This is a genomic window from Aquamicrobium terrae (assembly GCF_040545735.1).
GTDB lineage: Bacteria > Pseudomonadota > Alphaproteobacteria > Rhizobiales > Rhizobiaceae > Mesorhizobium > Mesorhizobium terrae_A.
Window position 1 is genome coordinate 1 of record NZ_JBEPML010000013.1, and the last position, 57,671, is coordinate 57,671.

Consider the following 57,671-nt stretch of genomic DNA (forward strand, 5'->3'; position numbering starts at 1 on the left):
CCACCGATCCTCGCAATCGCAGCGACCATGCGAAAGATCATCATAACCCTCAACGCAAGGCTCAGAGACAATCAAAACCATCAGAGTTGATGACGGTCAAGGAAGCGAAGCGACCGCGAGCCGGGATCCATGCCGGAACCTCGACGAACGCCCGGCGGGGCAGGGCTAAGCGCCCGGCTTCACCACGCTCGCATCGATCAGCAACGCCGCATTGCGGGCCACCGATCGCGCCGGGCCGCCGGCCCCGAAGAGCTGGCCTGAAATATAGGCGCCTTCGATCAGGAGAAGCAGGCCGTCGCCCAGCGTGTCGGCGTCGGCGGCACCCATGCCGCGCGCCATTTCGCGCAGGCGGCGGCGCAATTCGCGCTTGTTGTCCTCGCTGACCTTGCGGGCCGGATGGTCGGCTTGAGGATATTCCACCGCCGCATTGGTCATGCCGCAGCCCCGGTAGGACGGCGTTTGCGTGCGTTCCCCGACGCCGGTCAGGAAGGCGAGGATCTGGGCGCGCGGGTCGCCCGGATGAGCCGTTACCGCCTTGTCGAACCGCTCCCAGAATTCGCGGTCGTATCGCCTCAGATAGGAAGCGGCCAGTTCGTCCTTGGAGGAGAAGGCGCGGTAGAGGCTGGGCTTGGCGACGCCGGCCGTCCTGACGATCTCGTCGACGCCGATCGCCCTGATGCCCTGGCGGTAGAACAGGTCGCGCGCGACGTCGAGGATCTTCTCGGCCGCTGCCGGGTGGCGATCCCTTTCGGCCTCGTGGCCTTCAATTTTGTTGTCGTGTGCCATCAGCGAAGTTCACTTGACAATGTTACCGATCGGTACGTACAGCTTGCAGGGTTGAAACGTACCGGTCAGTTACATGATAGGCAGATCTGTTCCCTTTGGCCAGCGCTACGCTTTCGTGGTCGTCGCCGTCATCTTCCTGTGCCTGCTGATCGCGGCCGGTCTGCGTTCCGCCCCGGCGGTGATGATGCTGCCTCTGGAGGAAAGCCTCGGCTGGGGGCGCGACAGCATTTCCTTCGCCGCCGCCATCGGCATCTTCCTCTATGGCCTTGCCGGGCCGTTCGCCGCCGCGCTGATGGAGCGCATCGGCCTCAGGCGGGTGCTGCTGGCCGCACTGATCCTCATGTCGGGCGCTACGGCGTTCAGCCTGTGGATGACGCAGCCGTGGCACATGGTGCTGACCTGGGGCATCCTGTCCGGCATCGGCTCCGGGGCGGTCGCGACGGTGCTCGGCGCCACCATCGTCAATCGCTGGTTCAAGACCAATCGCGGCCTTGTCATGGGCCTGATGTCGGCGTCCAGCGCTTCCGGCATGCTGGTGTTCCTGCCGCTGCTGGCGGCGCTCGCGCAATCCGGCGGATGGCGGCCGGTGGCGCTCACCGTGTCCATCGCCACGGCCGCCCTGCTGCCGCTGGTCTGGTTTCTGGTGCCCGAGCGGCCTGCCTCGATCGGCCTGGTGCGCTATGGCGCCACTGCCGATGACGCGCCGCCGGTGCCGCCCTCGGCGCGCGGAAATTTCTTCGTCCACACGCTGTCGACGCTGAAGCGGGCTGCCGGCACGCGCACCTTCTGGTATCTGTTCGCCACCTTCTTCATCTGTGGCTTCACCACCAACGGGCTGGTCGGCACCCACCTCATCGCCTTCTGCGGCGACATGGGCATCACCGAGATCCAGGCGGCCGGGCTGCTGTCGCTGATGGGCGTGTTCGACCTGATCGGCACCACCCTGTCAGGCTGGCTGACCGATCGTTTCGACCCGCGCAAGCTGTTGTTCATCTATTACGGCATTCGCGGCCTGTCGCTGATGTACCTGCCCTATTCGGGCTTTTCGGCCACCGCCCTGATCGTCTTCGCCATCTTCTACGGGCTCGACTGGATCGCCACCGTGCCGCCGACGCTGCGCCTCTCAAATGAAGGTTTCGGCGATGCCGCCGGCCCGCTGGTGTTCGGCTGGGTGGTGGCCGGCCATCAGGTGGGGGCCGCCGCGGCCGCCTATTTCGGCGGCATCATGCACGAGTTGCAGGGCGACTACGAACTGGCCTTCCTGATCGCCGGGCTGACCGGCCTTGCGGCGGCCTGCATCTCGCTTCTGATCGACACCAGCAAGCCGGAATTCGATCCGGAGCCGCAGCCGGCCTGATTGATCGAAGGCGGGTTCAGCCGGGGTAGCAGGAGAGGGGCACATTTGGCCACACTGCCTCGGCGCAGCCGGCCTCTCGCTGTCGCTTTTCGAAGGCGGCGCTGACCGGCCCGGTGACCATCGGGTCGACGCCGTCCGGCGCGTCGGAGAACAGCTGCTGGGCGGCGGTCACCGACAGCATCTTGTCCGCGCCGGTTTCCTTGGCCGTGGCCATGGAATGGGCGACGCCGCCCGCCAGAACGGCGGCCATGCACAGCGTGGCGAGGCCCAGCGCGATATAATGGGGTCCGGTTCGCGATACAGTCGGCCTGGTCATGTCCAATCGCCTTTCGGAAAGGGCAGAAGGCACCCTTGGTTAACGAAAATTTATCGCATCCCGCCCCTTAACAAAGGGTAACCGGCGATTTCTTTGGCGCCCGCACTTTCGCAATTGCGAAAAAACCTGTATGAGCGCGCCAACCGAAAATGATGGCGCGGGCGGTCGACCCCGTTTCGGCCGCCGCCGTCAGCACCCCAGAGAAGACACCTATGAAGCTCCGTAACATCGCGATCATCGCGCATGTTGACCACGGCAAGACGACGCTGGTCGATGCGCTCCTCAAGCAGTCGGGCTCGGTCCGCGACAACCAGCGCGTCGCCGAACGTGTCATGGATTCCGGCGACATCGAGAAGGAACGCGGCATCACCATCCTCGCCAAGGCCACCTCGGTCGAGTGGAAGGACACGCGCATCAACATCGTCGACACGCCCGGCCACGCCGACTTCGGCGGCGAGGTGGAGCGCATCCTCAACATGGTCGATGGCGCCATCGTGCTGGTCGACGCCGCCGAGGGCCCGATGCCGCAGACCAAGTTCGTGGTCGGCAAGGCGCTGAAGGTGGGCCTGCGCCCCATCGTCGCCATCAACAAGATCGATCGGCCGGACGCGCGCGCCGACGAGGTCATCAACGAGGTGTTCGACCTGTTCGCGGCGCTCGACGCCACCGACGAGCAGCTCGACTTCCCGATCCTCTACGGCTCCGGCCGCGACGGCTGGATGGCCGCCAACCCGGAAGGCCCGAAGGACCAGGGACTGGCGCCGCTGTTCGACCTGGTGCTCGACCATGTGCCGGCGCCGAATGTTGGCGACGGTCCGTTCCGCATGATCGGCACCATCCTCGAGGCCAACCCGTTCCTCGGCCGCATCATCACCGGCCGCATCGAGAGCGGCACGCTGAAGCCCAACCAGACGGTGAAGGTGCTGCACCATGACGGCTCGCTGCTGGAGACCGGCCGCGTGTCCAAGATCCTCGCCTTCCGCGGCATCGAGCGCCAGCCCATCGAAGAGGCGCAGGCGGGCGACATCGTCGCCATCGCCGGCCTTTCCAAGGGCACGGTGGCCGACACGTTCTGCGATCCGTCGGTGACCGAGCCGCTGGTCGCCCAGCCGATCGACCCGCCGACGGTGACCATGAGTTTCATCGTCAACGACTCGCCGCTCGCCGGCACCGAGGGCGACAAGGTGACCAGCCGCGTCATCCGCGACCGCCTGCTCAAGGAAGCCGAGGGCAGCGTGGCGCTGCGCATCGAGGAATCGGCCGACAAGGATTCGTTCTATGTGTCGGGCCGTGGCGAGCTGCAGCTTTCGGTGCTGATCGAGACGATGCGCCGCGAGGGCTTCGAGCTGGCCGTGTCGCGCCCGCGCGTCGTCATGCAGAAGGACGAGAGCGGCCAGCTTCTGGAGCCGATCGAGGAAGTCGTCATCGACGTGGACGAGGAGCACGCCGGCGTGGTCGTGCAGAAGATGAGCGAGCGCAAGGCCGAGATGATCGAGCTGCGCCCCTCCGGCGGCGACCGCCAGCGCCTCGTCTTCCTGGCTCCGACGCGTGGCCTGATCGGCTACCAGTCCGAGCTTTTGACCGACACGCGCGGTACCGCGGTGATGAACCGCCTGTTCAACTCCTACCAGCCCTACAAGGGCGAGTTGGCCGGCCGCACCAACGGCGTGCTGATCTCCAACGAACAGGGTGAGGCCGTGGCCTATGCGCTGTGGAACCTGGAGGATCGCGGGCCGATGGTCATCGATCCCGGCGTCAAGGTCTATCAGGGCATGATCGTGGGCATCCACTCCCGCGACAACGACCTTGAAGTGAACGTGCTGAAGGGCAAGAAGCTCACCAACATCCGCGCCGCCGGCAAGGACGAGGCCGTCAAGCTGACGCCGCCGATCCGCATGACGCTGGAGCGGGCGCTGTCCTGGATCCAGGACGACGAACTGGTCGAGGTGACGCCGAAGTCGATCCGCCTGCGCAAGCTCTATCTCGATCCCAACGAGCGCAAGCGCTTCGAGAAGCAGAAGGTGGCCGGCGCGGCTTGATTGCCGCTCACGGCCGCACCGCCGCTTTCGCGGCTGGTTCTGGCGAGGCTCGGCCCGAAACGACGTTCTGAACAGAAAAAAGCCCGGTGCCATTGGCGCCGGGTTTTTCTTATCGATTTAAGAGCAAGATCGCGTCTGGCCAGTACGCGGCAAATGGCTATGATGGCGCGCGTCGGCTGGGGGGCAATTCCAGAGATGGCGGAAACCGGTGTTCTGCCCGGAGTTGCGTGAAACAGGAGATTGAGCGTTTCCGTGTTCGCAGGAAGGCGGAAAGGCTCGCGGAGCTTGCGCAATGGACCTGACCTCTCTGTTCATTTTCGCTGCGGCGCTGTTCGTCGCCGCGGGGTCTCCGGGGCCATCGGTCGCGGCACTGGTCGCACGTGTCATTTCCGGCGGTCTGCGCGGCGTTCTCCCTTTCCTGCTCGCCATGTGGGTCGGCGAGGCCGTCTGGCTGTCGCTGGCGGTGTTCGGCCTTGCCGTGGTGGCGCAGACCTTCCATCTCGCCTTCCTCGCCCTGAAATGGGCGGGGGTCGGCTATCTGCTCTATCTCGCCTGGAAAATGTGGACGGCTCCGGTGGAGACCGGGGGCGGATCGCTGCCGCAGGCGGGTTCGCCGCTGAAGCTGTTCCTGACCGGCATGGCCGTCACGCTCGGCAATCCCAAGATCATGATGTTCTACCTGGCGCTGCTGCCGACCATCGTCGACCTCCAATCCGTCACCCTGCTCGGCTGGCTCGAACTGACGCTGACCATGGTGATCGTGCTGGTGGTGATCGACCTTTCATGGGCGCTGACGGCGGCGCAGGCACGCCGCCTGCTGAAGAGCCGGCGCGCGATGCAGATCGCCAACCGCATCGGTGCCGCGACCATGGCCGGCGCCGCCGCCGCAATCGCCGGGCGCTCGTGACAGGCATCACCCTACGTTCCAGTTCATAATTTCGATCGGTCCAGGGACCGTCGTCAAAAAGCAGCCATCTGCTACCATCATACAGCCGTTATTTCGCCAGGAGGGAAAAGCGTATCATGGCCATTCAGAAAGCCGAATCCGGCAAGCCGGCCACCGGCAAGGGCGGTGCGGCGGGCGCATCGGGCAAGAAGGAACGGCTTCTGGACTATCTTCTGGCGCGGGCCCCGGACGAGGATGTCGCGGCCTATGACCGGGCCGACCTGGAGCGCGCGGCGACATTGGCCGAAAAGGCGGTTGCCGGGCATCGCAAGGGCGAAAGCACGGTCTCGATTGCGCCCGATTCGGGCGTCTCGCGGCAGGGCCGCCCGGTGACGGTGATAACCGTCGTCAACGACAACATGCCGTTCCTGTTCGATTCCGTCATCGGCGAGATCAACGAGACGGTGGGCGAGGCGTCCTTCGTCACCCACCCGGTTCTCAATGTTCGCTACGGCGCTTCCGGCGTGGCCGAAATCCTCGGCGATACGGGCTCGCACAAGGGCGACAAGGACGGCGACCGGCTGAGCGTCATCCAGGTTCATGTCGGGCGCATGAGCGCCGAGGAGCAGGGCGCGCTGGCGGAAAAACTGGCCAGGACGCTGGAGCAGGTGCGCTCCGCCGTGCATGACTGGAAGCCGATGCTGGCCCGGCTCGACCAGGCGATCACCGAATTCCGCTATGCCCCGATCCCGCTGGACCGGGAGGCGGTGACCGAAGCCATCGCTTTCCTCGAATGGCTGCGTGACGACAATTTCACCTTCCTCGGCATGCGCGAGTACAAATACAGCGGCGGCGAGGAGAGCGGCACGCTGGAACTGGCCGACAAGGCGGGCCTCGGCATCCTGACCGATCCGGACGTGCTGGTGCTGCGCCGCGGCACGGAGGCGGTGACGACGACACCGGAAATCCGCGCCTTCCTGCATGGCCCCGAACCGCTGATCGTGACCAAGGCGAACGCCAAGTCTTCCGTGCACCGGCGCATCTATCTCGACTATGTCGGGGTCAAGACCTACACGCAGACGGGCGAACTGGCGGGCGAATTGCGCATCGTCGGCCTGTTCACCTCCACCGCCTATACGCGCTCGGTGATGAAGATCCCCTATCTGCGCTCCAAGGCGGGGACGGTGATCGAGAAGTCCGGCCTCAACCCGCACGACCATGCCGGCAAGGCGCTCATCAACGTGCTGGAAAGCTATCCGCGCGACGAGCTGTTCCAGATTCCGGTGCCGCTGCTGCGCAAGCATTCCGAAGCGATCCTCGGCCTCGTGGACCGGCCGCGCGTGCGCGCCCTCATCCGCACGGACCAGTTCGACCGCTTCGTCTCCGTGCTCGTGTTCGTGCCGCGCGACCGCTACGATTCGGAAGTCCGCGAAAAGATCGGCGCCTATCTCAAGACGGTCTTCGACGGGCGCGTGTCGGCCTACTATCCGGCCTTCCCGGCCGGCGGTCTGGCGCGCATCCACTTCATCATCGGTCGCTCCGGCGGCAAGACGCCCAAGGTCGAGCAGGCGACAATCGAGGCGGCGATCCGCGATATCGTGCGCACCTGGGAAGACGCGCTGCGCGAGGCGGCCGGGCCGGGGGGGGCCGATCCGCAGGTGGCGGCGATCGCCGGGCGCTTCCCGCAGAACTACCGCAACAGCTTCACGCCGGAGGTGGCGCTGGTCGATGCCGCACGCATCGCCACCATGGATGCCGGCAACCCCATCGTCATCGACTATTATCGCGACACCGGCCAGGCGTCCGAACAGGCTTCGCTGAAGATCTACCACCATGGCTGCCCGGTGGCGCTGTCGCAGCGCGTGCCGATCCTCGAAAACCTCGGCTTCCGGGTGATCAGCGAACGCACGTTTGAAGTCTCGGGCGACGACACCGACAAGGTGTTCGTCCACGACATGGAACTGGAGAGCGCCTACGGCAAGCCGGTCGACCTGTCCGACGGCGGGGCGCTGTTCGACGAGGCCTTCCTCGCCGTCTGGCACGGCGAGATGGACAATGACGGCTACAATGCACTGGCCCAGACCGCTGGCCTTGCGGCCGGCGAGATCCTGGTGCTGCGCGCCTATGGCCGCTACCTCCAGCAGGCCGGCATCCCGCAGAGCCAGGACTTCATCGCGGCGGCGCTGAACCGCTATCCCGAGATCGCGCGCGGGCTCTATTCGCTGTTCGTCGCGCGTTTCGATCCCGTCTCGCCGCAGGGCGACGAGGTGGCGGCGCGCCATCTCAAGGCCAAGATCAAGGATGCGCTGGAAGACGTCCCCAACATCGACGACGACACCATCATTCGCCGCTATCTCAACCTGATCGAAGCGACGCTGCGCACCAATCACTTCGTCAAGGACAAGCGCGAGCGCGGCCATTCGCTGGCCTTCAAGCTGAACCCGCGGGCCATCGACGGGCTGCCCGAGCCGCGGCCGTGGCGCGAGATCTTCGTCTACGGGCCCGAGGTCGAGGGCGTGCACCTGCGCTTCGGCCCCGTGGCGCGCGGCGGCCTGCGCCTGTCGGACCGCGCCCAGGACTATCGCACCGAGGTGCTGGGGCTGGTCAAGGCACAGCAGGTCAAGAACGCCGTCATCGTGCCGGTCGGCGCCAAGGGCGGCTTCTATCCCAAGCGCCTGCCGGCGAGCGGCAGCCGCGACGCGGTGTTCGAGGCCGGCCGGGCCGCCTATGTGAACTTCGTGTCGAGCATGCTGTCGATCACCGACAATATCGGCACCGATGCGGTCATCCCGCCGCAAGGCGTGGTGCGCCATGACGGCGACGACCCCTATTTCGTCGTCGCCGCCGACAAGGGCACGGCGACCTTCTCCGACACGGCCAACGCCATCTCCAAGGCCCACGACTTCTGGCTGGACGACGCCTTCGCCAGCGGCGGCTCGGCCGGCTACGACCACAAGGGCATGGCGATCACGGCGCGCGGCGCCTGGGAAGCGGTGAAGCGGCATTTCCGCGAGATGAACCGCGACATCCAGGCGACGCCGTTCACCTGCGTCGGCGTCGGCGACATGTCGGGCGACGTTTTCGGCAACGGCATGCTGCGCTCCGAACAGACGAGGCTGATCGCCGCCTTCGACCATCGCGACATCTTCATCGATCCCGATCCGGAACCGGCCTCCTCGTTCGCCGAGCGCCAGCGCCTGTTCGGCGTGCCGCGCTCGAGCTGGCAGGACTATGACAAGTCCAAGCTCTCCAAGGGCGGCATGATCGTGTCGCGTTCGCAGAAGTCGGTGACGCTGACGCCGGAAGCGGCGGCGGCCATCGGCATCGCCAAGACGGTGGCGACGCCGGTCGAGGTGATCCGCGCCATTCTGGCTGCTCCGGTCGACCTGCTGTGGTTCGGTGGCATCGGCACCTACCTCAAGGCCGCCGGCGAGACCAACCAGGAGGTGGGGGACCGCGCCAACGACGCCATCCGCCTCAATGCCGGCGAGGTGCGCGCCAGGGTCATCGGCGAGGGTGCCAATCTCGGCATGACCCAGCGCGCGCGTATCGAATACGCCCTTAGCGGCGGGCGCAACAACTCCGACGCCATCGACAATTCCGGCGGCGTCAACTGCTCGGACGTCGAGGTCAACATCAAGATTGCGCTGGCGGCGGCCATGCGCAAGGGCGCGCTGGAGCGGCCGGCGCGCGACAAGCTGCTGGCGAAGATGACCGACGAGGTGGCCGGGCTGGTGCTGGCCAACAACTACCAGCAGACGCTGGCGCTGTCGCTCGCCCGCCGGCGCGGCCTGGCCGACATGCCGCATCAGGCCCGCTTCATGGCGGCGCTGGAAAGCCGCGGCCTGCTCGACCGGGTGGTCGAGAATCTGCCCTCGGCAACGGTGCTGGCCGAGCGCGAGGCGCGCGGCGAGCCGCTGACGCGGCCTGAACTCGGCGTGCTGCTCGCCTATGCCAAGATCGTGCTGTTCAGCGACATCGTCGCTTCCGAGGTGCCGGACCATCCGCATTTCGAAGAAGATTTGATGAGCTACTTCCCGGACGCCATGGCGGAGAAGTTCGGCGAGGAAATCCGCAGCCACCGCCTGCGGCGCGAGATCATCACCCGCGTGCTCGCCAACGACCTCGTCAATCGCGGCGGCCCGTCCTTCGTCAACCGGCTGATGGAGACCACCGGCCGCAGCCCGGCCGACGTGATGCTGACCTTCGCGCTGATCCGCGAAGGGTTCGAACTGCCGGCGCTCTATGGCGAGATCGATGCGCTCGACAACCGCATCGACGGCGAATTGCAGCTCGGCCTCTACCAGACGGTCAGCCGGCTGATCTATGTGAATTGCGGCTGGTACCTGAAGAACGAGACCGGCACGGGCGACCTCGTCCAGCGCATCGCTGCCCTGAAGCAGGCACGCGCGGTGCTGGAGCCGAAGTTGCGCGAACTGCTGCCGGCCATTTCGCGCGAGCGGGTGGAGGCGACGCACAGCGACCTTGTCGCGCAGGGCGTTCCCGAGCACCTTGCCGGACGGCTGGCGCTGGCGGAGTTCGCCGATCTGGTGCCCGACATCGTGCTCACCGCGCGCATGGCCGGCGCCGACATCGTTGCGGGCGCGCGGGCGTTCTTCGCGGTCAGCGAGGCCTTCCGCATCGCCCGCATCGAGGATGCCGCGCATGCGATCTCGCCGTCCGACTATTACGACCAGCTCGCCCTGTCGCGCGCCACCGACACCATCGACGCGGCGCGGCGCGGCATCGCCGTGGCAGCGCTGACCGGATATGCCGGAGCGGACGATCCGGTCGCTGCATGGCTGGACGCCGGCGGCGAGCACATCGCCGCCATCCGCGAGCGCCTGCAGGCGTTGACCGAGGGAGGCGACATCTCGGTGTCGCGCCTGTCCGTCGCCGCCGGGCTGATGAGCGATCTCTCGGTTCCGCGGGGCGCCTGACGGCGTTTCGCTGTCCGTTTCATGAAGCAGCCGCCGGTCTGGAACGGGCCGGCGGCTTCTTATCGGACACAATTTCTCCTTGCGTTTCGAAAAGCGCTGACGTAGGCATGCGCCACCAGGCCGGGCCCCTCTGGCAGTCTCCATGGCTGCGATGTCGGACTGGAATTCAATCCGGCGGCCTGGCTAAGATGTCTTCCACTCCAATCAGCAAGTGACGCTTTGCGCGGACTTCGGTCCGGCAGCGGTCGTTTGCGAGCCAGATCGCCCAAGCTGAACGCAAGGGTGCAGAATGACAGAATTTTTCACGCCTGAAGCCTTAACGGCCCTGTTTCAGGTCATCATGATCGACCTGGTGCTTGCCGGCGACAACGCCATCGTCATCGGCCTGGCCGCTGCCGGCCTGCCGAAGGACCAGCGCGCCAAGGCCATCCTCATCGGCATCATTGCCGCGACCGTGCTGCGCATCGGCTTTGCGGCCGCCACCACCCAACTCCTGCAGATCGTGGGCCTGCTGCTTGCCGGCGGCATATTGCTGCTATGGGTGTGCTGGAAGATGTGGCGCGAACTCCAGCAGAACCACGGCCATGAGACGCAGGCGGTCGAGGCGCTCACCGATGTGGACGTCGACAAGGACGGCACAGTCGCCGGCACCGCGCCGCGCAAGACCTTCGCCCAGGCGGCCTGGCAGATCATCATCGCCGACGTGTCCATGTCGCTCGACAATGTGCTGGCCGTCGCGGGCGCCGCGCGCGAGCACCCCGGCGTGCTGGTCTTCGGCCTGGTCCTGTCGATCGCCCTGATGGGCATTGCCGCAAGCTTCATCGCCGGCATTCTCCAGAAGCACCGCTGGATCGCCTATGTCGGCCTGATCGTCATCCTCTACGTGGCGGGCGAGATGATCTATCGCGGCACGATGGAGATACTGCCCTATCTTCAGGGAGCCTGACATCGATCCGGAGGCCGGGGCGGCATCGCCCCGGCCTTTTTGCCGGGCCGGCCATTTTTCCGTGCGAACGTGAAACCGTTCACATCGCTTCCGGTGCCGATCCGGTAATCCTTGTCTCGCCAGCTTGCGGACGGGCTATTCTGGCAAAGCCCCGCCTGAGGGGGGTAGTTGAGTTTCAGGCGGGGCTGTTCTTTTTTCCGGCTGTTGCCATGCAACGCCGCGGGCCGTCACCATCCTCTCCTCGTATTGCCCTGTGCCGCCACCGTCATTCATCTTTTGCACCATGATGAAAAACATGCAGACATGGCGCGCTGGCAGGCAAGTGGAGAGGGCATGACCGAAACCGATATTGGGGCGCGCAAGGCATCGCGTGCCGGCATCCGGGGCTGGATGCTGTTCGACTGGGCGGCGCAGCCCTTCTTCACCGTGGTCACCACCTTCATCTTCGGACCCTATTTCGTCTCGCGCATGGCGAGCGACCCGGCCGCCGGGCAGGCGGCCTGGGGCTATGGCGTCGCCGCGGCCGGCTTCGCTATCGCCATCCTGTCGCCGGTGCTCGGCGCCATCGCCGACCAGACCGGGCCGCGCAAGCCGTGGATCGGCTTCTTCGCGGCGATCAAGATCGCCTGCCTTTGCCTGCTGTGGCTGGCGATGCCGGGCTCAAGCCTGTTCTGGGTGGTGGCGGTGTTCTCGCTGGCCTCGGTGGCGGCGGAGTTCTCCACCGTGTTCAACGATTCCATGATGCCGCGCCTGGTGCCGAAGGAGGAGATCGGCCGCGTCTCCAACATGGCCTGGGGGCTTGGCTATCTGGGCGGCATGGTGGTGCTGATCTTCGTCGTGGCGCTGATGGCGGGCTCGCCGGAGACGGGCCTCACCATCGCCGGCCTCAAGCCGCTGTTCGGGCTCGACCCGGTGCTGGGCGAGGATGCCCGCGCCACCGGCCCGCTCTCGGCGCTGTGGTATCTGGTGTTCATCCTGCCGATGTTCCTGTTTACTCCCGATGCGGCGAAGGGCATTCCCATCGCGCCGGCGGTGCGCAGGGGGCTTGCCGAGCTGAAGGCGACGCTGGGCGAGGTGCGGCAACGTCCCGGCATCTTCCGCTTCCTCGTCGCCCGCATGATCTACCAGGATGGCGTCAATGCGCTGATCGTGCTCGGCGGCGCCTTTGCAGCGGCGATGTTCGGCTGGTCGATCACCGAAATCGGCGTGTTCGGCATCATCCTCAACGTGGTCGCCATCTTCGGCTGCTGGGTGGCGGCGCGGCTCGACACCGCGCTCGGCTCCAAGGTCGTGGTGATGGTCGCGCTGGTGCTGCTGACCATAGCCACGGTGGGCATCGTCTCGACCGGGCCGGGCTACACGCTATTCGGCGCGCTGCCGCTTTCCGTCGAGGATCCGGGCGGGCTGTTCGGCACGGCGGCCGAGAAGGCCTATATCCTTTATGGCCTGCTGATCGGTGTCGCCTTCGGCCCGGCGCAGGCCTCGTCGCGCTCCTACATGGCGCGCAGCGTGACGGCCGAGGAAGCCGGCCGCTATTTCGGCATCTATGCGCTGGCCGGGCGGGTGACGAGCTTCGCCGCCCCCTTCCTGGTGGCCACGGTCACGGCGCTCAGCGGCTCGCCGCGCCTCGGCATGGCGATGATCATCCTGTTCCTCGTCGCCGGCATGGCGCTGCTGGCCGGCACGCCCTATCCGGCGGACCGGAAAGGGCGTTGACGTCCTGCCCCCCCGCCTTCGCGGCCGGGGCAGCATGATCAATGCCGGAAATGGCGGGTGCCGGTGAAAACCATGGCGATGCCGTGCTCGTCAGCGGCGGCGATCACCTCGTCGTCGCGCATCGAGCCGCCCGGCTGGACGACGGCGGTCGCTCCCGCTTCGACCGCGGCCAGCAGGCCGTCGGCGAAGGGGAAGAAGGCATCGGAAGCCACGACGGAACCTTTCGTCAGCGGCTCGCCCATGCCGGCGGCCTCGGCCGCATCCAGTGCCTTGCGGGCGGCGATGCGCGAGGAGTCCACACGGCTCATCTGGCCGGCGCCGATGCCGACCGTGGCGCGGTCCTTCGCATAGACGATGGCGTTCGACTTCACATGCTTGGCGACGCGGAAGGCGAAGCGCATGTCGGCCATCTCGGCTTCGCTAGGCGCGCGCCGGCTCACCACCTTGAGGTCGAGATCGTCGACGACGGCGTTGTCGCGGCCCTGCACCAGCAGGCCGCCGGCGACCGACTTGACCAGCATGCCGGCCGTGCGCGGGTCGGGCAGGCCGCCGGTCACCAAAAGGCGCAAATTCTTTTTGGCCGCGACGATGGCCTGCGCCTCCTCGCTGGCCTCGGGGGCGATGATGACTTCGGTGAAGGTCTTGACGATCTCTTCGGCGGCTTCCGCGTCGAGCAGGCCGTTGAGCGCCACGATGCCGCCGAAAGCCGAGACCGGATCGCAGGCGAGCGCCTTGAGATAGGCGTCCTTCAGCGTCGCTCCCTCGGCAACGCCGCAGGGGTTGGCGTGCTTGATGATGGCGACGGCGGCGGTGCGGGCGGGATCGAACTCGCCCACCAGCTCGAAGGCGGCGTCGGTGTCGTTGATGTTGTTGTAGGAGAGCTGCTTGCCCTGCAACTGGCGGGCCGTGGCGACGCCCGGCCGCTTGTCGCCGGTGAGGTAGAAGCCTGCCTGCTGGTGCGGGTTCTCGCCATAGCGCATGACGCTGTCCAGCCGGCCGCCGAAGGCACGCCAGGCCGGGTGCTCGATCTCCAGCGCCTCGGCGAACCAGCCCGAGATCGCCGCGTCATAGGCGGCGGTGCGGGCGAAGGCTTTTGCCGCCAGCCGCTTGCGGAAATCCAGCGACAGTGAGCCGGTGTTCAGCTCCATGGCGTTGAGCACGGCGGCATAGTCGTCCGGATCGGTGACGATGGCGACATAGGCGTGGTTCTTGGCCGAGGCGCGCACCATGGCCGGGCCGCCGATGTCGATGTTCTCGACGATGGCGGCATAGCCGGCGCCGGAGGCGCGCACCTCCTCGAACGGGTAGAGATTGACCACGACCAGGTCGATCGGCTCGATGCCGTGGGCGCGCATCGCCGCGACATGGTCCGCGTCGTCCCGGATGCCGAGCAGGGCGCCGTGGACGGAAGGATGCAGCGTCTTGACGCGGCCGTCCATGATTTCGGGGAAGCCGGTCAGGTCCGACACGTCGCGCACCGCAATGCCCGCTTCGGCGATGGCCTTGGCGGTGCCGCCGGTCGAGACCAGCTCGACCCCGGCTGAGGCCAGAGCGCGGGCGAAATCGACGAGGCCGGTCTTGTCGGAGACGGAGAGCAGGGCCCGGCGCACCGGCACCAGATCGGGAGCGGGAATGTTCTTGGAGGCGACAGCCATGCGCGCGGCCCTTCATGTTGCGGGAAGATGGCCGCGCCCTAGCACATGAGGGCGGCGAATCAAACGTGCGAATCGTTCCCGGACCGTCCTGTGCCGTATCAGCGGTGGAGGGCGGCCCCGGCCAGCCGCACCCTTTTCAGCCGCCAGCGCACCTCCGGCAGAGCCGAGGCATGGAAGGACAGCAGGAACTGGCGGCTGATGCGCGGGCCGGCGATGCCGGCGAAATAGATCGATTCCTCGACCTGCGGCGCGACGTCGGTGCAGGAGAACATCCAGGCATCGCCATTATCCGAAGCGAGCACGAAATGGCCCCCGGAATCGGTGAACAGGTTGATGTCGGGGTGGATGTGGAAGCGGATGGTGACCAGGTCCTGCCCGTCGTCGCGGGGGGGACTGCCGTCGCTTCGCAGGAAGCTGTCGCGGCCGACCAGGGTGCCGCCGCCGCTCATCAGGATCAGCTCGCGCTCATGCACAAGGCCGAAGCGCTGCGCATAGCCGTCATGGCGGGCGAGGAAGCCGTGCCGGTCGGGGCCGTCGCGGCGCTCGCAGTCGACATGCTGCGGCCCTCCGACCAGGGGCGAGCCGACAAGGCTCGACAGGCGCGAGGAATGGCTGAAGCGGGCCGAGGAGGTGTCGTTGAGCGTGGCCGTGGAATGGGCGGCGGTGGCGCGGGCCAGCGGCCGGAACTCCGGGTCGCCATAGGTGTCGACGCCGGCATTGACGATGAAATGGTGGCGGCCCGACGACAGCTCGAACGACAGGCAGCCGGCATGGGCGGCGCCCGCGACGTCGAGCGGCGGCGGGGCGCCGGTGTCGGCGATGACGGTGACGTCGCCGATCGACAGCCGCTCATAGCCGGAATGGGGCGCGTGCAGCAGCGGCGCGCCGGCCGTGTCGTCATGGCGCAATATGGCCGCGATGCGGTCCTGCACGGTGGCGCCCATGCCGTTGAAGCAGGCAAGGCTGCCGCCCTGGTGCTGGAAGAAGCGCAATGCCGGCAGCATGCGGTCTATGGCGCCCATCAGGGCGGCGGGCGGCTGCTCGGCCTGGTTGGCATATGTCTGGCGCAGCGGCAGAAGGTCGGCGAGGAATTCCAGAACCATCAGCGGATTGCGCGAGATATGGCCGCCATCGGGCAGGATCTGGCGGTCCAGTTCGTCGGCGAGATTGCGGCTGGCGTTGCGCAGCGCCGAGGCGGGAACCGGCAGCGAGAGGGCGGCGAAGGCCAGCGCGATGCGGGCGCGCAGGAGGTCCTTGCCGCCCGGCATCTCGCGGGCCATCGAGCGCAGATAGCGGATCTGCATGGCCAGCGACTTGAGGTAGGCGCGGTAGAAGGCAAGCTCCGCCCCTTGCAGCACGACGGAGGAATGCTGGAGCCAGGCAATGATGCGCTTGGCGGTCACGCCCGGCTCCCACGCGACACCGGAAATGTGGCTGCCATGCGCGGCGATCCAGTCCTTCACCAGCACCCGCGCATTGGCCGAGGCAAGGTCGGTGCTGGCGGCGCGCATGTGGCGCAGCCAGCGAAACCCGTGCAGGGAACGTTGCCAGCCCCGGTGGTGAACCTCGATCTTGAACGGCGATTCGCCGCCCGTCTCGACCAGCCGCCCCGAAAGCGGAAAGCGGCCGTAATAGATCTCCATGGCGATCTGCGGATCGGCCAGCCGCAGGTCCGGCGGGGCGATCAGCACCCGTTCGGGAGTGCGGCCGGAATAGCGCCAACGATAGGCCGGCCCGGCACGCAGATGCCGGCGCGCGTTACGCCAGAACGCCCGCGCGACCAGTGCCCACAGGCGTGTCATATCTGCGGCGGCGGGTGCCAATGCTGTTTCCGAGGCCTCAGTTTCACTTACAAACTATGCGATTCAATAGGTTATGCGAAGACGAATTCAAACCTGCACAACCGGGGCGGGTGCATTCTGTCCACATGCTTTCGTAAGTGGAGGCTTGCACAGGCGCGCAGGTGCCCGGCCTTAGCCGCGCTTCTTCAGCCTTGCGGCGAAGAAACCGTCCAGCCCCGACAGCGCGGGCGACCCCATGTCGAGCCCGGCGGGCGTGGTGCGCAGCATGCCCTCGGCCGTCACGAAGCCGGCGATGCCGGGGATTTCCTGCGGCGAGACCGGGTCCAGTTCTGCCCCGGGCGTGTCGGCAAGGAAGCCGGCGACCAGTTCCTCGCCTTCCAGCGGGTCGAGCGAGCAGTTGGAGAACAGGACGATGCCGCCGGGACGGATGAGGGTGAAGGCCCTGTCGAGCAGCCGGCGCTGGAGGGCGGCCAGCCTGGCGATGTCTTCGGGCGTCTTGGTCCATGGCACGTCCGGGTGGCGGCGCACCGTGCCGGTGGAGGAGCAGGGCGCATCGAGCAGCACCGCGTCGAACAGCTCCGGCGGCGCAAAGTCCATCAGGTCGCTGTGGACGACAGTGGCCTTCAGCCCGAGCCGTTCGAGATTGCGGGCAAGGCGTTTCAGGCGGCTTTGCGAGGCATCGACGGCGGTGACGTCGGCATCGGCAAGGATGAGCTGGGCGGTCTTGCCGCCTGGGGCGGCGCACAGGTCGGCGACCTTGCGGCCGGCAATGTCGCCCATCAGCCGCGCCGGCAGGGCGGCGGCGGCGTCCTGCACCCACCATTCGCCATCCTCGAAGCCGGGCAGTTCGGTGACCGCGCTGTCGAGGCGCTCGATCCGCACCGTGCCGGTGGGCAGGACGATGCCGCCGAGACGTTCGGCCCACATCTGCGGCTCGGCCTTCACCGTGAGGTCGAAGGGCGTCTCGAGGCGGTGCGCGGCAAGGATGGCGCGCGCCTCGCCGATGCCGTAGGCCTGTGCCAGCCGCGCGGCGAACCAGTCCGGCGCATCGTCGGTGGCGGCAAGTGCTGTTCCGAGTTCCTGTTCCTTGGCGCGGGTCAGCGCGCGCAGGACGGCATTGACCAACCCGGCGAAGCGCTGGGTGCGCGGGTCCGACTTGGCGTGGGTGACGGCGAGGTCGACGGCGGCGCTGTCCGGCACGTCGAGGAACAGGATCTGGACGGCAGCGATATGGAGAATGTGGGCAAGCGCCGTCGCATTGGCGGGCAGCGGCTTTTGCAGCCGTTTCGCCAGCAGCGCCGTGATGGTCGTGCGATGACGGAGCGCCGCGCCCAGCATGGCGCGCACCAGTGCGCGGTCGCGCATGTCGAGCGCCATATAATGCGGATGGCCGTGCTCGTTGTCGGTCAGCCCGTCGAGCGGCGTGCGGGCGTCGATGACCGCGCCGAGCAGCCGCACCGCCGCCTTGCGCGCGGCAAGGCCCGGCACCGAGGCCGGTGCCGGGTGGGGCCTGTCCTTGCTGGAGGGATGCCGCTTTCGCGCCGGTTCTGCCGGCTTCACGACCAGGGGCCTTTCGGCCCGGTGGGATTGCGGCCCCATGGGTTGGATTTCGGCTGCGGCTCGGTCGGCGGTTCGGCCTGGGGCTCAGCCTGGGAGCCGGCTTGCGTACGTCCGCCCCACGGGCCGGCATCCTGCTCTGCGGATGGAGGCGTGGGGCGGGGTGCATTGCGGGGAGCCGGCTGGCGCGCGCCGCCGCCGCCGGAAGTTCCCCATTCGGCATCCATCGCCTGCAGGGCGGCGATGCGGTTGCCCGTGTCGGGGTGGGTGGAGAACAGATTGTCCATACGCTCGCCGGAAAGCGGGTTGATGATGAAGAGGTGGGCGGTCGCCGGATTGCGCTCGGCATCCGGATTGTGGATCCGTTCGGCGCTGCGGGCGATCTTGTCAAGGGCGGAAGCCAGCCACATCGGCCGGCCGCAGATTTCCGCGCCGCGCCGGTCGGCGGCATATTCGCGGGTGCGGCTCACCGCCATCTGCACCATCATGGCGGCGAAAGGCGCCACGATCATCGCCACCAGCACGCCGATGAAGCCGAGCGGATTGTTGTTCTCGCGGTTGCCGCCGAAGAACAGGGCGAAGTTGCCGAGCATGGAGATGGCGCCGGCCAGCGTGGCGACGATGGTCATGGTCAGCGTGTCGCGGTTCTGCACATGGGCAAGCTCGTGCGCCATCACGCCGGCGACCTCTTCCGGCGAAAGGCGCTGCAACAGACCGGTCGTCGCGGCGACGGCGGCGTTCTGCGGATTGCGGCCGGTGGCGAAGGCGTTGGGCTGGGCATTGTCGATCAGGTAGACGCGCGGCATCGGCAGCCCGGCGCGCGAGGCAAGCTCGCGCACGATGGCGTAGTATTCGGGCGCATTGCGTTCATCGACCTCGACGGCCCGGTGCATGGCCAGCACCATCTTGTCGGCGTTCCAGTAGCTGAACAGGTTGGTCGCCGCCGCGATCAGGAACGCGATCATCATGCCGCCCGAGCCACCGATCAGATAGCCCACGCCCATGAAAAGCGCCGTCATGACGGCCAGCAGCATGGCGGTGCGCAATGTGTTCATCCGATACTCCCTGTGCCCTCACGCAAAGGGTCGATCCCTCGCGCAGGCTTCGCTATATGATGGGAAGCGAAAAGCCAGCTTTCAATCCATTTGGCAGGACGGACATGACGGATCAAGAGGGCAACGGACCGGCGGAAAGCCCGGAGCGCAAGGCGCTGAGCCCCGCGGCCGAGCGGGCGCTGAAGGAGGCGGCCGAGCGCCGCAAGGCCTATAAGGCGGCGGAGGCGGCACGTCCCAAGGAACTTGGCGGGCGCGGCGGCATGGAACCCGGCCGCTACGGTGACTGGGAAGTGAAGGGTCTGACCAGCGATTTCTGACGGCCGGTCTTCCTGACCCGTTTCGGCACGGTGCCGCCGTTCCGTTTCCGGACAGAGGCCGATGATCCGTCATTTCATGGTTACTGACCGGTAAATGCCGAATGGCCGGGAGGGCTCGCCGTTTATGCCCGGTTTACCATCGCCGGCAATCATATGATTTAGAAACAAGGGCTTGCGCCACGGCCTTTGCCCCCCGGCGCCGAACAGGGCCGATCCGGCCGGAAACCTGCTTTGCCTTTCATGGCGGCTTCGAAGCCGTTTCAAGCGGAGGCAGCAATGAGACTTGGGGACATTCGCGGCCGAATTGCCGGTTTCGGGCAGGATCGCAGCGGCAACTTCGCCATGATCTTCGCGCTGGCGTCGACGATGCTGGCGCTGGCGGTCGGTTTTGCCGTCGACACGGCGCAGCTCATGAATGCCAGGTCGGCGCTGCAATCGGCGGTCGACGCGGCCGTGACCTCCACCGCGCGCGACCTCACAACCGGCAATGCGACGGAGGAGGAGGCGCGCGAACGGGTGATGACGTTCCTTGCCGCCAACAGCGCCGGCGGGATTCTCGCCCGGGACAGCATCGTGCTCGACCGTCTGGTCGTCGACCGTACCGCCAGGACGGTGACGGCGAGCGCTTATGTCGACGTGCCGCTCTATTTCCCGCTGTTCGGCCGGAGCAATGTGAAGCGCATCCACAATGAGGGAGCAGCCCTCTATTCCGACAAGCGCATCGAGGTCGTCATGATGCTCGACGTGACCGGCTCGATGAAGGCCAACACGCGCAACAGGACGAACAAGATCAAGGACCTGCGCGACGCATCGGCGGCAGCGGTCAACATCTTCCTCGACATGAACGCCGCCAGCAACGGGCGCGTGCGGGTCGGCCTCGTACCCTATTCGGAAGGCGTCAACACGGGCGTGCTGGCCCATACGGTGTTTCATGAAGCGGACGACAGCATTGGGAGCGCCGACGCCCCGCCCTCGCTCAACGCGCCGCGCGGCGTTGCCGCGAAGGACAATTGCTCGACGGAGCGGAAGAACGTGACGGGCAACGGCATCGACTATTCGGATGCGGGGCCGGTGACGGCCATGGTCAATCGCGACGACAGGCTCGTGCTGTGCCCCGCCGCCGCGCTGGTTCCCATGACCACCGACAGGAGCAGGCTGCTTGCCGCCATCGACGGTTTCCGGGCAGATGGCGGCACGGCCGGCCATATCGGCGTGCAGTGGACCCGGTATCTGCTGTCGCCGTCCTGGCGCTCGACGCTCGAGGCGGCGCAGCCCGGCTCCGGCCCGCTGAACTACAACGACAATCAGGCCAAGAAGATCGCCGTGCTGATGACCGACGGCGAGTTCAACGCCGGCTATGCGGGGGTACGGGCCCACGGTTCCACGCGTTCGGGGCAGGAGGCGCTTTCCACCAATGCGGCGCTGGAGCATTGCAAGCGGATGAAGGAGAACGGGATCGAGATCTTCACCGTCGGCTTCATGCTGGAGGACAAATATCTTGGCCTGATGCAGTCCTGCGCCACGCCGGATGCGGGCGGTATCCGGCATTTCTACCGGGCGGCGAATGGCGACGAACTCAAGGCGGCGTTCGAGGAGATCGCCGGCAATGCCGAGAAGCTTATCCTGACCAGATAGGCGGGGAAGGTTCCGAAACGGAAGAACCCCGCGTCAGTGCAGGCGCATGGCGTCGCCGAGGCGCAGGCGGGCAGGGCGCTCGACCCGGCAGTAGACGCCGAGATTGTGGGCGTTATGGCGCACTAGCGTGCGCAATATGCCCGGATCGTCGGGAATGCCTTCCTGCGAAATGATGGTGAAGCCGCAGCGCCGGCAGGGTTCGACGATGGTCAGTTCGAGGTCGCCGATGGACAGTTTGCGGCCGATCCATTCGGTTTCGGGGAAGCTGCCTTCGACCTCCGGCATGTCGACGAGGATGCTCGGCCGGAAGCGGCGGCGGTCCGGAATGCCGTCGGGGTGCAGCGCCTTCAGCCGCGCCAGCGAGGCGGTGGTGAGCAGGTGCACCGGCGCCTTTTCGTAGCGGGCCCGGGTGTGGGGGCCGCCATAGCCTTCCGGGTTCTCGCCCTCGAAGGGCAGGATCGCGGCCGTGAAACCGAGATAGTCCGAGATGGCGCGTTCACTGCCGGGGCCGGGGGCTGGAAGCCACTCGCCCTCCGGCGTCAGGATGTGCAGGCGCCGCGCTTCGTCCAGCCTGGCCTTGATGCGGGGCGCCTTGTGCCATTTCGGCAGCCGGTCGGGACGGGCGATTTCGCCGTCGCTCGTGTCGATGAGACCGTAGCACCGGTCACCGTCGGCGCCGCCATGGCCGAAGTCGAGCGCGGGCAGGGCCTCGCCGCCGAGCGAGCTCGCCGGATAGCGCCACAGTTCCGCTACATGTCCGATATCGGCCATCGCTGCCTGTTACCCTGCTCTCTTGTTCTGCCTGTTGGCGATGAGGTCGTCGACGACCGAGGGGTCGGCGAGCGTCGAGGTATCGCCGAGCGAGCCGAAATCGTCCTCGGCGATCTTGCGCAGGATGCGGCGCATGATCTTGGCCGAGCGCGTCTTGGGCAGGGCCGGCGCGAACTGGATCTTGTCGGGCGCGGCGATCGGCCCGATCTCCTTGCGCACATGGGCGATCAGTTCCTTGCGCAGCTCGTCGCTGCCCGTCTCGCCCTCCATCAGCGTCACATAGCAATAGATGCCCTGGCCCTTGACGTCGTGCGGATAGCCGACCACCGCCGCCTCCGACACCTTCTCATGCGCCACCAGCGCCGATTCCACCTCCGCCGTGCCCATGCGGTGGCCCGAGACGTTGAGCACGTCGTCGACCCGGCCGGTGATCCAGTAATAGCCGTCCTCGTCGCGCCGGCAGCCGTCGCCGGTGAAGTACAGCCCCTTGTAGGTCGAGAAATAGGTTTCCACGAAGCGGGCATGGTCGCCATAGACGGTGCGCATCATGCCCGGCCACGGCTCGGCGATGCACAGATTGCCCGAACCCGCCCCCTCGACCGTGTTGCCCTCATTGTCGATGATCCGCGGCACCACGCCGAAGAAGGGCCGCGTGGCCGAGCCCGGCTTCAGGTCGGTGGCGCCCGGCAGCGGGGCGATCAGGATGCCGCCGTTCTCGGTCTGCCACCAGGTGTCGACCACCGGGCAGCGGCCCTCGCCCACCACGTTGAAATACCATTCCCACGCCTCCGGGTTGATCGGCTCGCCGACCGAACCCAGGATGCGCAGGCTGGTGCGCTTGCCCTTCTTCACCCATTCGTCGCCCGCTCCCATCAGGGCGCGGATCGCGGTCGGGGCGGTGTAGAAGATGTTGACCTTGTGCTTGTCCACCACCTGCCAGAAACGCGACGCGTCGGGATAGTTGGGCACGCCCTCGAACATCAGCGTGGTCGCGCCGTTGGCCAGCGGCCCGTAGAGGATGTAGGAGTGGCCCGTCACCCAGCCGACATCGGCCGTGCACCAGTAGATGTCGCCGTCATGGTAGTCGAAGATGTACTGGTGGGTCATCGACACATGCACCAGATAGCCGCCGGTGGTGTGCAGCACCCCCTTGGGCTTGCCGGTCGAGCCGGAGGTGTAGAGGATGAACAGCGGATCCTCCGCCTTCATCGGCTCGGCCGGGCATTCGGGCGACGCCTCACTTGCCGCCTCGTCCAGCCACAGGTCGCGGCCCTCCACCCAGTTGACCTTGCCGCCGGTGCGGCGCACCACCAGCACCTTGCGCACCGTATTGCCGGCCGCCGCCGCGATCTCGGCCGCCTTGTCGGCATTCTCCTTCAGGGGCACCTTGCGCCCGCCGCGCAGCCCTTCGTCGGCAGTGATGACCACGTCCGACTTGCAGTCGACGATGCGGCCGGCCAGCGAATCGGGCGAGAAGCCGCCGAACACCACCGAATGGATCGCCCCGATGCGCGTGCAGGCCAGCATCGCATAGGCCGTCTCGACGATCATCGGCATGTAGATGGTTACGCGGTCGCCCTTCTTGACCCCCTGTGCCTTGAGCACATTGGCGTAGCGGCACACCGCCTCGTGCAACTGGCGATAGGTGATCCGCTTGTCCTCGGAGGGATCGTCGCCCTCCCAGATGATGGCGATCTGGTCGCCGCGGGTGGCCAGATGCCGGTCGATGCAGTTGTGGGAGACGTTGAGCTCGCCGTCCTCGAACCACTTGATCGACACGTCGCCGTCGAAGGAGGCGTTCTTCACCTTCGTGTAGGGCTTGAACCAGTCCAGCCGACGCCCATGCTCGCCCCAGAAGCCGTCCGGGTCCGTCACCGAGCGCTCATACCACGACCGATACGTCGCCTCGTCAATCAGCGCGCCTTTGCGCCACGAATCCTGAACTCGGTGGATGGTCTCGGACATTCTCAGCTTCCCTCCCGAAAAAGACTGCCCGCAGATCGGGCAAAAATGCGGCCTCCTGCCGCGCGAAGTCGGGCGCATTATTAACATTGCGGGCACTACGGCAATATTAGACGTTCGATTGTCGATGCTTTGGGCCGCGACATTGTGCGTTGACGGCGTCTTCGAGGACGCGCCGCATTTCTGGCCCAAGTGATGGAACCACCAATCCGGAAGGCCCTTTCCGGTGGGCGATTGCCAAGTCGCGGCACAGCCGCTATGCCTGAAAATCAGGACTTCGCCGAACCAGATCGGGTTCGCGCAAACGGGGTTCGGGTAACAGGGAGCAGAACCATGAAAAACAAGCTTTTGGCTGGCGTTGCACTGTTCGCATCGCTGGCATTCGCGTCCGGCGCGCAGGCCGATATCGTCATCGGCGTCGTGGCGCCGCTGACCGGGCCGGTGGCTGCCTATGGCGAGCAGGTGAAGAACGGCGCCGAGGCCGCGGTCGACAAGATCAACAAGGACGGCGGCATTCTCGGCGAGAAGGTCGTGATCAAGCTGGCCGACGATGCCGGCGATCCCAAGCAGGGCGTTTCGGCGGCCAACCTGCTGGTCGGCGAGAGCGTGCATTATGTGGTCGGCCCGGTCACCTCCGGTGTCGCCATGGCCGCTTCGGACGTGTTCGCCGAGAACGGCGTGCTGATGGTGACGCCGACGGCCACGGCGCCCGACCTGACGGCGCGCGGCCTGCCCAACGTGCTGCGCACCTGCGGCCGTGACGACCAGCAGGCTGAGGTTGCTGCGGCCTATGTCCTGAAGAACCTGAAGGACAAGAAGATCGCCATCGTCGACGACAAGGGCACCTACGGCAAGGGCCTGGCCGACGCGTTCAAGGCGGGCATCAATGCCGGCGGCGTGACGGAAGTCAGCCACAACTCGCTGAACCCGGGCGAGAAGGACCTGTCGGCGCTGGTCACGCGCCTGAAGTCCGACGGTGCCGAGGTGATCTATTTCGGCGGCTATCACCCCGAGGGCGGCCTGCTCGCGCGCCAGCTCGCCGATGCCGGCATCAAGGCGACGATCATCGGCGGCGAGGGCCTGTCGAACACCGAATACTGGGCGATCGGCAACGAAGCCGCTGCCGGAACCCTGTTCACCAACGCTTCCGACGCGCTGAAGAACCCGGACTCGGCTTCTGCCGTCGAAGTGCTGAAGGAAAAGGGCATCCCGCCGGAAGCCTTCACGCTCAACGCCTATGCCGCCGTTGAGGTGCTCAAGGCCGGCATCGAGAAGGCCGGCAGCGCCGACGACGCCACCGCGGTGGCCACGGCGCTGAAGGACGGCGGGGAAATCCCGACCGCCATCGGCAAGCTCACCTATGGCGAGAATGGCGACCTGACCTCGCCGAGCTTCTCGCTGTTCAAGTGGGAAGAAGGCAAGATCGTCGCTGCCGAATAAGCTTCGGCAGACTGGAATCGAAAGGGCCGGGGCTTCGTGCTCCGGCCCTTTTCAGTTGATCTTCCTTGGGGATCAACGGCTGCCGAAGATGGCCGAGCCGACCCGCACGCTGGTGGCGCCGAAGGCGACGGCCAGCTCGTAATCGCCCGACATGCCCATGGAAAGCTTCTCCACGCCGGCGGCGCGGGCGAGCTTTTCGAGCAGCGCGAAATGCGGACCCGGATTCTCGTCGGCCGGCGGAATGCACATCAGTCCCTCGATGGCGAGGCCATGCACCTCGCGGCAGCGCCCGACGAACGCGACGGCTTGCTTCGGCTCGATGCCGGCCTTCTGCGGCTCCGAGCCCGTGTTGACCTGCACATAGAGGCGCGGCGAACGCTCCTGCCTGGCGATTTCCTTGGCCAGTTCGGCGGCGATCTTCTCGCGGTCGACCGTCTCGATGACGTCGAAGAGCGCCACCGCCTCCCTTGCCTTGTTGGATTGCAGCGGGCCGATCAGGTGCAGTTCGATGTCGGGGAAATCCGCTTTCAGGGCCGGCCACTTGCCTTGCGCTTCCTGCACGCGGTTTTCACCGAACACGCGCTGGCCGGCCCCGATGACGGGGCGGATGGCGCCGGCGTCGAAGGTCTTGGAGACGGCGACGAGCGTGGCCGATCCCGGTTCGCGCCCGGCTTCCCGTTCGGCCGCGCCGATCTTCGCCTTCACCTGGGCGAGCCGTTCGACCGCATCGCCAGCAACCGCATTGTCCATGTCGAAATCCTGCCGTCCTGAAATGCCGATTTTGCCCCGTTGAGACGCCTTACGGTTGACGGGTCCCGCAAACCATGGTGAAGACCGGGGCATGTCCCCGCTGTCCGCATGCGTGCGGCAGCTTCCAGCATGCTTTTAAAAGAAAAACCGGTCATGGCAACCGAACGATACAATCCGCGCGCGTCCGAACCCAAATGGCAGAAGGCATGGGATGCCGAGAAGTTGTTCGAGGCGAAGAACGACGATCCCCGGTCCAAATATTACGTGCTCGAGATGTTCCCCTATCCGTCCGGGCGCATCCATATGGGCCATGTGCGCAACTATACGCTGGGCGATGTCGTCGCCCGCTACAAGCGCGCCAAGGGCTTCAATGTCCTGCATCCCTTCGGCTGGGATGCCTTCGGGCTGCCGGCCGAAAACGCGGCGCGCGACAAGGGCGTCAATCCGCGCGAATGGACCTACGCGAACATCGCGACCATGAAGGGACAGCTCAAGACGATGGGTTTTTCCTGGGACTGGTCGCGGGAGTTCGCGACCTGCGATCCGGGCTACTACCGGCAGCAGCAGCGGCTGTTCCTCGACTTCTGGAAGGCGGGGCTGGTCGAGCGCAAGGCGGCGAAGGTCAACTGGGACCCGGTCGACATGACGGTGCTCGCCAACGAGCAGGTCATCGACGGCAAGGGCTGGCGCTCCGGCGCGCCGGTGGAGCAGCGCGACCTGACGCAATGGTTCTTCAAGATCACCTCCATGAGCCAGGACCTGCTGGACGGGCTGGAGACGCTGGACCGCTGGCCGGAAAAGGTCCGCATCATGCAGCAGAACTGGATCGGCCGCTCCGAGGGCCTGCTGCTGCGCTGGAAGTTGGACCCGGCGACGGCGCCTGCGGGCGAGACCGAGCTGGAGGTCTACACCACCCGCCCCGACACCATCTTCGGCGCGTCCTTCATGGCGGTGTCGGCCGACCATCCGCTGGCCAGAAAGGCGGCCGAGGGCAACACGCAAATCGCCGCCTTCATCGACGAGGTCCACCATATGGGCACTTCGGTGGCGGCGCTGGAGACGGCCGAGAAGAAGGGCGTCGATACCGGCATCCGCGTCGTTCATCCCTTCGATCCGCAGTGGACCCTGCCGGTCTACGTGGCCAATTTCGTGCTGATGGACTACGGGACCGGCGCGGTCTTCGGCTGCCCGGCGCATGACCAGCGCGACCTCGACTTCGCCAACAAATACGGTCTGCCGGTCACGCCGGTGGTGAAGCCGGAGGGCGTCGATGCGGCGAGCTTCCAGATCACCGAGGAAGCCTATTCCGACGACGGCACGATGATCAATTCGGGCTTCCTCGACGGCATGAGCCCGGGCGAGGCCTTCGACGAGGTGGCAAAGCGCCTCGAAGGCACAGACTTCGACGGCCGGCCGCAGGGCAAGCGCAAGGTACAGTTCCGCCTGCGCGACTGGCTGATCTCGCGCCAGCGCTACTGGGGCTGCCCGATCCCGGTCATCCATTGCGACGCCTGCGGCGCCGTGCCGGTGCCGGCCGACCAGCTTCCGGTCGAGCTGCCCACCGATGTCGCCTTCGACAAGCCGGGCAATCCGCTCGACCATCATCCGACGTGGAAGCATGTCGCCTGCCCGAACTGCGGCGGCGCGGCGCGGCGCGACACCGACACGATGGACACCTTCGTCGATTCGTCGTGGTATTTCGCCCGCTTCACCGACGCCAGGAACGACGAGGCGCCGACCGACCTCGCCTATGTCGACGGCAAGAACGGCTGGCTGCCGGTGCGCCAATATATCGGCGGTGTCGAGCACGCGATCCTGCACCTGCTCTATTCGCGCTTCTTCACCCGCGCCATGAAGGCGACCGGCCATCTCAACACGGTCGAGGAGCCGTTCGAGGGCCTGTTCACGCAGGGCATGGTGGTGCACGAGACCTACAAGGGCGCGCAGGGCTGGGTGACGCCGGCGGAAATCCGCATCGAGGAGGTCGACGGCCAGCGCAAGGCCCGCCTGCTTGCCGACGGCACCCCGGTAGCCATCGGCCCGATCGAGAAGATGTCGAAGTCGAAGAAGAACGTGGTCGACCCCGACGACATCATCGCCAGCTACGGCGCCGATACGGCGCGCTGGTTCATGCTGTCGGATTCGCCGCCCGAGCGCGACGTGATCTGGACCGAGGCCGGCGTCGAGGGCGCCCACCGCTTCGTCCAGCGCGTCTGGCGCCTGGTGTCGGATGCGGTGCCGGTGTTGAGCGATGTCGCGCCGAAGGCAGGGACCGAAGGCGACGCACTGGCCGTCTCGCGCGGCGTGCACAAGATCCTCAAGGCGGTGGGCGAGGACATCGAGCGGCTGCATTTCAACCGCGCCGTGGCCCGTCTCTACGAACTCACCAACCTTCTGTCGCCGCAGGTGGCGGCGGTGGGCGAGGGCAAGGCCGAGCGCGCCGGCGCGGTGCGCGAGGGGCTGGAATTCCTGATCACCATGCTGGCGCCGATGATGCCGCATCTGGCCGAGGAGTGCTGGCAGGCGCTGCGCGGCGAGGGTCTGGTCGCCGCTCGCGCCTGGCCGGAATTCGACCCGGCGCTGGTGGTGGACAACGAGATCGTCCTGCCCATCCAGGTCAACGGCAAGAAGCGCGGGGATTTGACAATTGCCCGCGACGCAGACCAAGTTGCGGTCGAACAGGCGGTCATGGCCCTCGACTTCGTGCAGAAGGCGCTGGAGGGCAAGACGCCGCGCAAGATCATCGTCGTGCCGCAGAGGATCGTCAATGTCGTTGCCTGACACAGCCAAGCCGACGATGAAGGATAACGCCGGCCTTGGCCGTCTGCTGGCGGGGGCGGTGCTGCTGTCGGCGGCGCTGCTTTCGGCCTGCACGGTGCGCCCGCTCTATTCCAGCGCGCCGCTTGCCGTGGGCGGCCAGACGGTCGCGGTGGAGGAGCTGGCGTCGATCTCGGTCAAGCCGGTCAGGACGCGCTATGCCCAGCAGGTGCGCAACAACCTGATCTTCGGCCTCACCCACGGCAAGGGCGAGCCGGCGACGCCGGTCTATTCGCTCGATCTGGGCGTCACCGAGCTGGTGCAGTCGGCGGCTTCGATCCAGGTCACCAAGGATCAGGACGAACCCAGCGCCGGCATCGTGCAACTGACGGCCGACTACCGGCTGACGGAAGTTGCGACCGGCAAGGTCGTCGGGTCCGGCAGGCGGTCGATCTCGTCGTCCTTCGACCGCCCGAAGCAGGAGTTCGCCACCTATCGGGCGCAGATCGATGCCGAGAACCGCGCCGCGCGCGAACTGGCCGAAGTGCTGCGTCTGGCCCTGGCCCAGGATCTCGCAAAGCGGAAATAACGATGGGCCGATCTGCGCCGCCGGTGCGCGTGGAGGCCCGGCGGCGCAGATTTGGCGCTATCAGCCGATCTTCTGGCCGGTCTTGGCCCAGTCGGCGAGGAAGGCTTCCAGCCCCTTGTCGGTCAGCGGATGCTTGACCAGCGAGCGCAGCACGGCCGGGGGGGCGGTGATGACATCGGCGCCGATCAGGGCGGCATCCTTGATATGGTTCACGGTGCGAACCGAGGCGACGAGGATTTCGGTCTCGAAGTCGTAGTTGCTGTAGATCTGGCGGATCTCGGAAATCAGGTCCATGCCCTCGATGCCGGTGTCGTCGAGACGGCCGACGAAGGGCGAGATGAAGGATGCGCCGGCCTTGGCGGCGAGCAGCGCCTGGTTGGCCGAGAAGCACAGCGTGACGTTGACCATGCGGCCTTCGGAGCGGATCGCCTTGCAGGCCTTGAGTCCGTCGAGGGTCAGCGGCACCTTGATGGCGACATTGTCGGCGATCCTGGCCAGCACCTTGGCCTCGGCCATCATGCCGTCATAGTCGGTGGCCGTGACCTCGGCCGAGACGGGGCCGGAAACGATGTCGCAGATCTGGCGCGTCACCTCATCGATCTTGCCGCCCGATTTCAGGATCAGCGAGGGATTGGTGGTGACGCCGTCGACCAGGCCCATGTCGTTGAGTTCACGGATTTCCTTGATGTCGGCGGTATCGACGAAGAACTTCATTGTGGTCTCCTTGAAGATTCCGGCGTGCGGGGAGGGCACACGCGCTATCGGCCTTTGCTCTAGACCAAAGACGATGCAAGGTCACGCGCGATGAGCCAAGATTCGCCCTTTTCGTCCGCAGCACCCGTGCTGGTGCCCATGCCCGCAGAACGCCCCTACACCTATGCGGTTCCCGAAGGAATGCGCGTGGTGCCGGGGTCGATCGTGCGCGTGCCGCTGGGGCCGCGGCAGGTGGCGGGCGTCGTCTGGGACGGCGGGGCCGATGCGGTCGATGCCCGCAAGCTGCGGCCGATCGAGCAGGTGTTCGACTGCCCGCCGATCAACCGCGACATGCGCCGCTTCGTCGACTGGGTGTCGCAATATACGCTGTCGCCGCCCGGCATGGTGGCGCGCATGCTTTTGCGCGCGCCGGAAGCCTTCGATCCCGAGCCGTGGACCGAAGGCATCAAGCTCACCGACCTGCGGCCCGACCGGATGACCGGCGCGCGCGAGCGGGTGCTGGCCGCTGCCGCCGACGGCTTTGCCTGGACGCGCTCGGGACTGGCCCATGCCGCCGGCGTGTCGTCCTCGGTGGTCGACGGGCTCAGGGAACAGGGCGTGTTCGAGACGGTGATGATCCCGCCGCGCCCGGTGGTTGCCGCGCCCGACACCGCCTATGCGACGGCGGCGCTGATGCCGGACCAGCGCGCGGCGGCGAACGATCTCCGGGCCGGTGTCGAGGCGGGCGATTTTCGCGTCACCCTGCTCGACGGCGTGACCGGCTCGGGCAAGACGGAAGTCTATTTCGAGGCGGTGGCGGCGGCGATTGAACAGGGCCGACAGGTGCTGATCCTGCTGCCGGAAATCGCGCTGACCCACGCCTTCCTCGAACGGTTCCAGAACCGTTTCGGCACCAAGCCGGCCGAGTGGCACTCCGACCTGCCGCCGCGCATGCGCGAGCGGGTGTGGCGGCAGGTGGCGGAAGGCACGGTGAAGGTGGTGGCGGGCGCGCGCTCGGCACTGTTCCTGCCGTTTCAGGAGCTTGGCCTGATCGTCGTCGACGAGGAGCATGACCCGGCCTACAAGCAGGAGGACCGCGTCTTCTACAACGCCCGCGACATGGCGGTGGTGCGCGCCCATATCGGCGGCTTTCCGGTGGTGCTGGCTTCGGCCACGCCATCCGTGGAAAGCCGGGTCAATGCCAGCCAGGGGCGCTATGGCCGCGTGGTGCTGTCATCGCGTTTCGCCGATGCGGCGCTGCCGGACCTGCGCACCATCGACATGCGCCGCTCGCCCCCGGCACGCGGCGGTTTCCTGTCGCCGCTGCTGCTGCAAAGGATGGCGGCGACGCTGGAAAAGGGCGAGCAGTCACTTTTATTCCTCAACCGGCGCGGTTATGCCCCGCTCACCTTATGCCGCGCCTGTGGCCACCGCTTCGGCTGCCCGGTCTGCTCGTCCTGGCTGGTCGAACACCGCTTTCGCGGTCAGCTCGTCTGCCACCATTGCGGCCACAGCGAAAGGCGGCCCGATGCCTGCCCCGAATGCGGCACGCTCGACCACCTCGTCGCCTGCGGGCCGGGTGTGGAGCGCATCGCGGAGGAGGTGGTGGCGCATTTTCCCGAAGCGCGCACCATCGTCCTGTCCTCCGACATCATGGGCGGTGTGCGGCGGCTGCGGCTGGAGCTGGAGGCCATCGCCAACGGCGATGCCGACATCGTCATCGGCACGCAACTCGTCGCCAAGGGCCATAATTTTCCGAACATGACGCTGGTCGGCGTGGTGGATGCCGATCTCGGCCTCGCCAATGGCGATCCGCGCGCCGCCGAGCGCACCTTCCAGCTTCTCAGCCAGGTGACGGGCCGCGCCGGGCGCACCGGCAAGAAGAGCCTCGGCCTGCTGCAGACCTACCAGCCCGACCATCCGGTGATGCAGGCCATCGTCTCCGGCGATTCGGAGCTGTTCTACGAGCGCGAGATCGCCGAGCGCGAGCGCACCGGCCTGCCGCCGTTCGGACGGCTGGCCGGCATCATCGTCAGCGCGCCGACACGGGCAGAGGCGGAAGGGCACGCGCGTGGCCTGCGGCTTGCCGCGCCGAGCGCGTCGGATATCTTCGTGCTGGGGCCGGCCGAGGCACCGCTGTCGCTGCTCAACGGGCGGCACCGCTTCCGGCTGCTCATACATGGCGAACGCCGCTCCGACATGCAGGGTTTCGTCAAGGCCATGCTGGCGGCGGGACCCAAGGTGCGCGGGCAGATCAGGGTGCAGGTCGATATCGATCCGCAGAGTTTCCTGTGAATTCTTCAGGAGGAGACAGGCAATGAAGACCATCGGCCTTCTGGGCGGCATGAGCTGGGAAAGCACGGCGATCTATTATCGCCTGCTGAACGAAGGCGTGCGGGCGCGGCTGGGCGGCCTGCACTCGGCGAAGCTGGTGCTGGTTTCGGTGGATTTCGCCGGGATCGCGGAGCTTCAGCATGCCGGCGACTGGCAGGGCGCGGGGCGGCTGCTGGCCGCGGCGGCGCGCCAGCTCGAAGCGGCGGGGGCGGAGTGCCTGGTGATCTGCACCAACACCATGCACAAGCTGGCCGGCGAGATCGAGGCGGCCGTCTCCATCCCGCTCCTGCACATTGCCGACGCGACCGCCGGGGCCATCCGGCGAACCGGGGTAAAGCGGCCGGCGCTGCTCGCCACCCGCTTCACCATGGAGCAGGATTTCTACAGGCAGCGCCTGGCCGAGCGCCATGGCATCGACGTCGCGGTGCCGGACGAGGCCGGGCGCACCAAGGTTCACGACATCATCTATGACGAGTTGTGCCGGGGCACCGTGACATCGGATTCGAAGGCGGTCTATCTGAAGGAGATCGCACGCCTGCGGGCCGAGGAGGGGGCCGACGGCGTCATCATGGGCTGCACCGAGATCACCATGCTGATCGGCCAGTCCGATTTCGACATTCCGGTGTTCGACACCACGGCCATCCACGCCGAAGCGGCAATCGCCTTCGCGCTGGGTGACGCGTAGCTTGCGAATCTGTCATTTTGCCGGGGGATGAAATCGCCGGCCCGTCCGGCAAAAGCGAGGGACCGCGATGCAATTTTCGTTTCCATGGCCAATGAGCCAGGGCGAATGGCTGGCCTGGACGAGCGCCGTCGTCACCGCCGCGCTGGGTCTGCTCCTGTTTCTCGCGCCGGGCATCGGCTTCAAGCTCCTGCGCCTCCAGCCGCACCCCGACAAGCCGGAAGCGATCGCCGAGGGGCGCAGCCGTTTCGCCGGCTTCTATCTGGGGCTCGGCCTGTGCGCGGTGCTGCTCGCCCAGCCGCTGCTCTACATGGCGCTCGGCTTCTCATGGCTATTCACAGCTTTCGGCCGCATGCTCGGCATGATGAGCGACGGCGCCAACACGCCCTACAATTGGGCCGCCTTGGTGCTCGATCTGCTGCTGGCGGCGCTTCCGCTGGCTTTTGCCTTCGGATTCCTGCCCTGAATCGCGGGCGCTGAAACGCATTCATCCAGAGGATGCGACAAAAGTGCCGGAATCCGCCGCCTTCCATGGATTGCGGTCTTGGGAGGCGTATGCTAGAGGGCAACCGACTTTCGGCTAGGGGAAGCGGAAGCCGTTCCCTTAGCTTCAAGAAACGTAAGCAAGGTCAAAGATTTAGCCAGAGTTCCCGCTCGCGCCAACAATCTGCGGCCTGTCAGACATGAGAAAAGACGGACCGTGGCCAAAACGTCCTCGCCAATCTCCGCCGTTGCCGAACGCTACGCCAGCTCGCTGTTCGAGCTTGCTCTCGAAGATAAATCCGTCGCCAAGGTCGAGGCCGCGCTCGGCAGCTTCGAGGCCATGCGGGCCGGCAGCGCCGACCTGCGCCGCCTGATCGAGAGCCCGGTTTTCGCCGCCGACGAGCAGGAGCGCGCCGTTTCGGCGATCCTCGACAAGGCGAAGATCGGCGGCCTCGCCGGCAATTTCCTGCGGGTCGTCGCCCGCAACCGTCGCCTGTTCGCCGTTCCCGGCATGATCCAGGCCTTCCGCCGCATCGCCGCCGAGCATCGCGGTGAGGTGTCGGCCGACGTGACCGCCGCGCATGCGCTGACGGCGGCCCAGCAGAACGAACTCAAGGCCGCGCTCAAGAGCGTTGCCGGCAAGGACGTGGTCATCAACGTCACCGTCGATCCGAGCCTGCTCGGTGGTCTCGTGGTCAAGATGGGCTCGCGCCAGATCGATACGTCGCTCAAAACCAAACTCAATTCGCTCAAGCTTGCACTTAAAGAGGTCGGCTGATGGACATCCGCGCCGCGGAAATCTCCGCAATTCTGAAAGACCAGATCAAGAATTTCGGCAAGGAAGCCGAAGTTTCCGAAGTTGGCCAGGTTCTGTCGGTCGGTGACGGCATTGCCCGCGTCTACGGCCTCGACAATGTCCAGGCCGGCGAGATGGTCGAGTTCCCCGGCGGCATTCGCGGCATGGCGCTGAACCTCGAAGCCGACAATGTCGGCGTCGTTATCTTCGGTAACGACCGCGACATCAAGGAAGGCGACACCGTCAAGCGCACCGGGGCCATCGTCGACGTGCCGGTCGGTCCCGAGCTGCTCGGCCGCGTGGTCGACGCACTGGGCAACCCGATCGACGGCAAGGGCCCGATCAAGGCCAAGGAGCGTCGCCGCGTCGACGTCAAGGCGCCCGGCATCATCCCGCGCAAGTCGGTGCACGAGCCGATGTCGACCGGCCTCAAGGCCATCGATGCCCTCATCCCGGTCGGTCGCGGCCAGCGCGAGCTGGTCATCGGCGACCGCCAGACCGGCAAGACCGCCATCATCCTCGACACCATCCTGAACCAGAAGGCCATCCACGACAGTGGCCCCGAGTCGGAAAAGCTCTACTGCGTCTACGTCGCCGTCGGCCAGAAGCGCTCGACCGTCGCGCAGTTCGTGAAGGTCCTGGAAGAGCGCGGCGCGCTGGACTACTCCATCATCATCGCCGCCACCGCTTCCGATCCGGCTCCGCTCCAGTACCTGGCGCCGTTCACCGGCTGCACCATGGGCGAGTATTTCCGCGACAACGGCCAGCATGCGCTGATCGGCTATGACGACCTGTCCAAGCAGGCCGTCGCCTACCGCCAGATGTCGCTGCTGCTGCGCCGCCCGCCGGGCCGCGAGGCTTATCCGGGCGACGTGTTCTACCTGCACTCCCGCCTGCTGGAACGCGCCGCGAAGCTGAACGACGACAATGGCAATGGCTCGCTGACCGCCCTTCCGGTCATCGAGACGCAGGCCAACGACGTGTCGGCCTACATCCCGACCAACGTGATCTCGATCACCGACGGCCAGATCTTCCTCGAGACCAACCTGTTCTTCCAGGGCATCCGCCCGGCCGTGAACGTCGGCCTGTCGGTGTCGCGCGTCGGCTCCGCCGCCCAGATCAAGGCGATGAAGCAGGTCGCCGGCTCGATCAAGGGCGAGCTTGCCCAGTATCGCGAAATGGCCGCCTTCGCCCAGTTCGGCTCGGACCTCGACGCCGCCACCCAGCGTCTGCTCAACCGTGGTGCGCGCCTGACCGAGCTGCTCAAGCAGCCGCAGTTCTCGCCGCTCAAGACCGAAGAGCAGGTCGCGGTGATCTTCGCCGGCGTCAACGGCTATCTCGACAAGCTCGCCGTCGCCGATGTCGGCCGCTTCGAGCAGGGCCTGCTGTCGCATCTGCGCACGGTCGGCAAGGAAGTTCTCGACGGCATCCGCAAGGAAAAGGCGCTGTCGGACGATCTGCGCGCCAAGCTCAAGGCCGAGGTCGACGCTTTCGCCAAGACCTTCGCCTGACCCGGATCGCACGCGGACTATAGAGTTTGAAGCATGGCGTCACTGAAAGACCTTCGTAACCGCATCGCCTCGGTCAAGGCGACGCAGAAGATCACCAAGGCGATGCAGATGGTCGCCGCGGCGAAGCTGCGTCGTGCCCAGGAGGCCGCGGAGGCCGCGCGCCCCTATTCGGAGCGCATGAGTGCCGTCCTGGCCAACATCACCCAGGCCATCGGCGCAGGCGGCGAAGCCCCGGCGCTGATGACCGGCACCGGCAAGGACGACGTGCATCTGCTCGTCGTCTGCACGGCCGAGCGCGGCCTGTGCGGCGGCTTCAACTCGCAGATCGCGCGCTTCGCCCGCGATCACATCCGCAAGCTTCTGTCCGACGGCAAGACGGTCAAGATCATCTGCGTCGGCAAGAAGGGCTTCGATATCCTGCGCCGCGACTATGCGCAGCTCATCATCGAGCGCATCGACCTGCGCGAGGTGAAAACGATCGGCTTCGCCAATGCCGACGCGATCGCCAAGAAGGTGATCGGGCTGTTCGAGCAGGGCCAGTTCGACGTCTGCACGCTGTTCTACTCGAACTTCAAGTCGGTGATCAGCCAGGTGCCGACCGCGCAGCAGCTCATTCCGGCCGCCGCTCCTACCGAAGCCGAAGCCGCCAACGGCAGCGCCGTCTACGAGTACGAGCCGGAGCCGAGCGAGATCCTTTCCGACCTGATCCCGCGCAACATCTCCGTCCAGGTCTTCCGCGCGCTGCTGGAAAACGCAGCCGGCGAGATGGGCGCCAAGATGAGCGCCATGGACAATGCGACGCGCAATGCCGGCGACATGATCAACAAGCTGTCGATCACCTACAACCGCCAGCGGCAGGCGCAGATCACCAAGGAACTCATCGAAATCATTTCGGGCGCCGAGGCGCTCTAGCATGCGGCGTGAAGGCCGGTCGCCTTCACCGGAGCATGTGACAACAAACGGACGAAAAAGGGCTAGAGACGATGGCGAAAGCAGCGACCCCCAAAAAGGCGACCGCTAAGACTGCAGAAGCTCCCGTGAAGGCGGCCGCGGCAAAGGCGGCGCCCAAGGCGGCAGTGAAGGCTGAGGCTCCCAAGAAGGCTCCTGCAAGGGGTGCCGCGGCGAAAGAGGCGGCCAAGCTGGTGGCCGAAGGCAAGCCGGGCAAGGTCGACACGCGTGGCACGACGGCGAGCTTCAATCTCGCCAAGGGCCCGAAGGGCAAGGTTCGTCAGGTCATCGGCGCCGTTGTCGACGTGCAGTTCGAAGATCATCTCCCGGCCATCCTGAACGCGCTCGAAACCGAGAATGTCGGCAACCGCCTGGTTCTCGAAGTCGCGCAGCACCTCGGCGAGAACACCGTGCGCTGCATCGCCATGGATGCCACCGAAGGCCTGGTGCGCGGTCAGTCCGTGGCCGACACCGGCGCGCCGATCTCGGTGCCGGTCGGCCCGGGCATGCTCGGCCGCATCATCAACGTCATCGGCGAGCCGGTCGACGAAGCCGGCCCGATCACCGCCACCGAGCATCGCGGCATTCACCAGCCGGCTCCGGAATATGTGGACCAGTCCACGGAAGCGGCGATCCTCGTCACCGGCATCAAGGTCATCGACCTGCTCGCGCCTTACGCCAAGGGCGGCAAGATCGGCCTGTTCGGGGGCGCCGGCGTCGGCAAGACCGTTCTCATCCAGGAACTGATCAACAACATCGCCAAGGCGCATGGCGGCTACTCGGTGTTCGCCGGCGTCGGCGAGCGTACCCGCGAGGGCAACGACCTCTATCACGAGTTCATCGAATCGGGCGTCAACCAGAAGGGCGGCGGCGAAGGCTCCAAGGCGGCACTCGTCTACGGCCAGATGAACGAGCCGCCCGGAGCCCGCGCCCGCGTCGCGCTCACCGGCCTGACCGTCGCCGAATATTTCCGCGACCAGGGCCAGGACGTGCTGTTCTTCGTCGACAACATCTTCCGCTTTACCCAGGCGGGTTCGGAAGTGTCGGCCCTGCTCGGCCGCATTCCCTCGGCGGTGGGCTACCAGCCGACGCTGGCCACCGACATGGGCGCCCTGCAGGAGCGCATCACCACCACGACCAAGGGCTCGATCACCTCGGTGCAGGCCATCTACGTGCCGGCCGACGACCTGACCGACCCGGCGCCGGCGACCTCGTTCGCCCACCTCGACGCGACCACGACGCTGAACCGCGCCATCGCCGAGAAGGGCATCTATCCGGCCGTCGATCCGCTGGACTCGACCTCGCGCATGCTCGACCCGCTGATCGTCGGCGAGGAGCACTACCAGGTCGCCCGTGACGTGCAGCAGACGCTGCAGCGCTACAAGTCGCTGCAGGACATCATCGCCATCCTCGGCATGGACGAGCTGTCGGAAGAGGACAAGCTGACGGTGGCCCGCGCCCGCAAGATCGAGCGCTTCCTGTCGCAGCCGTTCTTCGTGGCCGAGGTGTTCACCGGCTCGCCGGGCAAGCTGGTCGCCCTCGAAGACACGATCAAGGGCTTCAAGGGCCTGGTCGCCGGCGAGTACGATCATCTTCCGGAAGCTGCCTTCTACATGGTCGGCGGCATCGAGGAAGCCGTGGAAAAGGCGAAGAAGCTGGCTGCCGAAGCTGCCTGATCCATGTCGGGTCGGGAGCTGCGGCTGGAGGACGCGGTCAACGAAACCTGCCCATGGTCGGGCAAGCCGATTTCGGCGGACTCGTTGACCGTCTACAAAGGCCACACGGTCGGTTTCTGTAATCCCGGCTGCCGGGACAAGTTCGCAGCGGCGGTCTCGCATTTCGAGGCGTCGCTGCCCGAGGCACCAAAGGCATAGGCATCATGGCTGAAGCTTTCCAATTCGAACTGGTCTCGCCGGAGCGTCTGCTCGTCTCCGAGAAGATCGAATCGGTCGTCATTCCGGCAACGGAAGGCGAGATGACCGTGATGGCGAACCACGCTCCGGTCATGACCACGATCAAGCCGGGCGTCGTCACCGTGAAGACGGCTGCCGGGCAGCAGGAGCGCTATGTGGTGTTCGGCGGCTTCGCCGACATCCTGCCGGCCGGCTGCACGCTGCTGGCGGAATCGGCCGTGGCCGTGAAGGACCTCGACCGGGACGATATCGCCCGCCGCGTCCAGGACGCCAGGGAAGATGTCGCCGACGCCAAGGACGATGCCGCGCGCACGCGGGCGGAGCAGTATCTGGCACAGCTCACCACGCTGCAGGGCGCCCTTCAGGCCGCTTGATCCGGCCGAAAAAAACCTATGTGAAAAAGCCGGGCTCGCCCGGCTTTTTTCATGGCCTCATGCCGCCTTCACAAGCGGATTGCTTCGGCAAAGTGGCCATGGCCAGCCGAAAATGCAGAACCCGCGCCCTTTGGTGAGGCGCGGGTTGTTGCCTGGGTGCTTGCGCACCGCGGTACTCGATACACGTGCCGCAGGTCCGCGACAATGCGGGGCAGTGGTGAAGATTGGTTTAACGGGTGCGAGGGTCCCGGCCAATGCGTCCTGTCAGATCCGGTCGCGCAGGGCGTACCAGTTGAGCGCCAGGAACAGCAGCGGGCCCCGCAGGCGCCGGCCGCCGGGGAAGGAGGGTATCTTCAGTTCCTCGAACAGCTTCAGCTTCTCGCGGTTGCCGGCGACGGTGTCGGCATAGAGCTTGCCGACGAAATTCGACAGCATCACGCCATGGCCGGAATAGCCGCCGGCCGAGATGACATTGGGCATCACCTCGCGCACGAAGGGCTTGCGCGGCATGGTGATGCCGACATAGCCGCCCCAGCCATGGGTGATCTCGACATCCTTCAGCGCCGGATAGATCTCGGCGATCTGCCTGCGGATATGGATGTGGATGTCGCCGGGGTCGGACACGGCATAGATCTCGCGGCCACCGAACAGCAGCCGGCCGTCCTTCGACTTGCGGAAATAGCGCACCACGAAGCGCGAATCGTCCACCGACTCTCCGCCCGGAATGACCGGACTGTCGGCGCCCAGCGGCACGGTCGCGCCGATGAAGGAGCCGATCGGCATGATGTGCGCGGCGCTGACCGGTTCCAGCGTGCCGCCATAGGCATTGGTGGCGATCAGGCACTTCTGTGCCGTGATGGTGCCGTAAGGTGTCGTCACCCGCACCTTGCCGCCGGTTGAATCTATGCCGGTGGCCGGCGTGTCCTCATGCACGTGCGCGCCGGCTGCGGCGGCCACGCGGGCGGTGCCGATGACCAGCTTGAGCGGGTGGATATGGCCGGTGCCGGTGTCGCGCACGCCGCCGAAGAAGCGATCGGAGCCCAGTCGTTCCGCGGTTTCCCCGGCATCCATGAAGGCGATATGCGGATAGCCAAAACGGGTGGCCATCAGCTCGGCATGGGCCTTGTAGTCGTCGACATAGCGCTTCTTGTGCGCCACAGACATCTGGCCGGGCATGTAGTCGAGGTCGATGCCGTTTTCCTGAGCGAAGTCCAGCAGGTGCGACTTCGCCTCCTCGGCAAGGTCGAACAGCGCCTTGGCGCGGGCAAGGCCATATTCGCCTTGCATCTCCTCGGGCCAGGCGCGCTGGCCGGTGCCCATCTGGCCGCCATTACGTCCGGAGGCGCCGTCGCCGAACCGGTGCGCCTCGATCAGCACGACATTCGTGCCGGCCCTGGCCAGATGCGCGGCAGCCGAGAGCCCCGTGAAGCCGCCGCCGACGATCACGACATCGCAGTTTCGGTCTCCATCCAGCCGGGGATATGCGGGCCTTTCACCGACGGTGTCTTCATACCATGAGCGGCCGGGTGAAATTGGGGATTGATAGGGCATTGTGATTACAAGGGAGTACGGGATAGGGCAGTAGGGCAGTAGGTTTAGCTGTCAGATAGCCTGCGGATCAGCAGGCGCAGCAGTTTGCCGACACTTTCGCTCATAGTCATGAGCGGATCGATGTCCTTATCTGTGGCAATTCCCACGCGCCCGGCAAGAAGCAGATGCGTTTCAAACTCCTTGAGCGATCACTGTGCAATCCTGAGAAACTGTTGGTAGGAGCCGTGATTTTCGCGCCCGAAACCCTCGGCAATGTTTGCCGGAACAGAGGACGCGGCACGACGGAGCTGACTTGTAAGACCATAAAGTTCTTCCTTTGGCCAAGCCTTGGTAATGGTGTAGGCCGCAGCGGCAAGATCCATGGCCTGTTGCCAGACGACGAGGTCGCGATAGGAGTTGATCCCGGCCTTCATGCCTGCGACTTTCCCCCTACTGCCCTACTCCCCCTGACCTCCTAGACATTCAACAACAGATACTCCCGCTCCCACGGGCTGATGACTTCCATGAAGGTCTCGAACTCGGCCCGCTTGATCGCGGCATAGGTGGTGGCGAAGGTCTTGCCGAGGAGGGCGGCCAGTTCCTCGTCGTGCTCGAACAGGTCGACGGCCTCCAGCAGTCCGCGCGGCAGGTCGATCTCGTCCTCGTTGGCCGTCGTCACCACGGGAGGCTCGGCCTCCAGGCGGTTGGTCATTCCGATCAGGCCGCAGGCGAGGGAAGCCGCGACCGCAAGATAGGGATTGGCGTCGGACGAGGGGATGCGGTTTTCGACGCGCCGCGCCGCCGGGTCGGAACGCGGCACGCGGAAGGCGGTGGTGCGGTTGTCGTAGCCCCATTTGTTGTTGACCGGCGCCGAGGCGGCCTGGGTGAGGCGACGGTAGGAATTCACATAAGGCGCCAGCATCACCAGCGCGTTCGGCACATGCTTCTGCATGCCGCCGATGAAGTGGAAAAAGTCTTCGCTTTCGGCGCCATCCGGGGCCGTGAAGATGTTGCGGCCGGTCTTCTTGTCGATGATCGACTGATGGATGTGCATGGCCGAGCCGGGCTGGCCCTGGATGGGCTTGGCCATGAAGGTGGCGTAGATGTTGTGCTTCAGCGCCGCCTCGCGGATGGTGCGCTTGAACATGAACACCTGATCCGCCAGCTCGATCGGGTCGCCGTGGCGCAGGTTGATCTCGAGCTGTCCGGCGCCTTCCTCGTGGATGAGGGTGTCGATCTCGAGGCCCTGGCTTTCCGAGAAATGATAGATGTCGTCGATCAGCTCGTCGAACTCGTTGACGCCGGCGATCGAATAGCCGGCGCCGCCGCCGATGGCGCGGCCGGAGCGGCCGACGGGTGGGGTCAGCGGATAGTCGGGGTCGGGGTTCTTGTGAACCAGATAGAATTCGATCTCCGGCGCGACCACGGGCTTCAGCCCGCGCTCGTCATAAGCGGCGACGACGCGCTTGAGCACGTTGCGCGGCGTGAATTCCACCGAGCGCCCGTCCTGATGCACCAGATCGCAGATCACCGCGGCGGTCGGGTCTTCCTCCCACGGCACCACGGTCAGCGTCGAAAGGTCGGGCACCAGTTTCAGGTCGCCGTCATCCTCTGGATAGACGAAGCCGTTGCCGTCTTCCGGGTAGCCGCCGGAAATGGTGGCCATGAACACGGCGGACGGCAGGGCGAGCGAGGTGTTGGAGGTGAACTTGTTCGACGGCATCATCTTGCCGCGCGCGACGCCGGCCTGGTCTGGCGTGATGCATTCGATATCTTCGATGCCGCGCCACTCGAGCCAGGCGCTGACTTCCTTCCAGTTCTTCACCCCACGCAGGTTCTTGACGAAAGCTGGGGTGCGGGCACGTTTCGAGCGAACTTCCTTCTTGGCAGGCGGCATCAATCACCAAATGAGACAATGTTGCCGGAGTATGCCGCTTCGCCGCGAGGAAGGGAAGGGGGCTTTCTGCACCGGAAGATGGCGACCGGTTTGCGACGCCGATGTCGCTTATCGGGAGCCGTCGGCGGGCGTGCGGGCCTAAATTCGCTTGCATTGGACGGCAGCCGGCGCGATTGCTCGGCCTGTCGTCCATGGCGGCCCGTGCGCCGCCGACAATTTGCAGGTCTGCCGTGCCATCGTCCCTTCCTTCCCGTCTTCCGCTCTCATCCCTCGATGCCGGTGCAATGCCGAGGCGGGCGTGACCGTGTTGCCGCCGAACAGGCCGTCAAGCGGCGCGCTCTATCTGGGCATCGATACGGGCGGCACCTACACCGACGCGGTGCTGTGGTCCGAAGAGGCCGGGATCGTGGCCAAGGCGAAGTCGCTCACCACACGGCATGATCTGGCGGAGGGCATTTCGGGTGCGGCCGATGCGGTGCTGGCCGAGTCCGGCATCGAGCACGGCGCGATCAAGCTGGTGTCGATGTCGACCACGCTTGCCACCAATGCCTTGGTGGAAGGGCAGGGCGGGCGCGTGGCGCTGGTGATGATCGGTTTCGGTGCGGAGGACCTCGCCCGCAACGGTCTGTCCGGCGCGCTCGGCACCGATCCGGTGATCTTCTGCCCCGGCGGCCACGACGTGCACGGCAATGCCGCCGAATTGTCGCTGGAGGCGCTGGAAGCAACGCTGCCGGAACTGGAGCGGTCGGTCACGGGCGTGGCGGTGGCGGCCTATTTCGCGGTGCGCAACCCCGAGCACGAGATTGCCGCGCGCGACCTCATCCGGGCGCGCACGCGGCTGCCGGTCACCTGCTCGCACGAGCTGACCTCCAAGCTCGGCGGGCCGCGCCGGGCGCTCACCACCCTGCTCAATGCCCGCCTCATTTCCATGATCGACCGGCTGATCGCCGCCACCGAAGGCTTCCTGGCCCGGCGGGAGATCCAGGCGCCGCTGATGGTGGTGCGCGGCGACGGCGCGCTGATCACGGCGGATTTCGCCCGCACCCGGCCCATCGAGACGATCCTGTCCGGGCCGGCCGCCAGCCTTGTCGGCGCGCGCCACCTGACCGGGCTCGACGATGCGGTCGTCTCCGACATCGGCGGCACCACCACGGATGTGGCCGTGCTCGATCAAGGCCGGCTCAGGCTCGACCCGGAAGGGGCGACGGTGGGCGGCATGCGCACCATGGTCGAGGCCGTCGCCATGCGCACCTTCGGCCTTGGCGGCGATTCGGAAGTGACGCTGCGCGACCATGCGCTGGCGACGCGGATCGAACTTGGGCCGCGCCGGCTGGTGCCGCTGTCATTGGCGGCGGTGCGCCATGGCGAGGTGGTGGACAAGGCGCTTTCCCGGCAGTTGCTGCAGCCCGCCGCCAGCCGGCTGGACGGCCGCTTCGCCATGCGCACCGGCGTGCCCGAAAGCGCGGCGTCGGGTCTCTCCAACACCGAAACGCGGCTTTATGCGCAGATCGCAAACGTTCCTGCCGCGCTCGACCGCCTGCTGGTCTCCACCTCGCAAGTCGCCACGCTCAACCGGCTGGTGGCGCGGGGGCTCGTGCATATCGTCGGCTTCACCCCGTCGGATGCGGCCCATGTTCTGGGCCGGCAGGCGAACTGGAATGCGGCGGCGGCGCGGCTCGGCGCCGAGCTGATGGCGCGCCGGCGCAACGGCATGGGCCAACCGGCGGCGGACACCGCCGAGGGGCTCAGCGAGCTTGTGCTGGCCGCCGTGACCCGCCGTTCCGCCGAAATGATGTTCGAGACGGTCTTTGCGGCCGACGGGCTGGAGGAGGAGGCGCCGGTGACGCATGCGCTGGTGCAGCGGGCGCTCGACGGCAACCGCGGCATGGCGCGCCTGTCGATCGCGCTCGACCGGCCGGTGATCGGCCTCGGTGCTTCCGCCCATCTTCACTATGCCGGGCTGCCTTCGCTGGTCGGCAGTGCGTGCGAGATCGCCCCTGACGCCGATGTCGCCAACGCGCTGGGCGCCGTGGTGGGGCAGGTGCGCATGTCGGCCGAGGCGCGCATCAGCCAGCCGGAGCCCGGCGTCTATCGTGTCAATGCCGGCGAACTGCTGGAAGATTTCGAGACCGAGGAGGAGGCGATGGCGGCCGCCGAACGGGCGGCCCGCGCCATGGCCCTCGAGTTGGCCGGCCGGGCCGGCACCGACCATGCCCGCATCGAGGTGAGCCGCGACATCAGGGATGCGGTGATCGAGGGCGAGCGCAGCCTGGTCGAGGCCTTCATCGTGGCCACGGCGGCCGGGCGTCCGCGCGTGGCGAGTTGATGTGGCGGGGCTGTCGCACCTGGCGCTACCCCCACCCCTAACGCTACCCCCACCCCTAACCCCTCCACACAAGGGGGAGGGGGATTCCGCGACGGCAGCGATTGGAACTGCATTGAAGATTGTAGCGGCGACACCGGCGAAATCGTCCCCCTCCCCCTTGTGGGGAGGTGGGGTATGATGACGCGCGGATGGCATTGCCGTTTGCGGGCGGGCGGTTCCATCTGAACCTGAATTGTGTCAGTCCTGCCTGTTGCCGCTGTCCGGCACGTCGTCGGCGTCTTCCTCGTCGTCGCGCACCGGGATGACATAGGCGCCCTTCAGCCAGCGATTGAGGTCGATGTCCTTGCAGCGCTTGGAGCAGAAGGGATAGGTATCGCGGGCCGAAGGCCGGCCGCATTCGGGGCAGGGCCGCTTTGGCCGCAGAGGTGTGACCTGTGCCTTGGTGTCGCCGGTCATGACACGCCTTGGGCCGGCCATCCGGCGCGGGTGTCGAAACCCTCGCCGGCAAGCAGCGCCACGGTTTCGTAGAGCGGCAGCCCGACCACGCTGGTGTAGGAGCCGATCAGCTTGACCACGAAGGAGCCGGCCAGCCCCTGCACGGCATAGGCGCCGGCCTTGCCGCGCCATTCGCCGGAGGCGACGTAGCGGTCGATGTCCTCGCGCGGCAGGCGCCGGAAGCGCACCCGTGTCTCGACCAGCTTCTGGCGCAGCTTGCCGGATGGGGTGGCGAGGCAGATGCCGGAATAGACCCGGTGCGAGCGGCCGGACAACAATTGCAGGCAATAGACGGCGTCGTCGATGATCTCCGCCTTGGGCAGGATGCGGCGGCCGACGGCCACCACTGTATCGGCGGCCAGCACATAGGCCGGCGGCGTGTCCGCCTCGGCCTTCAGCGTGGCGAGAGCCTGCTCGGCCTTCTCCTTCGCCAGGCGCTTGGCCAGCGAACGCGGATGCTCGGCCCGCAGCGGCGATTCGTCGATGTCGGTCGGCAGAATGCGGTCAGGCTCGATGCCCGCCTGCTGCAGGAGCAGGATCCTGCGCGGCGAAGCCGAGGCAAGCACCAGCGTCTGCGGTTTGCTCCCAGCCATGCTTGCCTGCCCGGACGACTTTTACTTGAAACGGTAGGTGATGCGGCCCTTGGTCAGGTCATAGGGCGTCATCTCGACCAGAACCTTGTCACCGGTCAGCACGCGGATGCGGTTCTTGCGCATGCGGCCGGCCGTGTGGGCGATGATTTCGTGATCGTTTTCGAGCTTCACCCGGAACATGGCGTTCGGCAGCAATTCCGTCACCACGCCCGGAAACTCGAGGACTTCTTCCTTCGGCATTCGATACCTTTTCTCGGGTGATGATCCGGGACGTCGCCCGGATTTTGCGCGGAACCTATATGATAAAGCCGGCTTTGTGAACACGCTAATCGGCGCAGGCGCCAAATGCGTGCGCGCCCGGTGACGGGGAGATCCGCTGCCTCTCGCGGCCACGACCAGCGGTGGAAAATGGCGGTTTCCATTTCGACCGAGCGTTTACAAAAACGATAAACAGCTTTGAGCGAAATTCAGGTAGTTGCCACTTGAACCATCAAGGCAAGGGGCAGATTGTGCGCCGGATCGGGCAGGAGGAACCAGGCCGAACCACGGGAGGGCAGACTAACGCAAGGGAAGCGTTTGTCCAGTCTTGTGTGTCGGGCTTCTTGAAGGTTCATCCAGCCATCACTCGAAAGCCCGTCAGGAGAGGGAGGAGCACAAGTGCTCGAAGCATATTTCAAGATCAAGGAAGAGGGATCGTCGGTCCGCACCGAAATCATTGCGGGCATCACCACCTTCCTGACGATGTCCTACATCATTTTCGTCAATCCGGAGATCCTGTCGACGACCGGCATGGACCGCAACGCCGTGTTCGTGGCCACCTGCCTTGCCGCGGCGCTCGGCTCGGCGATCATGGCGTTCGTCGCGCGCTGGCCGATCGGCATGGCGCCGGGCATGGGCCTGAACGCCTTCTTCGCCTTCACCGTCGTCGGCGCCATGGGCTTCACCTGGCAGCAGGCGCTGGGCGCGGTGTTCATTTCCGGCGTGATCTTCCTGCTTTTGACGGTCACCGGCGTGCGCCGGTGGCTGGTGGCGGGCATCCCGCATTCCATGCGCAGCGCCATCGCGGCCGGTATCGGCCTGTTCCTGGCCATCATCGCGCTCAAGAGCTCGGAGATCGTGGTCGCCAATCCGGCCACCTTCGTCGGCCTCGGCGATCTCACCCAGACCGGTCCGCTGCTGGCGATCGGCGGCTTCTTCATCATCGCGGCGCTGGATGCGCTGAAGGTGCGCGGCGCCATCCTGATCGGCATCCTGATCATCACCGTGCTTTCGATGATGCTGGGCGTCAGCCAGTTCGGCGGCATCGTGTCCCTGCCGCCGTCGATCGCGCCCACTTTCATGCAGCTCGACGTGCTCGGCGCCCTGCATGCCGGTCTGGCGCATGTCATCCTGGTGTTCGTGCTGGTCGAGATCTTCGATGCGACGGGCACGCTGATCGGCGTCGCCAAGCGCGCCGGCCTGATGCCCGAGGGCAAGCCCAACCGTCTCGGCCGCGCGCTGATGGCCGACAGCACCGCCATCCTGGCCGGTTCGGTGCTGGGAACCTCCAGCACCACCGCCTATGTCGAGAGCGCCTCGGGCGTGCAGGCCGGCGGCCGCACCGGCCTGACCGCGCTGGTCGTCGCCCTGCTGTTCCTCGCCGCGCTGTTCTTCTCGCCGCTGGCCGGCGCAGTTCCGGTCTATGCCACGGCCCCGGCGCTGCTCTATGTCGCCTGCCTGATGATGCGCGAACTGCTCGACGTCGAATGGGACGAAATCACCGAGGCCGCTCCGGCCGCGCTGACGGCGCTGATCATGCCGTTCACCTATTCGATCGCCAACGGTCTGGCCTTCGGCTTCATCTCCTATGCGGTGCTCAAGACGCTGACCGGACGCTACAAGGACGTCCATCTGGCCACCTGGCTGGTGGCGGCCCTGTTCATCATCCGCTTCGTGATGGTGGGCGGCGAATAGTCCCGTCCTGGCGAATCGACCGGACACCGCCCGCAACACTCTGTTGCGGGCGTTTTTCTTTGGGCCGATCCGCATGGGCGGAAGCGTAGGGTGAGGGGGCCGGATTTATCCGGCCGCGTGCCGCTCCAGCCTTGCCCGGATGAGCGGCAGGATCAGGTCGCGCGACAGGGGCGCCAGCTCCAGGTCAGGCGGGTCGAACGGATCGAGCCAGCACAGTTGCGCGATCTCCGCCTGTGCCTCCACCGGCGCGTCGATCTCCACCAGGAAGGTTTGCGCCTCGACCTTGCGTCCCGCCTCGTTCGCGGCTGGGGCCGAGAAGCAGCCGAGATATTCGGCGCTGCCCGCATCGATCGTCAGGCCGAGCTCTTCCTCAAGCTCGCGGCGCAGGGCGGCCAGCGGCGCCTCGCCCGCGTCGATCTTGCCGCCGGGCTGCATGAAGGAAGAAGTGCCGCGCTTGCGCACCAGCAGCGTCCTGCGATCCGGACCGATCAGGGCAGCCGCGGCGATGCGGATGGTGTCGGCAAGGAGGTGGGTCACGTCAGGCAGGCTCCACGAAGCGTTTGGCGATTCGCTCCTTCAGATGTTCGCGCACATCGCGATAGGCCGCCAGCCGCTGCTCGCGGGTTCCGGTGATCGAGGTCGGGTCGAAGGTCGGCCAGTATTCCACATCCACCGCCATGGTGCGGGTGAGCTCCATCGCCATATGGTGGGCCTGCGGCGACAGGGTGACGATGAGGTCGAAGAAGGCGTCCTCGACCTCGTCCATCGCACGCGGCTCGCGCTCGCCCAGCGACAGGCCCTCTTCTTCGAGAACCGCATCGACGAAGGGATCGCGCTCGCCGGCATGGACGCCGGCCGAGGCCACGAAGATGTCGGACGGCAGCATGCGGCGCGCCAGCATTTCCGCCATGGGGGAGCGCACGGCGTTCATCCCGCACATGAACAGGATCGAGCGGGGTTTGGAGGGGGAGGGCACCTCGCTCAGGTCAGCCTCGCCAGTGCAGCACGCACACGAGGGTGAACAGCCGCCGTGCGGTGTCGAAATCGACGTCGATCTTGCCGGCCAGCCGGTCCTTCAGCGTTTGCGAGCCTTCGTTGTGCAGGCCGCGCCGGCCCATGTCGATGGCTTCGATGTGGCTGGGCGACGCCGAGCGGATGGCGTCGTAATAGCTTTCGCAGATCATGTAGTAATCCTTGACGATGCGCCGGAACGGCGTCAGCGACAGGATATGGGTGACGACGTCCGAGCCGTCCTCGCGGGTGATGGCGAACACCAGGCGCGAATCGACCAGCGACAGCTTCAGCTTGTAGGGCCCCGGCGTGCTGTCGTTGACCGGCCGGAAGCTGTTTTCCTCGATCAGGTCGAAGATCGCCACGGCGCGTTCGTGCTCGACGTCCGGCGTCGAACGGCCGATCGTCTCGTCGAGCTCGACGTCGATCAGCCTGTCGCGCTGGGGGTCGAAGTCCGCCATACCGCTACATGTTCAATCGGATGGCGACAGAGCGGGCATGCGCGTCGAGGCCTTCCGCCGTGGCCAGGGCGATGGCGGCGGGCCCCAGCGCGCGCAACTGCTCCGCGCCGAGCTTGAGGATCGAGGTGCGCTTGACGAAGTCGAGCACCGACAGGCCGGAGGAGAAACGGGCCGAGCGCGCGGTGGGCAGCACATGGTTCGAGCCGCCGACATAGTCGCCGATCACCTCCGGCGTATGGCGGCCGATGAACACGGCGCCGGCATTGCGAATCCGTCCGAGCAGGCTTTCCGCGTCGTCGACGGCCAGCTCCAGATGCTCGGCCGCGATGCGGTCGATCAGCGGGATCGCAGCCTCGAAGTCCTCGACGAGGATGACGGCGCCGAAATCGCGCCAGCTCTGCGCGGCGGTCGCGGACCGCGAAAGGCTGCGCAACTGGCGCTCGACCGTCTCCTCGACGGCCTTGCCGAAGCCGGCATCGTCGGTGATCAGGATCGACTGGGCCGACGCGTCATGCTCGGCCTGCGCCAGCAGGTCGGCCGCGACCCAGTCGGGGTCGTTGGAGGCGTCGGCCACCACCAGCACTTCCGAGGGGCCGGCGATCATGTCGATGCCGACGGTGCCGAACACCTGCCGCTTGGCGGCCGCCACATAGGCGTTGCCGGGGCCGACGATCTTGGCGACCGGACGGACGGTCTCTGTGCCATGGGCCAGCGCCGCGACGGCCTGCGCCCCGCCGATGCGGTAGATTTCGGTAATGCCGGCGAGATCGGCCGCCACCAGGACCAGCGGGTTGATGGTGCCACCGGACGCCGGCACCACCATGACGATGCGCTCCACCCCCGCCACGACGGCGGGCATGGCGTTCATCAGCACCGAACTCGGATAGCTGGCGGTGCCGCCCGGCACATAGAGGCCGACCGATTCGACCGCCGTCCAGCGCGAGCCGAGCTCGACGCCGAGCGGGTCGGTGTAGCGGTCGTCCTGCGGCATCTGGCGCTGGTGATGCGAGCGGATGCGATCGCGCGCCAGCTTCAGCGCCTCGATGGTCTTCGGGTCGGCCTTGCCGTAGGCCGCCTCGATATCGGCGCGGGAAACGGCGATGCCCAGCGTCGCCAGATCGGCGCGGTCGAAGCGCAGCGTATAATCGAGGAGGGCGGCATCGCCTTCGGCTCGCACGCGGGCGATGATGTCGCGCACCACGGCATCGACATCCGCCGACACCTCGCGCTTGGTGGACAGGAAGGCGGCGAAACGCCGCTCGAAATCCATGTCCGATTGTCTCAGCGTAAGGGCCATGCGGGTCAGATCCTGTGGGCGGGGCGCGACGAGGCCTGCCAGGCGCCGCCGGTGTCGGCGAGGCGGGCTTCCACGCATTCGACGTCGAGCATGATGGCGCCGCCGCCGGCGAAGACGAGCTCGACGATGCCGGCCGGCTTGCTCGTGGGCACGAAGGAGACTGCGAGCAGCGACAGCACCTCTTCGGGCTTGTCGCGGGCGATGCCGGCGGCCTTGGCGCCGAGCACCCGGTCGAAATGCAGCACGCTTTGCCGGCGCTCGTTGTTCCTGCGCAGGAAACCGGGCTTCCTTTCCCAGGCGAAACGGTTCATCGGCAGGACGAAGCGGCGGACGGACGGCAGATATTGCAGGTCGCGCACCTTCATCACCGCGTCCTGCACATGCGCCGAAATGACGTTGAGGTCCTGCTCGTCGAGCGCGATCAGCTTGAGTTGATCCATGCCGGTTTCGCACCTGCGAAGGGTTGTCGTGGATCCTTGTGTTAGGCTGTCTTGCGAGCCTGTGCAACCGCGATGCGGACCGGAGCCTGCATCAGCCGGTGATGCGTTCTATGGTCGCGCCGCAGCCGGAGAGCTTTTCCTCCAGCCGCTCGAAGCCGCGGTCGAGATGGTAGACGCGGTTGACGACGGTTTCGCCCTCGGCGGCCAGTCCGGCGATGACCAGCGACACCGAGGCGCGCAGGTCCGTGGCCATGACCGGCGCACCTTTCAGCTTCGCCACGCCGTCGACGATGGCGGTCTGGCCGGACAGGGTGATGTGGGCGCCGAGCCGGGCCAGTTCCTGCACATGCATGAAGCGGTTCTCGAAGATCGTCTCAGTGATGTGCGAGCGGCCCTTGGCCATGGTCATCAGGCCCATGAACTGCGCCTGCAGATCGGTCGGGAAGCCGGGGAAGGGCTCGGTGGTGATGTCCACCGGCTCGATGCCGGCGCCGTTGCGGTAGACGCGGATACCTTCGTTGGTGGTGGTGATCTCGGCGCCGGTGCGGGCGATGGTGTCGAGCGCGGTTTCCAGCAGGTCCGGGCGCGCGCCCTCCAGAAGCACGTCGCCGCCGGTCATGGCCACGGCCATGGCATAGGTGCCGGTCTCGATGCGGTCGGGGATGACGCGCACGCTGGCGCCGTGCAGCTCATCCACACCCTCGATGGTGATGGTTTCGGTGCCGGCGCCGGAAATCCGCGCGCCCATGGCATTGAGGCATTCGGCGAGGTTGACGACTTCCGGCTCGCGGGCGGCATTTTCCAGAACGGTCTCGCCGCGGGCGAGGGAGGCGGCCATCATCAGCACATGGGTGGCGCCGACCGAGACCTTGGGGAAGCGGTAGCGGTTGCCGCGCAGGCCCTTCGCCGTCCTGGCCAGCACGTAGCCGCTCTCGACGTCGATGTCGGCGCCGAGCGCCTGCAGGCCGTCGATGAACAGGTCGACCGGCCGGGTGCCGATGGCGCAGCCGCCCGGCAGCGAGACCCTGGCCTCGCCCATGCGGGCCAGCAGCGGGCCGACGACCCAGAACGAGGCGCGCATCTTCGACACCAGCTCATAGGGGGCGGTGGTGTCGACGATGCTGGCGGCGGTGAAGTTGACGGTGCGCGAATAGCCTTCGGTCTGGCTGTGGCGGCGGCCGTTGACCGAATAGTCGACGCCGTGATTGCCGAGGATGCGGATGAGCTGCTCGACATCGGCCAGATGCGGCACGTTCTCCAGCGTCAGCGTCTCGCGCGTCAGCAGCGAGGCGATCATCAGGGGCAGGGCGGCGTTCTTGGCGCCGGAAATCGGAATGTTGCCTGAGAGCCGGTTGCCCCCGACGATCCTGATGCGGTCCATGAACATGCCTCTCCCCGGCGATGGCCGGTCTGGGATGTGCCGCGCCGTGCTTCGGTCGGTGGGCGGGCTTCAATCGGTTGAAGCGGTCCGTCTACCCCATAGGCGGCCGCCGTTCAAGAAAATGCGCGGGCGCCCGCCCGCGGAAAGTCGTGCCGGGTCAGCCCTCCGGCTTGGCTTGCGCGGCCTCGATGCCTTGCGGGCGCTGGTCGGCGTCGCCGGCACGGCGCGCCCGGGTCTGGGCCTTGCGCTTTGCGAGATTGGTCCGCAGCGCCTCGGCCAGACGCGCCTTGCGCGCGTCTTCCCCCTTGGCGGCGGTTCCTTTCCGGTCCTTCATGCGTGCGTCCCCGACGGCTGGATGCAGCCCCATGAATATGGCAAGGGCATGTCCGAAACAACGTCTTTCAACAGGGTGTTTATGGCCTTGCACTCGGCCAAACGATGTGGCAGAAGTCCGCCGCATCCGGTCGCTGCCGTAGCTCAGTGGTAGAGCACTCCCTTGGTAAGGGAGAGGTCGAGAGTTCAATCCTCTCTGGCAGCACCATTTCCTTCCCAAACAGTCCGAAGAACGGCGATTTCGATATCGCCGGCAATTGCGTTGAACGCAAACTCAGCGGCAAAGTCCCTGTGCGATAACGTCTCTGCCGATCTTCATCTTGGCTGGGTGCGAGACGGAGCCGGCAGGAAATCGCGGCCCTGATGATATGGTCGGCGGATGTGGGTCGGCTTTGCATCGAAGTGCACAAAGACATTGTGCCATCGCGCAGGGGTTGCCGCAAAAACTTCGGATGTCGGGATTTTATGGCGGAGAAGGAGTCCAATGGTGGGGCTAGTCGTGACTAGTCGCTAGTAGCCAACATGTTGATATTTAAGGATTTTGCCTAACCATGAATAGGCAAAATATCTGCGAGGGGCTTCAAAGTGGTTGGTCACGACACGCCAACCAACCGCAAAGGTCGCTCCGCAATGGCAACGAAAATCGACAGTTTGAACAAGGAACTTCGCGCTCGCATCCGGGCCGGAAAGCCCAATCTATGGAGCCACGGAAACGGCTTGTGTTTCGCGCTGGCAAAGACCGGACGGGCGGATTGGTGTTTCCGCTTCACGGTCGGCGGCAAGCGCCGGGTGATGACGCTGCAATCGCATTCGGACCCGATCAGCGATGCAGATTATAAAAAGCTGGAACTCCGCGCCATTGAATTGCGCGATCTGGTCAAAAGTGGCGTCGATCCGCTCGCGCAACGCAAGGTCAACGGCGCGGCACCGACAAGCGGAGGCGAGACGTTCCGTGAAGTGGCGGAAGCGTACATTGCAACGCAACGTGGCGGCTGGAAAAATGGAAAACATGCGGACCAGTGGCAAAGCACCCTGAAAGAATTTGTCTTTCCGCACATCGGCAACATGCGCCCGCATGAAATCGGAATTGAGGACGTGTTGCGCGTGTTGCAGCAATCGCACCGGAAACGGAATAGCAAAAAAGCGCTGCCGCTATGGGAAAGCGTACCAGAAACGGCAAGCCGCGTCCGCATGCGCATTGAGAAAATTATCAGCGCTGCGAAATCGAAAGGTGTTGGAAGTGCCGACCGTGATATTCGTGCGCTGTGGTCCGGTCACATAAATCCGGCGAAATGGTCCGATGGTCTGGAACATTGGCTTGTGAAAGACAAAACGGCTTCGGACCACTTTGCCGCCATTCCATATCGGGACGTGCCGGAAATTGTGCAGGAATTGCTAGGCAAACGCGATTTCAGTTCGCGAGCGCTCGCCTTCACAATCCTAACTGCCGTCCGAACCAACGAATGCTTGAAAGCGGAATGGTCGGAAATTGATCTGGAAAATGCCGTTTGGACAATTCCAGCCGAACGCATGAAGGCAGGGAGGCAACACCGCGTGCCATTGTCCAGTGCAGCGGTTGAATTGCTGCGGAAACAACCGCGCTTTCAAGGCAACAAATATGTATTCCCCGGCGCGAAACGCGGCAAACCATTGTCGAATATGAGCATGTTGCAAGTCATACGCGGAATGAAAGGTCATGGCTGGACTGTTCACGGTTTCCGGTCATCGTTCCGCGACTGGATCACAGACACTACGCTGCATTCATCGGAAATTGCCGAAGCATCGCTTGCACATGCAATCGGAGATAAAACAGAAGCAGCATATCGACGCGGTGAAGCATTTGAACGGCGCGCAATTCTCATGCAACATTGGTGCGATTATCTGACAATGAAAGAGAAAGAATATGAAAATAAGTGGAAACAATATATCGCGGTAATTAACATAGATATGGCAGCTTGATTGAGGCCCGCTTCGGCGGGCTTTTTCGTTATGAGTAGGCTTGACTAGCCAGCGGCCCTTGTGATTACTTTGTGTCGCCGTCGATGTTCGATGGCGCAATGGTCGGACGACCTAAGCCGCTTGGACCGGCGCTCGCGAGCGGATGCCCGCAATCCCTGAAAACCAGCGATTTCCGCGAGGCATCATCATGTCCGACAACACGCTTATCACGCGCGACCAGCTTTGCCAGCTTCTCAATATCAGCGATACGACCCGCCAGCGGCTGGAAAAGTCTGACCCGACTTTCCCGCCCAAAATCCACGTCTCCATGCGCCGTGTCGGTTATCTCCGCGCCGATGCTCATGCGTGGCTAATTCGCCAGCGCGAAGCGGCGTCAAAGCACCGATTTGCGGCCTAATCGTTAGCCGCATCGGTTAGTTTCCAGCCGTCGCAATCTCTGCCGCCAATCATTTCAATTTCTTATTCGTGAAACTGCGGAGGACGGTTCCTCCGCTAAAGAAAAGCCCGGCACGTCGATACGGACGCAACCGGGCTGGAAAGTGCAGTTGAATGACCAGCATGGTACCCTTTCTATCTACAACCGACAATCTGCCCGGTTTCCTGCGCATCCTGCGCGCCGCCGCGTTCGCCAGCATATACGATGGCCCGCCGCCGAAACTTGATTGCAGCGGGTCAATCCTTAGCGAAATCGAATGCCGACAATGGTTCGCGGGATGCACGCTGATCGGGCCGGAAAACCGGATCATAGGGCCGCGAGGTATCAGTTATAGGCCGGAAGCCTTCAACGCAGCGTATGGCGGCAAGCAGTTTGTCAACACGCCAGACGGCAAGACCACAAATCGGGCGTGGGAGGCGGCGACCAACTCGATGCTGTGGACGGTTCCCAAGGTGGACGGGACGCGGTTCCTGCCGGGACGGCCAACGGGAGAAATTAGCACCGACGCGCTGGGCCGCAGCTACGTCAACACGTATGTTCCAGCGAGCATCGAAACCATCCACGGCGACGTAACGCCGTTTCTGCGGCATCTGGAATTGCTTCTACCCGATCAGAACGACAGGCGCGTGTTTATCGAGTATCTGGCGCACAACGTCAAATATCCCGGTTACAAAATCCCATGGGCTCCGCTCATTCAATCGACCGAAGGCGTGGGAAAAAATGCAATCAAGCAAGTCATGCGATACGCTATTGGTTCACACTATTTTTATGAACCTAAAGCGCGCCAACTCAATGAAAGCGGAAGTAAATTCAATGCATGGATGGAAGGACGTCTGTTTTTCCTTGTCGATGAAATTAAGACCGATGAAAAACGTGACATGGTGGAAACGCTAAAACCTTTCGTTACGGAAACTCAATTGGAAATCGAAGGGAAAGGCGTAAACCAGCGTATGGGCGACACGCCGGGGAACTGGTTGTTTTTCTCAAATCATCGTGACGCTATTCCAATTCATCGCAATGGACGGCGGTTCGCAATTTTCTACTCGGCAATTCAGTCCGCCGCCGATCTGGCAGCGCGGGGCATGGACGACGCATATTTCGCCCGCTTGTATGGCTGGCTTGGTGACCACCAGAACGGCGGGCATTTATACGGGCTGAAAGCTGTGGCTGGCTGGTTGATGGCCTATCCGGTTGAGCGTGGTGCAATAGCCCAGCGCGCGCCGCTCACATCGTCAACGGAAGCGGCGTTGATCGAGAGCCGTGGGTGGCTGGCGCAACTCATCATGGAAGCCGTGGACGGTGAGGCCAATGGTTTCCGGGGCGGCTGGATTAGCACGTCGGCAGTCCAGCGCCTTCTAGCCGGACAGCGCAAGGCAGTAGCGAGCCGGTCGCTTGGGCAGGCGCTAGAAGAATTGGAGTATCATCGGATCGGGCAAGCCGGACGCGGGTATATGCAGGACGATCCAGCGAACCCCACAAAGCGGCCATGGCTTTGGAGCCTGTCGCCTAACGCCAGTCTGGCCGATTATGGACGGGCGCAAGGATACGAATAGCAGATCGTTAATTTGCTGCAATTTGCTAAGGAGCCCGTTAAATTAATTAACGGGCCTCATTTTGGCATTAATTAATTTAATCGGCCGACTTTTCATCAGGACGCGATTAAAGCGGCCATCAAAGCGGGATTAAAGCGGCTACTAACATACTGATTTTGTTATTCTTTTTTATGGCCGCTTTAATCGCTTTGATTTTCCCCACTATCCCCCCCTATAGGGATACATAATATATTTTTTTCCTTTGAATGTAGAAACATTAAAGCGATTAAAGCGGAAGTAGCTCAAAGCATTGAAAAATAAGGACTAATGGCCGCTTTAAAGTCGTCCGATTGAAAAGCGATTAAAGCGATCAAAGCGGCGTGCGACTAATTGCGGCGGAGGCTCCGTCCTAAAGCCCGGTCCGAATTTGTTTTCGATTTCAATTGCTTTTGGATTGCGAACTCAATTGCTAATCAAATTTACTCACCATTGTTGCGAGTTTCCGATTGAGTTTCGTTTGAAATTTCCGATAGGGTTTCCGATACGGTTTCAAATATAAACTAAGCAACTGATAATAAATATATATTCCATCTTCGTTAAACAAAACGCTAACACTGTCAATACTTGTTGACTTCATTATCTTCGATGGTGATGCTTTCTGACGAGCAAACAGAAGGACGACATCACCTATGCGAACCCGAAAAGAACTTACGCCACGCGGCACGATCTATGGTGTGGAGGATGTGATTGCTTTCGTGCGGGACGATCTGCGAAACGGCGAGACTGCAAAGCCTGTTGCCGCCCTAGAGACGGGGCTTAGCGCTACCATCGCAGGTATCGCCAGCAACACCGCCGTCTACCAGCCCGAAGCCCTCCCCGAAGCAAACGGCACTGTGGTCACCAACCACCTCAAAGCGCCATTCCGCAGCGCCCATAAGCCGCTGCTGGCCGAAGCACGTACAGTTGCGGAAGCCGACGCAAAGGCGCGCCAGCCCGGCCCATTGTCGGACGCGGCCT

At 65.4% G+C, this 57,671-nt stretch carries 48 protein-coding genes, 1 tRNA gene and 1 pseudogene (1 of these 50 running past the window's edge); 27 read left to right on the top strand and 23 right to left on the bottom strand.

The window, feature by feature from the left end; genetic code table 11:
• Positions 1-165: 165 nt before the first annotated feature.
• A complete protein-coding gene (locus ABID37_RS17420; RefSeq protein WP_354197067.1) occupies positions 166-786 on the bottom strand; it encodes a TetR/AcrR family transcriptional regulator in 621 nt (206 codons plus the stop codon).
• A gap of 73 nt (positions 787-859) precedes the next feature.
• Here ABID37_RS17420 and ABID37_RS17425 point away from each other — a divergent pair, with 73 nt between their 5' ends.
• Positions 860-2,143 carry an MFS transporter gene (locus tag ABID37_RS17425; RefSeq protein ID WP_354197069.1) on the top strand — a complete coding sequence of 428 codons (1,284 nt, stop codon included), beginning with the start codon at positions 860-862 and terminating at the stop codon, positions 2,141-2,143.
• A gap of 16 nt (positions 2,144-2,159) precedes the next feature.
• Here ABID37_RS17425 and ABID37_RS17430 read toward each other — a convergent pair whose 3' ends face one another.
• Positions 2,160-2,459, bottom strand: coding sequence for a hypothetical protein (locus tag ABID37_RS17430; protein WP_354197071.1), 300 nt, complete (start codon positions 2,457-2,459; stop codon positions 2,160-2,162).
• 212 nt (positions 2,460-2,671) lie between these two features.
• Between ABID37_RS17430 and typA the strand changes: the two genes are divergently transcribed.
• From typA to ABID37_RS17455, 5 genes are all read left to right on the top strand, one after another.
• A complete protein-coding gene (gene typA / locus ABID37_RS17435) occupies positions 2,672-4,498 on the top strand; it encodes a translational GTPase TypA (protein WP_354197073.1) in 1,827 nt (608 codons plus the stop codon).
• 292 nt (positions 4,499-4,790) lie between these two features.
• The gene (locus tag ABID37_RS17440) at positions 4,791-5,405 is read left to right on the top strand and encodes a LysE family translocator (RefSeq protein ID WP_354197075.1); all 615 of its coding nucleotides are present in this window, start codon (positions 4,791-4,793) and stop codon (positions 5,403-5,405) included.
• A gap of 116 nt (positions 5,406-5,521) precedes the next feature.
• Positions 5,522-10,324, top strand: coding sequence for an NAD-glutamate dehydrogenase (locus ABID37_RS17445; protein ID WP_354197077.1), 4,803 nt, complete (start codon positions 5,522-5,524; stop codon positions 10,322-10,324).
• A 289-nt stretch (positions 10,325-10,613) separates the two neighbouring features.
• The gene (locus ABID37_RS17450) at positions 10,614-11,270 is read left to right on the top strand and encodes a TerC family protein (protein ID WP_354197079.1); all 657 of its coding nucleotides are present in this window, start codon (positions 10,614-10,616) and stop codon (positions 11,268-11,270) included.
• A gap of 333 nt (positions 11,271-11,603) precedes the next feature.
• The gene (locus ABID37_RS17455; protein ID WP_354197081.1) at positions 11,604-12,986 is read left to right on the top strand and encodes an MFS transporter; all 1,383 of its coding nucleotides are present in this window, start codon (positions 11,604-11,606) and stop codon (positions 12,984-12,986) included.
• Between the two features lie 38 nt (positions 12,987-13,024).
• On the opposite strand, the gene purH is transcribed toward ABID37_RS17455, so the two are convergent.
• The 4 genes from purH to htpX form a co-directional block, all read right to left on the bottom strand.
• Entirely contained in the window at positions 13,025-14,641 is a 1,617-nt protein-coding gene (gene purH / locus ABID37_RS17460) for a bifunctional phosphoribosylaminoimidazolecarboxamide formyltransferase/IMP cyclohydrolase (protein ID WP_354197083.1), read from the bottom strand.
• 98 nt (positions 14,642-14,739) lie between these two features.
• Positions 14,740-16,464 (bottom strand): heparinase II/III family protein, encoded by a 1,725-nt coding sequence (locus ABID37_RS17465; protein ID WP_354197085.1) that lies wholly within the window; start codon positions 16,462-16,464, stop codon positions 14,740-14,742.
• A 150-nt stretch (positions 16,465-16,614) separates the two neighbouring features.
• Positions 16,615-18,009 carry an RsmB/NOP family class I SAM-dependent RNA methyltransferase gene (locus ABID37_RS17470; RefSeq protein ID WP_435521582.1) on the bottom strand — a complete coding sequence of 465 codons (1,395 nt, stop codon included), beginning with the start codon at positions 18,007-18,009 and terminating at the stop codon, positions 16,615-16,617.
• A complete protein-coding gene (gene htpX, locus ABID37_RS17475; protein WP_354197089.1) occupies positions 18,000-19,055 on the bottom strand; it encodes a zinc metalloprotease HtpX in 1,056 nt (351 codons plus the stop codon). Before htpX ends, ABID37_RS17470 begins: the two co-directional genes overlap by 10 nt.
• 104 nt (positions 19,056-19,159) lie before the next feature.
• On the opposite strand from htpX, the gene ABID37_RS17480 reads away from it, so the two are divergent.
• Both ABID37_RS17480 and ABID37_RS17485 read left to right on the top strand, forming a co-directional pair.
• Entirely contained in the window at positions 19,160-19,372 is a 213-nt protein-coding gene (locus tag ABID37_RS17480; protein WP_354197091.1) for a DUF1674 domain-containing protein, read from the top strand.
• A gap of 276 nt (positions 19,373-19,648) precedes the next feature.
• Positions 19,649-21,007, top strand: coding sequence for a vWA domain-containing protein (locus tag ABID37_RS17485; protein WP_354197093.1), 1,359 nt, complete (start codon positions 19,649-19,651; stop codon positions 21,005-21,007).
• 33 nt (positions 21,008-21,040) lie between these two features.
• Here the strand turns inward: ABID37_RS17485 and ABID37_RS17490 are convergent, their stop codons facing one another.
• Both ABID37_RS17490 and acs read right to left on the bottom strand, forming a co-directional pair.
• Positions 21,041-21,778 carry an MOSC domain-containing protein gene (locus ABID37_RS17490; protein WP_354197094.1) on the bottom strand — a complete coding sequence of 246 codons (738 nt, stop codon included), beginning with the start codon at positions 21,776-21,778 and terminating at the stop codon, positions 21,041-21,043.
• Between the two features lie 9 nt (positions 21,779-21,787).
• Positions 21,788-23,743: an acetate--CoA ligase gene (acs, locus tag ABID37_RS17495; RefSeq protein WP_354197096.1), complete on the bottom strand. Its 1,956-nt coding sequence runs from the start codon at positions 23,741-23,743 to the stop codon at positions 21,788-21,790.
• A 330-nt stretch (positions 23,744-24,073) separates the two neighbouring features.
• Here acs and ABID37_RS17500 point away from each other — a divergent pair, with 330 nt between their 5' ends.
• Positions 24,074-25,180, top strand: coding sequence for a branched-chain amino acid ABC transporter substrate-binding protein (locus tag ABID37_RS17500; protein ID WP_354197098.1), 1,107 nt, complete (start codon positions 24,074-24,076; stop codon positions 25,178-25,180).
• 72 nt (positions 25,181-25,252) lie between these two features.
• Here ABID37_RS17500 and ABID37_RS17505 read toward each other — a convergent pair whose 3' ends face one another.
• Complete coding sequence (locus ABID37_RS17505; RefSeq protein WP_354197100.1) at positions 25,253-25,930, bottom strand: YggS family pyridoxal phosphate-dependent enzyme; 678 nt, start codon at positions 25,928-25,930, stop codon at positions 25,253-25,255.
• 153 nt (positions 25,931-26,083) lie between these two features.
• Between ABID37_RS17505 and leuS the strand changes: the two genes are divergently transcribed.
• Together leuS and ABID37_RS17515 are read left to right on the top strand one after the other, a co-directional pair.
• Entirely contained in the window at positions 26,084-28,711 is a 2,628-nt protein-coding gene (leuS, locus tag ABID37_RS17510) for a leucine--tRNA ligase (protein WP_354197102.1), read from the top strand.
• Positions 28,698-29,276, top strand: a complete 579-nt coding sequence (locus ABID37_RS17515; protein WP_354197104.1) for a hypothetical protein — start codon at positions 28,698-28,700, stop codon at positions 29,274-29,276. Before leuS ends, ABID37_RS17515 begins: the two co-directional genes overlap by 14 nt.
• A gap of 60 nt (positions 29,277-29,336) precedes the next feature.
• On the opposite strand, the gene fsa is transcribed toward ABID37_RS17515, so the two are convergent.
• Positions 29,337-29,990, bottom strand: a complete 654-nt coding sequence (fsa, locus tag ABID37_RS17520; protein ID WP_354197106.1) for a fructose-6-phosphate aldolase — start codon at positions 29,988-29,990, stop codon at positions 29,337-29,339.
• Positions 29,991-30,080: 90 nt separating this feature from the next.
• Here fsa and ABID37_RS17525 point away from each other — a divergent pair, with 90 nt between their 5' ends.
• The 9 genes from ABID37_RS17525 to ABID37_RS17565 all read left to right on the top strand — a co-directional run bounded on the left by ABID37_RS17525 (position 30,081) and on the right by ABID37_RS17565 (position 39,010).
• On the top strand, positions 30,081-32,264 hold the full coding sequence (locus ABID37_RS17525) for a primosomal protein N' (protein ID WP_354197108.1): 2,184 nt from the start codon (positions 30,081-30,083) through the stop codon (positions 32,262-32,264).
• A gap of 22 nt (positions 32,265-32,286) precedes the next feature.
• Entirely contained in the window at positions 32,287-32,988 is a 702-nt protein-coding gene (locus tag ABID37_RS17530; RefSeq protein ID WP_354197110.1) for an aspartate/glutamate racemase family protein, read from the top strand.
• A gap of 67 nt (positions 32,989-33,055) precedes the next feature.
• On the top strand, positions 33,056-33,451 hold the full coding sequence (locus tag ABID37_RS17535; RefSeq protein WP_354197112.1) for an AGROH133_08824 family phage infection protein: 396 nt from the start codon (positions 33,056-33,058) through the stop codon (positions 33,449-33,451).
• A 234-nt stretch (positions 33,452-33,685) separates the two neighbouring features.
• Positions 33,686-34,246 carry a F0F1 ATP synthase subunit delta gene (locus tag ABID37_RS17540; RefSeq protein ID WP_354197114.1) on the top strand — a complete coding sequence of 187 codons (561 nt, stop codon included), beginning with the start codon at positions 33,686-33,688 and terminating at the stop codon, positions 34,244-34,246.
• Positions 34,246-35,775 carry a F0F1 ATP synthase subunit alpha gene (gene atpA / locus ABID37_RS17545; protein ID WP_354197116.1) on the top strand — a complete coding sequence of 510 codons (1,530 nt, stop codon included), beginning with the start codon at positions 34,246-34,248 and terminating at the stop codon, positions 35,773-35,775. The genes ABID37_RS17540 and atpA overlap by 1 nt, the downstream gene beginning before the upstream one ends.
• A gap of 33 nt (positions 35,776-35,808) precedes the next feature.
• The gene (locus ABID37_RS17550; protein ID WP_354197118.1) at positions 35,809-36,687 is read left to right on the top strand and encodes a F0F1 ATP synthase subunit gamma; all 879 of its coding nucleotides are present in this window, start codon (positions 35,809-35,811) and stop codon (positions 36,685-36,687) included.
• Positions 36,688-36,758: 71 nt separating this feature from the next.
• Positions 36,759-38,399: a F0F1 ATP synthase subunit beta gene (gene atpD, locus ABID37_RS17555; RefSeq protein WP_354197120.1), complete on the top strand. Its 1,641-nt coding sequence runs from the start codon at positions 36,759-36,761 to the stop codon at positions 38,397-38,399.
• 3 nt (positions 38,400-38,402) lie between these two features.
• Positions 38,403-38,597, top strand: a complete 195-nt coding sequence (locus ABID37_RS17560; RefSeq protein WP_354197122.1) for a glutathione S-transferase — start codon at positions 38,403-38,405, stop codon at positions 38,595-38,597.
• A gap of 5 nt (positions 38,598-38,602) precedes the next feature.
• On the top strand, positions 38,603-39,010 hold the full coding sequence (locus ABID37_RS17565) for a F0F1 ATP synthase subunit epsilon (RefSeq protein ID WP_354197124.1): 408 nt from the start codon (positions 38,603-38,605) through the stop codon (positions 39,008-39,010).
• Between the two features lie 264 nt (positions 39,011-39,274).
• Here ABID37_RS17565 and ABID37_RS17570 read toward each other — a convergent pair whose 3' ends face one another.
• The 3 genes and pseudogenes from ABID37_RS17570 to ABID37_RS17580 form a co-directional block, all read right to left on the bottom strand.
• Entirely contained in the window at positions 39,275-40,561 is a 1,287-nt protein-coding gene (locus tag ABID37_RS17570; RefSeq protein WP_354197126.1) for an NAD(P)/FAD-dependent oxidoreductase, read from the bottom strand.
• Positions 40,562-40,605: 44 nt separating this feature from the next.
• Positions 40,606-40,974 (bottom strand): annotated as a pseudogene (locus ABID37_RS17575) (four helix bundle protein).
• Positions 40,975-41,015: 41 nt separating this feature from the next.
• Positions 41,016-42,437 (bottom strand): glutamine synthetase family protein, encoded by a 1,422-nt coding sequence (locus tag ABID37_RS17580; protein WP_354197128.1) that lies wholly within the window; start codon positions 42,435-42,437, stop codon positions 41,016-41,018.
• Positions 42,438-42,741: 304 nt separating this feature from the next.
• Between ABID37_RS17580 and ABID37_RS17585 the strand changes: the two genes are divergently transcribed.
• Entirely contained in the window at positions 42,742-44,763 is a 2,022-nt protein-coding gene (locus tag ABID37_RS17585; protein ID WP_435521583.1) for a hydantoinase/oxoprolinase N-terminal domain-containing protein, read from the top strand.
• Positions 44,764-45,000: 237 nt separating this feature from the next.
• On the opposite strand, the gene yacG is transcribed toward ABID37_RS17585, so the two are convergent.
• From yacG to infA, 3 genes are read right to left on the bottom strand one after another with little or no spacing between them, the layout of a single operon-like run.
• Positions 45,001-45,219, bottom strand: a complete 219-nt coding sequence (gene yacG, locus ABID37_RS17590; protein ID WP_354197132.1) for a DNA gyrase inhibitor YacG — start codon at positions 45,217-45,219, stop codon at positions 45,001-45,003.
• Entirely contained in the window at positions 45,216-45,851 is a 636-nt protein-coding gene (locus ABID37_RS17595) for a Maf-like protein (RefSeq protein ID WP_354197134.1), read from the bottom strand. The genes yacG and ABID37_RS17595 overlap by 4 nt, the downstream gene beginning before the upstream one ends.
• 21 nt (positions 45,852-45,872) lie before the next feature.
• Positions 45,873-46,091 (bottom strand): translation initiation factor IF-1, encoded by a 219-nt coding sequence (gene infA / locus ABID37_RS17600; RefSeq protein WP_011579535.1) that lies wholly within the window; start codon positions 46,089-46,091, stop codon positions 45,873-45,875.
• A 417-nt stretch (positions 46,092-46,508) separates the two neighbouring features.
• Here infA and ABID37_RS17605 point away from each other — a divergent pair, with 417 nt between their 5' ends.
• Positions 46,509-47,804, top strand: coding sequence for an NCS2 family permease (locus tag ABID37_RS17605; RefSeq protein ID WP_354197136.1), 1,296 nt, complete (start codon positions 46,509-46,511; stop codon positions 47,802-47,804).
• Between the two features lie 105 nt (positions 47,805-47,909).
• Here ABID37_RS17605 and ABID37_RS17610 read toward each other — a convergent pair whose 3' ends face one another.
• From ABID37_RS17610 to ABID37_RS17640, 7 genes are all read right to left on the bottom strand, one after another.
• Positions 47,910-48,341, bottom strand: a complete 432-nt coding sequence (locus tag ABID37_RS17610) for an NUDIX hydrolase (RefSeq protein WP_354197138.1) — start codon at positions 48,339-48,341, stop codon at positions 47,910-47,912.
• A gap of 1 nt (position 48,342) precedes the next feature.
• Positions 48,343-48,744: an arsenate-mycothiol transferase ArsC gene (locus ABID37_RS17615; protein WP_354197140.1), complete on the bottom strand. Its 402-nt coding sequence runs from the start codon at positions 48,742-48,744 to the stop codon at positions 48,343-48,345.
• Positions 48,745-48,790: 46 nt separating this feature from the next.
• Positions 48,791-49,276 carry a UPF0262 family protein gene (locus ABID37_RS17620; RefSeq protein ID WP_354197142.1) on the bottom strand — a complete coding sequence of 162 codons (486 nt, stop codon included), beginning with the start codon at positions 49,274-49,276 and terminating at the stop codon, positions 48,791-48,793.
• Between the two features lie 4 nt (positions 49,277-49,280).
• Positions 49,281-50,573 carry a histidinol dehydrogenase gene (gene hisD, locus ABID37_RS17625; protein ID WP_354197144.1) on the bottom strand — a complete coding sequence of 431 codons (1,293 nt, stop codon included), beginning with the start codon at positions 50,571-50,573 and terminating at the stop codon, positions 49,281-49,283.
• Positions 50,574-50,578: 5 nt separating this feature from the next.
• Entirely contained in the window at positions 50,579-51,013 is a 435-nt protein-coding gene (locus ABID37_RS17630) for a DUF2948 family protein (RefSeq protein ID WP_354197146.1), read from the bottom strand.
• Between the two features lie 91 nt (positions 51,014-51,104).
• Entirely contained in the window at positions 51,105-52,394 is a 1,290-nt protein-coding gene (gene murA, locus ABID37_RS17635) for a UDP-N-acetylglucosamine 1-carboxyvinyltransferase (RefSeq protein ID WP_354197148.1), read from the bottom strand.
• 157 nt (positions 52,395-52,551) lie between these two features.
• Positions 52,552-52,728, bottom strand: coding sequence for a hypothetical protein (locus ABID37_RS17640; RefSeq protein ID WP_354197150.1), 177 nt, complete (start codon positions 52,726-52,728; stop codon positions 52,552-52,554).
• Positions 52,729-52,860: 132 nt separating this feature from the next.
• Between ABID37_RS17640 and ABID37_RS17645 the strand changes: the two genes are divergently transcribed.
• The 5 genes from ABID37_RS17645 to ABID37_RS17665 form a co-directional block, all read left to right on the top strand.
• Positions 52,861-52,935, top strand: a tRNA-Thr gene (locus ABID37_RS17645).
• Positions 52,936-53,312: 377 nt separating this feature from the next.
• A complete protein-coding gene (locus tag ABID37_RS17650) occupies positions 53,313-54,686 on the top strand; it encodes a tyrosine-type recombinase/integrase (RefSeq protein ID WP_354197152.1) in 1,374 nt (457 codons plus the stop codon).
• Between the two features lie 187 nt (positions 54,687-54,873).
• Positions 54,874-55,083 carry a helix-turn-helix transcriptional regulator gene (locus ABID37_RS17655; RefSeq protein ID WP_354197154.1) on the top strand — a complete coding sequence of 70 codons (210 nt, stop codon included), beginning with the start codon at positions 54,874-54,876 and terminating at the stop codon, positions 55,081-55,083.
• 152 nt (positions 55,084-55,235) lie between these two features.
• On the top strand, positions 55,236-56,675 hold the full coding sequence (locus tag ABID37_RS17660; protein WP_354197156.1) for a primase-helicase family protein: 1,440 nt from the start codon (positions 55,236-55,238) through the stop codon (positions 56,673-56,675).
• Positions 56,676-57,343: 668 nt separating this feature from the next.
• Positions 57,344-57,671: the 5' end (the start) of a hypothetical protein gene (locus ABID37_RS17665; protein ID WP_354197158.1), read on the top strand. Its footprint extends 416 nt past the window's final position; 328 of the gene's 744 nt are visible here — the first part of the coding sequence; its start codon is at positions 57,344-57,346; its stop codon lies beyond the right edge, outside the window.

Bases quoted from the DNA above. Each gene is read 5' to 3' on its own strand.
- ABID37_RS17420 (WP_354197067.1), bottom strand. From the start codon at position 786: ATGGCACACGACAACAAAATTGAAGGCCACGAGGCCGAAAGGGATCGC.
- ABID37_RS17425 (WP_354197069.1), top strand. From the start codon at position 860: ATGATAGGCAGATCTGTTCCCTTTGGCCAGCGCTACGCTTTCGTGGTC.
- ABID37_RS17430 (WP_354197071.1), bottom strand. From the start codon at position 2,459: ATGACCAGGCCGACTGTATCGCGAACCGGACCCCATTATATCGCGCTG.
- typA (WP_354197073.1), top strand. From the start codon at position 2,672: ATGAAGCTCCGTAACATCGCGATCATCGCGCATGTTGACCACGGCAAG.
- ABID37_RS17440 (WP_354197075.1), top strand. From the start codon at position 4,791: ATGGACCTGACCTCTCTGTTCATTTTCGCTGCGGCGCTGTTCGTCGCC.
- ABID37_RS17445 (WP_354197077.1), top strand. From the start codon at position 5,522: ATGGCCATTCAGAAAGCCGAATCCGGCAAGCCGGCCACCGGCAAGGGC.
- ABID37_RS17450 (WP_354197079.1), top strand. From the start codon at position 10,614: ATGACAGAATTTTTCACGCCTGAAGCCTTAACGGCCCTGTTTCAGGTC.
- ABID37_RS17455 (WP_354197081.1), top strand. From the start codon at position 11,604: ATGACCGAAACCGATATTGGGGCGCGCAAGGCATCGCGTGCCGGCATC.
- purH (WP_354197083.1), bottom strand. From the start codon at position 14,641: ATGGCTGTCGCCTCCAAGAACATTCCCGCTCCCGATCTGGTGCCGGTG.
- htpX (WP_354197089.1), bottom strand. From the start codon at position 19,055: ATGAACACATTGCGCACCGCCATGCTGCTGGCCGTCATGACGGCGCTT.
- ABID37_RS17480 (WP_354197091.1), top strand. From the start codon at position 19,160: ATGACGGATCAAGAGGGCAACGGACCGGCGGAAAGCCCGGAGCGCAAG.
- ABID37_RS17485 (WP_354197093.1), top strand. From the start codon at position 19,649: ATGAGACTTGGGGACATTCGCGGCCGAATTGCCGGTTTCGGGCAGGAT.
- ABID37_RS17490 (WP_354197094.1), bottom strand. From the start codon at position 21,778: ATGGCCGATATCGGACATGTAGCGGAACTGTGGCGCTATCCGGCGAGC.
- acs (WP_354197096.1), bottom strand. From the start codon at position 23,743: ATGTCCGAGACCATCCACCGAGTTCAGGATTCGTGGCGCAAAGGCGCG.
- ABID37_RS17500 (WP_354197098.1), top strand. From the start codon at position 24,074: ATGAAAAACAAGCTTTTGGCTGGCGTTGCACTGTTCGCATCGCTGGCA.
- ABID37_RS17505 (WP_354197100.1), bottom strand. From the start codon at position 25,930: ATGGACAATGCGGTTGCTGGCGATGCGGTCGAACGGCTCGCCCAGGTG.
- leuS (WP_354197102.1), top strand. From the start codon at position 26,084: ATGGCAACCGAACGATACAATCCGCGCGCGTCCGAACCCAAATGGCAG.
- ABID37_RS17515 (WP_354197104.1), top strand. From the start codon at position 28,698: ATGTCGTTGCCTGACACAGCCAAGCCGACGATGAAGGATAACGCCGGC.
- fsa (WP_354197106.1), bottom strand. From the start codon at position 29,990: ATGAAGTTCTTCGTCGATACCGCCGACATCAAGGAAATCCGTGAACTC.
- ABID37_RS17525 (WP_354197108.1), top strand. From the start codon at position 30,081: ATGAGCCAAGATTCGCCCTTTTCGTCCGCAGCACCCGTGCTGGTGCCC.
- ABID37_RS17530 (WP_354197110.1), top strand. From the start codon at position 32,287: ATGAAGACCATCGGCCTTCTGGGCGGCATGAGCTGGGAAAGCACGGCG.
- ABID37_RS17535 (WP_354197112.1), top strand. From the start codon at position 33,056: ATGCAATTTTCGTTTCCATGGCCAATGAGCCAGGGCGAATGGCTGGCC.
- atpA (WP_354197116.1), top strand. From the start codon at position 34,246: ATGGACATCCGCGCCGCGGAAATCTCCGCAATTCTGAAAGACCAGATC.
- ABID37_RS17550 (WP_354197118.1), top strand. From the start codon at position 35,809: ATGGCGTCACTGAAAGACCTTCGTAACCGCATCGCCTCGGTCAAGGCG.
- atpD (WP_354197120.1), top strand. From the start codon at position 36,759: ATGGCGAAAGCAGCGACCCCCAAAAAGGCGACCGCTAAGACTGCAGAA.
- ABID37_RS17560 (WP_354197122.1), top strand. From the start codon at position 38,403: ATGTCGGGTCGGGAGCTGCGGCTGGAGGACGCGGTCAACGAAACCTGC.
- ABID37_RS17565 (WP_354197124.1), top strand. From the start codon at position 38,603: ATGGCTGAAGCTTTCCAATTCGAACTGGTCTCGCCGGAGCGTCTGCTC.
- ABID37_RS17570 (WP_354197126.1), bottom strand. From the start codon at position 40,561: ATGCCCTATCAATCCCCAATTTCACCCGGCCGCTCATGGTATGAAGAC.
- ABID37_RS17580 (WP_354197128.1), bottom strand. From the start codon at position 42,437: ATGCCGCCTGCCAAGAAGGAAGTTCGCTCGAAACGTGCCCGCACCCCA.
- yacG (WP_354197132.1), bottom strand. From the start codon at position 45,219: ATGACCGGCGACACCAAGGCACAGGTCACACCTCTGCGGCCAAAGCGG.
- ABID37_RS17595 (WP_354197134.1), bottom strand. From the start codon at position 45,851: ATGGCTGGGAGCAAACCGCAGACGCTGGTGCTTGCCTCGGCTTCGCCG.
- infA (WP_011579535.1), bottom strand. From the start codon at position 46,091: ATGCCGAAGGAAGAAGTCCTCGAGTTTCCGGGCGTGGTGACGGAATTG.
- ABID37_RS17615 (WP_354197140.1), bottom strand. From the start codon at position 48,744: ATGTGCGGGATGAACGCCGTGCGCTCCCCCATGGCGGAAATGCTGGCG.
- ABID37_RS17620 (WP_354197142.1), bottom strand. From the start codon at position 49,276: ATGGCGGACTTCGACCCCCAGCGCGACAGGCTGATCGACGTCGAGCTC.
- hisD (WP_354197144.1), bottom strand. From the start codon at position 50,573: ATGGCCCTTACGCTGAGACAATCGGACATGGATTTCGAGCGGCGTTTC.
- ABID37_RS17630 (WP_354197146.1), bottom strand. From the start codon at position 51,013: ATGGATCAACTCAAGCTGATCGCGCTCGACGAGCAGGACCTCAACGTC.
- murA (WP_354197148.1), bottom strand. From the start codon at position 52,394: ATGGACCGCATCAGGATCGTCGGGGGCAACCGGCTCTCAGGCAACATT.
- ABID37_RS17640 (WP_354197150.1), bottom strand. From the start codon at position 52,728: ATGAAGGACCGGAAAGGAACCGCCGCCAAGGGGGAAGACGCGCGCAAG.
- ABID37_RS17655 (WP_354197154.1), top strand. From the start codon at position 54,874: ATGTCCGACAACACGCTTATCACGCGCGACCAGCTTTGCCAGCTTCTC.
- ABID37_RS17660 (WP_354197156.1), top strand. From the start codon at position 55,236: ATGACCAGCATGGTACCCTTTCTATCTACAACCGACAATCTGCCCGGT.